The sequence below is a fragment of the Paenibacillus rhizosphaerae genome (assembly GCF_014192015.1).
Classification (GTDB): Bacteria; Bacillota; Bacilli; order Paenibacillales; family Paenibacillaceae; genus Paenibacillus_AQ; species Paenibacillus_AQ rhizosphaerae.
Map to the genome: position 1 here is coordinate 57672 of NZ_JACHXJ010000009.1, position 52645 is coordinate 110316.

At 53.4% G+C, this 52645-nt stretch carries 56 protein-coding genes and 1 riboswitch (1 of these 57 running past the window's edge); of the genes, 40 read left to right on the forward strand and 16 right to left on the reverse strand.

The genetic code is table 11. From position 1 onward, the window contains the following. The 5 genes from FHS19_RS35565 to FHS19_RS32495 form a co-directional block, all read right to left on the reverse strand. A protein-coding gene (locus FHS19_RS35565) for an FAD-dependent oxidoreductase (protein ID WP_312887403.1) crosses the window boundary here: on the reverse strand, positions 1–259 show its 5' end (the start). Its footprint begins 329 nt before the window's first position; the window shows 259 of its 588 coding nt (coding positions 1–259); the start codon lies at positions 257–259; its stop codon lies beyond the left edge, outside the window. Beyond that, complete coding sequence (locus FHS19_RS35570) at positions 240–605, reverse strand: FAD-dependent oxidoreductase (RefSeq protein WP_312887404.1); 366 nt, start codon at positions 603–605, stop codon at positions 240–242. The genes FHS19_RS35565 and FHS19_RS35570 overlap by 20 nt, the downstream gene beginning before the upstream one ends. Positions 606–617: 12 nt before the next feature. Then, positions 618–1508: an NAD-dependent epimerase/dehydratase family protein gene (locus tag FHS19_RS32485; RefSeq protein WP_183587352.1), complete on the reverse strand. Its 891-nt coding sequence runs from the start codon at positions 1506–1508 to the stop codon at positions 618–620. Positions 1509–1764: 256 nt separating this feature from the next. Continuing rightward, the gene (locus FHS19_RS32490; protein WP_183587354.1) at positions 1765–3222 is read right to left on the reverse strand and encodes an amino acid permease; all 1458 of its coding nucleotides are present in this window, start codon (positions 3220–3222) and stop codon (positions 1765–1767) included. 130 nt (positions 3223–3352) lie between these two features. After that, positions 3353–3561: riboswitch (Lysine riboswitch) on the reverse strand. Between the two features lie 130 nt (positions 3562–3691). Next, complete coding sequence (locus FHS19_RS32495; protein WP_183587356.1) at positions 3692–4828, reverse strand: virulence factor; 1137 nt, start codon at positions 4826–4828, stop codon at positions 3692–3694. A 420-nt stretch (positions 4829–5248) separates the two neighbouring features. Between FHS19_RS32495 and FHS19_RS32500 the strand changes: the two genes are divergently transcribed. Beyond that, positions 5249–6232, forward strand: a complete 984-nt coding sequence (locus tag FHS19_RS32500) for an MBL fold metallo-hydrolase (RefSeq protein WP_183587358.1) — start codon at positions 5249–5251, stop codon at positions 6230–6232. 384 nt (positions 6233–6616) lie between these two features. After that, the gene (locus FHS19_RS32505) at positions 6617–8242 is read left to right on the forward strand and encodes an ABC-F family ATP-binding cassette domain-containing protein (protein WP_183587366.1); all 1626 of its coding nucleotides are present in this window, start codon (positions 6617–6619) and stop codon (positions 8240–8242) included. An 84-nt stretch (positions 8243–8326) separates the two neighbouring features. On the opposite strand, the gene FHS19_RS32510 is transcribed toward FHS19_RS32505, so the two are convergent. Beyond that, positions 8327–8512: a hypothetical protein gene (locus FHS19_RS32510; protein ID WP_183587368.1), complete on the reverse strand. Its 186-nt coding sequence runs from the start codon at positions 8510–8512 to the stop codon at positions 8327–8329. Between the two features lie 185 nt (positions 8513–8697). On the opposite strand from FHS19_RS32510, the gene FHS19_RS32515 reads away from it, so the two are divergent. From FHS19_RS32515 to FHS19_RS32525, 3 genes are all read left to right on the forward strand, one after another. Further along, positions 8698–9576, forward strand: a complete 879-nt coding sequence (locus FHS19_RS32515; RefSeq protein ID WP_183587370.1) for a cation diffusion facilitator family transporter — start codon at positions 8698–8700, stop codon at positions 9574–9576. Between the two features lie 302 nt (positions 9577–9878). Then, a complete protein-coding gene (locus tag FHS19_RS32520) occupies positions 9879–11726 on the forward strand; it encodes an Ig-like domain-containing protein (RefSeq protein ID WP_183587372.1) in 1848 nt (615 codons plus the stop codon). 299 nt (positions 11727–12025) lie between these two features. Continuing rightward, positions 12026–12859 carry a C40 family peptidase gene (locus FHS19_RS32525; RefSeq protein ID WP_183587374.1) on the forward strand — a complete coding sequence of 278 codons (834 nt, stop codon included), beginning with the start codon at positions 12026–12028 and terminating at the stop codon, positions 12857–12859. A gap of 176 nt (positions 12860–13035) precedes the next feature. Here the strand turns inward: FHS19_RS32525 and FHS19_RS32530 are convergent, their stop codons facing one another. After that, the gene (locus tag FHS19_RS32530; RefSeq protein WP_183587376.1) at positions 13036–13410 is read right to left on the reverse strand and encodes a hypothetical protein; all 375 of its coding nucleotides are present in this window, start codon (positions 13408–13410) and stop codon (positions 13036–13038) included. Positions 13411–13669: 259 nt separating this feature from the next. Here FHS19_RS32530 and FHS19_RS32535 point away from each other — a divergent pair, with 259 nt between their 5' ends. After that, positions 13670–14236 carry a hypothetical protein gene (locus FHS19_RS32535; protein WP_183587378.1) on the forward strand — a complete coding sequence of 189 codons (567 nt, stop codon included), beginning with the start codon at positions 13670–13672 and terminating at the stop codon, positions 14234–14236. 136 nt (positions 14237–14372) lie between these two features. On the opposite strand, the gene FHS19_RS32540 is transcribed toward FHS19_RS32535, so the two are convergent. Continuing rightward, complete coding sequence (locus FHS19_RS32540; protein WP_076176112.1) at positions 14373–14537, reverse strand: DUF1328 domain-containing protein; 165 nt, start codon at positions 14535–14537, stop codon at positions 14373–14375. 246 nt (positions 14538–14783) lie between these two features. Between FHS19_RS32540 and FHS19_RS32545 the strand changes: the two genes are divergently transcribed. The 11 genes from FHS19_RS32545 (at position 14784) to FHS19_RS32595 (ending at position 26743) form a co-directional block, all read left to right on the forward strand. Beyond that, a complete protein-coding gene (locus FHS19_RS32545; RefSeq protein WP_183587380.1) occupies positions 14784–15287 on the forward strand; it encodes a DUF948 domain-containing protein in 504 nt (167 codons plus the stop codon). A gap of 48 nt (positions 15288–15335) precedes the next feature. Continuing rightward, positions 15336–15848 carry a hypothetical protein gene (locus tag FHS19_RS32550; RefSeq protein WP_183587382.1) on the forward strand — a complete coding sequence of 171 codons (513 nt, stop codon included), beginning with the start codon at positions 15336–15338 and terminating at the stop codon, positions 15846–15848. Positions 15849–15940: 92 nt separating this feature from the next. After that, a complete protein-coding gene (locus tag FHS19_RS32555) occupies positions 15941–16285 on the forward strand; it encodes a YflT domain-containing protein (RefSeq protein ID WP_076176109.1) in 345 nt (114 codons plus the stop codon). Positions 16286–16500: 215 nt separating this feature from the next. Continuing rightward, positions 16501–17670: a PP2C family protein-serine/threonine phosphatase gene (locus FHS19_RS32560; RefSeq protein WP_183587383.1), complete on the forward strand. Its 1170-nt coding sequence runs from the start codon at positions 16501–16503 to the stop codon at positions 17668–17670. Continuing rightward, the gene (locus tag FHS19_RS32565; protein ID WP_183587385.1) at positions 17667–21326 is read left to right on the forward strand and encodes a response regulator; all 3660 of its coding nucleotides are present in this window, start codon (positions 17667–17669) and stop codon (positions 21324–21326) included. The genes FHS19_RS32560 and FHS19_RS32565 overlap by 4 nt, the downstream gene beginning before the upstream one ends. A 73-nt stretch (positions 21327–21399) precedes the next feature. After that, a complete protein-coding gene (locus tag FHS19_RS32570) occupies positions 21400–22260 on the forward strand; it encodes a CheR family methyltransferase (protein WP_183587387.1) in 861 nt (286 codons plus the stop codon). A 15-nt stretch (positions 22261–22275) separates the two neighbouring features. After that, a complete protein-coding gene (locus tag FHS19_RS32575; RefSeq protein WP_183587389.1) occupies positions 22276–23952 on the forward strand; it encodes a hybrid sensor histidine kinase/response regulator in 1677 nt (558 codons plus the stop codon). 114 nt (positions 23953–24066) lie between these two features. Further along, positions 24067–24405 (forward strand): STAS domain-containing protein, encoded by a 339-nt coding sequence (locus FHS19_RS32580; RefSeq protein ID WP_183587391.1) that lies wholly within the window; start codon positions 24067–24069, stop codon positions 24403–24405. 18 nt (positions 24406–24423) lie between these two features. Further along, the gene (gene rsbW / locus FHS19_RS32585; RefSeq protein ID WP_183587393.1) at positions 24424–24876 is read left to right on the forward strand and encodes an anti-sigma B factor RsbW; all 453 of its coding nucleotides are present in this window, start codon (positions 24424–24426) and stop codon (positions 24874–24876) included. Further along, a complete protein-coding gene (locus tag FHS19_RS32590; RefSeq protein ID WP_076176089.1) occupies positions 24873–25643 on the forward strand; it encodes a sigma-70 family RNA polymerase sigma factor in 771 nt (256 codons plus the stop codon). Before rsbW ends, FHS19_RS32590 begins: the two co-directional genes overlap by 4 nt. Positions 25644–25774: 131 nt before the next feature. Then, positions 25775–26743 carry a magnesium transporter CorA family protein gene (locus FHS19_RS32595; RefSeq protein WP_183587395.1) on the forward strand — a complete coding sequence of 323 codons (969 nt, stop codon included), beginning with the start codon at positions 25775–25777 and terminating at the stop codon, positions 26741–26743. A 135-nt stretch (positions 26744–26878) separates the two neighbouring features. Here FHS19_RS32595 and FHS19_RS32600 read toward each other — a convergent pair whose 3' ends face one another. Beyond that, complete coding sequence (locus FHS19_RS32600) at positions 26879–27232, reverse strand: DoxX family protein (protein ID WP_183587397.1); 354 nt, start codon at positions 27230–27232, stop codon at positions 26879–26881. A 148-nt stretch (positions 27233–27380) separates the two neighbouring features. Here FHS19_RS32600 and FHS19_RS32605 point away from each other — a divergent pair, with 148 nt between their 5' ends. Further along, positions 27381–27722, forward strand: a complete 342-nt coding sequence (locus FHS19_RS32605; RefSeq protein WP_312887405.1) for a winged helix-turn-helix transcriptional regulator — start codon at positions 27381–27383, stop codon at positions 27720–27722. A 120-nt stretch (positions 27723–27842) separates the two neighbouring features. Beyond that, positions 27843–28007 carry a hypothetical protein gene (locus tag FHS19_RS32610; RefSeq protein WP_183587401.1) on the forward strand — a complete coding sequence of 55 codons (165 nt, stop codon included), beginning with the start codon at positions 27843–27845 and terminating at the stop codon, positions 28005–28007. Positions 28008–28073: 66 nt separating this feature from the next. Here the strand turns inward: FHS19_RS32610 and FHS19_RS32615 are convergent, their stop codons facing one another. The 3 genes from FHS19_RS32615 to FHS19_RS32625 all read right to left on the reverse strand — a co-directional run bounded on the left by FHS19_RS32615 (position 28074) and on the right by FHS19_RS32625 (position 29353). Continuing rightward, on the reverse strand, positions 28074–28400 hold the full coding sequence (locus tag FHS19_RS32615; protein WP_116234417.1) for a DUF5665 domain-containing protein: 327 nt from the start codon (positions 28398–28400) through the stop codon (positions 28074–28076). Positions 28401–28617: 217 nt separating this feature from the next. Beyond that, positions 28618–29058 (reverse strand): YtxH domain-containing protein, encoded by a 441-nt coding sequence (locus FHS19_RS32620; protein WP_183587403.1) that lies wholly within the window; start codon positions 29056–29058, stop codon positions 28618–28620. A 37-nt stretch (positions 29059–29095) separates the two neighbouring features. After that, complete coding sequence (locus tag FHS19_RS32625; RefSeq protein WP_183587405.1) at positions 29096–29353, reverse strand: GlsB/YeaQ/YmgE family stress response membrane protein; 258 nt, start codon at positions 29351–29353, stop codon at positions 29096–29098. A 335-nt stretch (positions 29354–29688) separates the two neighbouring features. On the opposite strand from FHS19_RS32625, the gene FHS19_RS32630 reads away from it, so the two are divergent. Beyond that, on the forward strand, positions 29689–30696 hold the full coding sequence (locus tag FHS19_RS32630; RefSeq protein WP_183587408.1) for an asparaginase: 1008 nt from the start codon (positions 29689–29691) through the stop codon (positions 30694–30696). Positions 30697–30898: 202 nt separating this feature from the next. Then, positions 30899–31633, forward strand: a complete 735-nt coding sequence (locus tag FHS19_RS32635) for a pirin family protein (RefSeq protein WP_183587410.1) — start codon at positions 30899–30901, stop codon at positions 31631–31633. Between the two features lie 99 nt (positions 31634–31732). Here the strand turns inward: FHS19_RS32635 and FHS19_RS32640 are convergent, their stop codons facing one another. Then, a complete protein-coding gene (locus tag FHS19_RS32640; protein ID WP_183587412.1) occupies positions 31733–31957 on the reverse strand; it encodes a DUF1128 domain-containing protein in 225 nt (74 codons plus the stop codon). Between the two features lie 223 nt (positions 31958–32180). Between FHS19_RS32640 and yyaC the strand changes: the two genes are divergently transcribed. The 5 genes from yyaC to FHS19_RS32665 all read left to right on the forward strand — a co-directional run bounded on the left by yyaC (position 32181) and on the right by FHS19_RS32665 (position 37947). Further along, complete coding sequence (yyaC, locus tag FHS19_RS32645; RefSeq protein ID WP_183587452.1) at positions 32181–32708, forward strand: spore protease YyaC; 528 nt, start codon at positions 32181–32183, stop codon at positions 32706–32708. Positions 32709–32802: 94 nt separating this feature from the next. After that, positions 32803–33597, forward strand: a complete 795-nt coding sequence (locus tag FHS19_RS32650) for an alpha/beta fold hydrolase (RefSeq protein WP_183587414.1) — start codon at positions 32803–32805, stop codon at positions 33595–33597. 192 nt (positions 33598–33789) lie between these two features. Then, a complete protein-coding gene (locus FHS19_RS32655; RefSeq protein ID WP_183587416.1) occupies positions 33790–34443 on the forward strand; it encodes a DUF6483 family protein in 654 nt (217 codons plus the stop codon). Between the two features lie 39 nt (positions 34444–34482). Further along, positions 34483–35691, forward strand: coding sequence for a class I SAM-dependent methyltransferase (locus tag FHS19_RS32660; protein WP_183587418.1), 1209 nt, complete (start codon positions 34483–34485; stop codon positions 35689–35691). A gap of 162 nt (positions 35692–35853) precedes the next feature. Next, positions 35854–37947 (forward strand): O-antigen ligase family protein, encoded by a 2094-nt coding sequence (locus FHS19_RS32665; protein WP_246426951.1) that lies wholly within the window; start codon positions 35854–35856, stop codon positions 37945–37947. 184 nt (positions 37948–38131) lie between these two features. On the opposite strand, the gene FHS19_RS32670 is transcribed toward FHS19_RS32665, so the two are convergent. Next, the gene (locus FHS19_RS32670) at positions 38132–38443 is read right to left on the reverse strand and encodes a dehydrogenase (RefSeq protein WP_094599967.1); all 312 of its coding nucleotides are present in this window, start codon (positions 38441–38443) and stop codon (positions 38132–38134) included. Between the two features lie 151 nt (positions 38444–38594). Here FHS19_RS32670 and uptA point away from each other — a divergent pair, with 151 nt between their 5' ends. The 13 genes from uptA to FHS19_RS32735 all read left to right on the forward strand — a co-directional run bounded on the left by uptA (position 38595) and on the right by FHS19_RS32735 (position 50641). Next, positions 38595–39209, forward strand: a complete 615-nt coding sequence (uptA, locus tag FHS19_RS32675) for an undecaprenyl phosphate transporter UptA (protein ID WP_183587422.1) — start codon at positions 38595–38597, stop codon at positions 39207–39209. After that, positions 39209–39775 (forward strand): thioredoxin family protein, encoded by a 567-nt coding sequence (locus FHS19_RS32680; RefSeq protein ID WP_089549864.1) that lies wholly within the window; start codon positions 39209–39211, stop codon positions 39773–39775. The genes uptA and FHS19_RS32680 overlap by 1 nt, the downstream gene beginning before the upstream one ends. Positions 39776–39784: 9 nt before the next feature. After that, positions 39785–40411, forward strand: a complete 627-nt coding sequence (locus tag FHS19_RS32685; protein WP_183587424.1) for an MBL fold metallo-hydrolase — start codon at positions 39785–39787, stop codon at positions 40409–40411. A gap of 294 nt (positions 40412–40705) precedes the next feature. Beyond that, the gene (locus FHS19_RS32690) at positions 40706–41089 is read left to right on the forward strand and encodes an ATPase (protein WP_183587426.1); all 384 of its coding nucleotides are present in this window, start codon (positions 40706–40708) and stop codon (positions 41087–41089) included. Positions 41090–41582: 493 nt separating this feature from the next. Next, positions 41583–41870 (forward strand): Asp-tRNA(Asn)/Glu-tRNA(Gln) amidotransferase subunit GatC, encoded by a 288-nt coding sequence (gene gatC / locus FHS19_RS32695; RefSeq protein ID WP_076176038.1) that lies wholly within the window; start codon positions 41583–41585, stop codon positions 41868–41870. A 30-nt stretch (positions 41871–41900) separates the two neighbouring features. Further along, on the forward strand, positions 41901–43358 hold the full coding sequence (gatA, locus tag FHS19_RS32700; protein ID WP_183587428.1) for an Asp-tRNA(Asn)/Glu-tRNA(Gln) amidotransferase subunit GatA: 1458 nt from the start codon (positions 41901–41903) through the stop codon (positions 43356–43358). Positions 43359–43391: 33 nt separating this feature from the next. After that, entirely contained in the window at positions 43392–44831 is a 1440-nt protein-coding gene (gene gatB, locus FHS19_RS32705; protein ID WP_183587430.1) for an Asp-tRNA(Asn)/Glu-tRNA(Gln) amidotransferase subunit GatB, read from the forward strand. 96 nt (positions 44832–44927) lie between these two features. Beyond that, entirely contained in the window at positions 44928–45398 is a 471-nt protein-coding gene (locus tag FHS19_RS32710) for a GNAT family N-acetyltransferase (protein WP_183587432.1), read from the forward strand. 30 nt (positions 45399–45428) lie between these two features. Next, positions 45429–46142, forward strand: a complete 714-nt coding sequence (locus FHS19_RS32715; RefSeq protein WP_183587434.1) for an MgtC/SapB family protein — start codon at positions 45429–45431, stop codon at positions 46140–46142. 149 nt (positions 46143–46291) lie between these two features. Then, positions 46292–46927, forward strand: a complete 636-nt coding sequence (locus tag FHS19_RS32720) for a hypothetical protein (protein WP_183587436.1) — start codon at positions 46292–46294, stop codon at positions 46925–46927. 61 nt (positions 46928–46988) lie between these two features. Beyond that, complete coding sequence (locus FHS19_RS35575; RefSeq protein WP_183587438.1) at positions 46989–48260, forward strand: DUF4097 family beta strand repeat-containing protein; 1272 nt, start codon at positions 46989–46991, stop codon at positions 48258–48260. 122 nt (positions 48261–48382) lie between these two features. Continuing rightward, positions 48383–48808, forward strand: a complete 426-nt coding sequence (locus tag FHS19_RS32730; protein ID WP_183587440.1) for a Fur family transcriptional regulator — start codon at positions 48383–48385, stop codon at positions 48806–48808. 120 nt (positions 48809–48928) lie between these two features. Next, a complete protein-coding gene (locus FHS19_RS32735; RefSeq protein WP_312887406.1) occupies positions 48929–50641 on the forward strand; it encodes a glycosyl hydrolase family 18 protein in 1713 nt (570 codons plus the stop codon). Between the two features lie 85 nt (positions 50642–50726). On the opposite strand, the gene FHS19_RS32740 is transcribed toward FHS19_RS32735, so the two are convergent. Next, positions 50727–51116, reverse strand: coding sequence for a DUF2614 family zinc ribbon-containing protein (locus FHS19_RS32740; RefSeq protein ID WP_183587442.1), 390 nt, complete (start codon positions 51114–51116; stop codon positions 50727–50729). A 122-nt stretch (positions 51117–51238) separates the two neighbouring features. Here FHS19_RS32740 and FHS19_RS32745 point away from each other — a divergent pair, with 122 nt between their 5' ends. Then, complete coding sequence (locus FHS19_RS32745; RefSeq protein WP_183587444.1) at positions 51239–52117, forward strand: nucleotidyltransferase-like protein; 879 nt, start codon at positions 51239–51241, stop codon at positions 52115–52117. A gap of 220 nt (positions 52118–52337) precedes the next feature. Here the strand turns inward: FHS19_RS32745 and FHS19_RS34680 are convergent. Continuing rightward, a partial coding sequence (locus FHS19_RS34680; protein ID WP_204797584.1) for a hypothetical protein occupies positions 52338–52645 on the reverse strand: 308 nt, incomplete at its 5' end.

The window sequence follows — 52645 nt, forward strand, 5'->3', positions numbered from 1 at the left end:
GCTCTTCGTAAACGGTAATCCCATGACGCTGCAATTCGACGCGTTGATCGGCAGACAGGAACAATGAGCCACGGGTGAGCAGAGATAGATGCTTGGTCCATCCGGATATCATTTTCACGAAATGCAAATCCACATCATTCGGAGCAATCACGCTGATCTGTCGGTCGCGCAATTCCCATCCATCACAGAAGGGACAGACAAACGCACTGGTTCCATACACCTCGAAAATGCCGTCAATGTCAGGTAATACGTCCTTCATCCCCTGTAGCAAATAAAAGCTTCCGGGTGTAGACGATCATATCTTCTTCCAAGTGAAGTAGAAAATTCCCATCATGGCCTGTCGCAGATACCACCTTAGTGGTTTGAAATGTGACGGAAGGGTATTTTAATATCTGCTCTTTTGCGATTCTCCGAAATTCTGCAGGCGTAATCCCATCCCTTGTCAGGAAGCCGTGAGACTCCCTGGTTACCCGGTTCCGCGGCAATTCTTCATCGATGACCAGAACACTTCTACGTGAACGCCCCAGCACCAAGGCGGCATGAAGTCCAGCGGGACCACCGCCTACAATGACAACATCGTATTTTCCATTAGCTGTGTTTTGCAATTGAAATCCCCCTTATTCCACATGGTTAGCAATCCAAGATTGGATGGATTCACCTTCAGGCTTCCAGCCGAGCAAATGACGAGCATGTACGGCACGAATCCGGCAGTTTGTCGCCAGAGTATACTGGGCAAGTGGACCCCATTCGGCAACAGCCTCTTCCAATGTCCAACGAACCGTTTTCCCGGCAAAACCAAGAGCATTGCTTACGTACCGGGCCAAATCCCCGAACGATTCTTCTCCATTTTCCGCAAAAAAGTAAGAGGCAGACGGTGCTTTGTCCAAAGCGAGCAGGTACAATTGGGCCAAATCCTGAATATGCACATTGGACCACCGGTTACGCCCTTGGCCGATATAGACGCCAGCACCTAGTTCCTTTGATTTATGGATAAGCATCGGGAGCTGGATACTATCTCTTGGAAGTCCCAGTGAAGTTCCATAGACCATGGAGGGGACGATGACAATGCCCCGCACTCCTTGCTCGACGCCTGCTTTACGTACCAGCTCATTGATACGAATCGGCTCTAGATCTCTGAACACTTGGGTTTCTTCGTTATAGATCTGATGGCTTTCATGTTCCCCCTTAGCGTCATCCCCCACGATGCCCGATCCGGAGGTGTGAATCAACGCCTTTCCTGTCCCGCGCAATGCACGGATCAGCGTCTCGACTGCCGCGCGGTGGCCGACGTCTGCTGTATGAATGACGCCGTCGCTGCGTTGTGCGTATTCAGTCAGGAGTTGCGTATCTTCAAGCGATCCGACGACAGGTTCCACGCCGAGATCTTTGAGCTCGCCCATTTGTCCGGTGCTGCGAGTCAGTCCATAAACGGAGTGTCCCGCGTCCAGTAAGGTTTTAGCGACTGATCCTCCAATGTACCCGGTGACGCCGGTAATGAAAATGTTCATGTTTTCTTCCATCTCCTTTGTTTATTATTACAGATATAATGAATGTATTATATCCATAATTGGGTCATGCGATATTAAAACCTGCTTGGGATAACTGCGCTCCTATAATGGACTTAAATCATCCATAATGGATCTGATGAGTCCATAATATACATGTTGATAACATTAGTCAACTATCCGATTAAGAAGTAATGGCAGCCCATCGGCACAAAAAAAGGAGACCCACACGTTCATCTGTGAGTCTCCTTTTTTAACATTACCTCGGATCGTGGCTGGTCAGGTCGCACTGCTCCAGCGGTGTCAGCTTGGTTTTCTTTTTCCACTTGTACCCGAACCATATGGCCAGGAACAGCGGAATGCTGACATACGTCACAAGAATGCCGTACCAGTCAATTTTGCTGCCGGTAAACGCCCCGGTGTTCTGTCCCAGGATCGCGATAATGCACAGGATAAAGGCAAAGATCGGTCCGAACGGGAACCAGCGCGCCCGGTAGGGCAGCTCATCCAGGGAATGTCCCTGGGCGAGGAAAGCCCGCCGGAAACGGTAGTGGCAGACGGCGATGCCGAGCCAGTTGATAAAGCCGCACATGCCGGAGGCGTTCAGCAGCCAGTTGTACACGACCCCGTCGCCAAACAGGGAAGCCAGGAACGCCAGCATGCCGATCGCCGTGGTGATCAAGAGCGCGTACACGGGAACGCCGCGGCTGTTCAGCCGGCTCAGAAATTTAGGGGCCAGGCCGTCCTTGGCCATGGCATACAGCACGCGGGTGGAGGCGTACATGCCGGAGTTGCCCGCGGACAGCACGGAGCTCAGAATGACCGCGTTCATGACGGACGCCGCAAAGGCCAGACCCGCCTTTTGGAATACCAGCGTGAACGGGCTGACGCCGATATTGTTCAGATCGGTCTTCAGCAGGTTCGGATTCGTATAAGGAATCAGGAAGCCGATGACGATGATCGCCAAAATATAAAAGATCAGGATCCGCCAAAATACCTGCTTGATGGCGCGCGGCACATTTTGCCGCGGATTTTCGCTCTCTCCAGCAGCCACCCCGATCAGCTCGGTCCCTTGAAACGAGAAGCCCGCCGCCATAAAGACGCCGACGAAAGCAAAGAATCCGCCATGGAAGGAGCTGCCTCCCAGGTTGAAGTTCTCGAATCCGACCGGCTTGCCTCCCATAATCCCGAAGATCATCAGAATGCCGACGACCAGGAAAATAATGACGACCGCGATTTTAATAATGGCAAACCAGTATTCGGATTCACCGTAGCCCTTGGCCGATAAAATATTCAGAGCAAACATGAGGGCGAGAAACAGCAGACTCCACAAAAAGGAGGGGGAGTCCGGAAACCAATATTTGATGATGACGGTCGCCGCGGACAACTCGGCTGCGATCGTGATCGCCCAGTTGTACCAGAAGTTCCAGCCGACGGCAAATCCGAAGGCCGGGCTGACGAAGCGGGTGCCGTAGGTGCTGAACGACCCGGAATCCGGCATATAGGTAGCCATTTCCCCCAGGCTCGTCATCAGAAAATATACCATCAGGCCGACGGCGGCATAGGCCAGAATCGCTCCGCCCGGTCCGGAGGAGGAGATGGCGCTGCCGCTGGCCAGAAAGAGCCCGGTGCCGATGGAGCCGCCGAGGGCGATCATCGTCATGTGCCGGGATTTCAGGCTCTGTTTGAGTGCCGTTGCCGGTTCTTTTAAACGCATAAAAAGAAATCATCCCTTCAAATATGAATATGACTTCATGGAGTGGAAGGGGAACAACCAAAAGGGACCCCAGGTATGAAGTACCCGCGGTCCCGATAAATGACGCTATGGCTTCCGCACCCGTGCTTCCATGAAAGATAGCTCATCACGGCGCCTTGGTCTTCCTGCAGGAGGAAGGAACGCCGCGACAGTTCTGTCCCTTTCGGAGAACAGACCCAGCATGCCAACCGGTAGAGCGGGTTCGCACACTTCGGCGGAAGGCGCCCTTCACTGTCCTTCACCGGCGGCTCTTACGCCTCGGGACAGCTACTCATCGCTTCCGCAACCTCTACCTCACCTTGGACGGATGAGGTTATCTTTTACATATTTCTTTGTATTGATGTATTAAACACGTTACATCGTAGCGTATTACGCCGGAAAAAGGCAATGGTTAATGCTGGAATTCTTGAAGAGCCGTTCCCTGCAGCCTTCAGGAGCGGCTCCGCTTGGCCATTTGCTGCCACACGGTGCCTGCGGCCTGCTCGCCGGATTCGATGCGTTCCAAGGCCATCCGCGCCTGCAGGCTCACTTCGAATTCGGGATCGTTCACCGCTTCCTCCAAGGCGTCGCGCGCTTCTTCCGTACCGACTTCGTACAGGAAGCGGGCGGCGCGCCAGCGGACGATCTTGCTGCTGTCCTTCAGCGTCGCCTGCATCGCCGGCGTGGCCGCCGGGTCGCCGATGTCGGACAGCGTGTCGCCCGCCGTCCGGCGGACGGTCGGCGAGCTGTCCTTCAGCGCCTCGTACAGCAGCTCCATCGCTTCCGGCGTGCGCAGATCGCCGAGGTAGACGACCGCCAGGCGGCGGGTCTGCATTTTCTCGTCATGCAGCGCCTGACGAATGATCGGCAGCCGCTCCTCGGTCGGCTGCATGCCGTCCAGGGCGGCATAGCGAACCTTCCAGTCGGCGCTCTGCATCGCTTCGGCGAGCTCGGTGTCGCTCAGCTCGCGCCGCTCCTCCTCGAACTCGCGCTCGCTGGCGCCGTGGGCGATCGCCTGCTCAATGACCTGCTTCAGCCGATCCTCGGGAAACGCCGCTTCCAGCTCCTGCTCGACCTCACCGGCGATGTCCTCCAGCTCCCCGTAGCGGACGCCGTAATCCTTCAGCTTGCGCTCCTTGATCATCGTCGCAGCGGTGACTTCCATCACGGCTTTCGTAAAGCGGTCGGACAGCGCCCGGCGAACCTCCTGAGTGCCGGACTTCACGCGGATCTGCATCGGGATGCCCCGGAAGAACTGCACGAACACTTCCGCCTCGCCGTAATGGCTGCCGGCTTCCGCGTCTTCTTCCGTGAACTGGCTCGTCAGGCCCTCCTGGCCGAACCGCTCCTGCACTTCGCCGAGGATGGCGGACCAGTCCGCGCTGCCCTGGCGTTCCAAGGCGACAAAGTCAAGGGTATGGAACACGCTCTTGACCCCTTGGATATGCAGCATCTCCCGGATCCATGCCGGGGCGGAGCGTTCATTGTCAAGCGTATATGTTTTGCGGATGCCGGGCTCCAGACTCTCATCCAAATGCAGCTTCATAGAGTTCGGGCTCGGCGTTGGCTCGATAAATTTGATCTTCACAGGTAAAGACCTCCTTCTTCTTCAAGAAAAAATGATACATCTCATTCCTATATAGATGAAACCATCTAAACTACAGTTTACCTCACTTTGCCCCCAAACATAAACCTTTTGCCGCGGATAGAAAACGGATGGAAAGACGACAATGACAAGGAGGTTACCAAGCTGCATAGAAGGAGCTGTACTGCCGCGTGATATTCAACATCTATTTCGCGCCGATGCTGATTGTCGTCGTGACCCTCATGTTTTTGGCGCTGTACGTCATTCATTACTCCGACCTGCATGACGAATAATTCATAGACTTAGCGGTAATCAAGCTTACGAAAGAAGGATGCATTCGAGCGTCAGCTCTTGTGGTACACAGGGTTTCGGATCGGGTAAAATGGAATAAACAGCGATTACACCCGGGAAGGAGGGGGACTCTTGCCGAAGATCCGCTATAATAACATGGATAATGTAAGTACGGACAAAACGTTAAAGCAGTTCAGACAGTGGCGCCAGGAGCGGCGGCAGAAGAAAAAGGACTACAGCTTCCAAATCCCGAATATGCCGCCGGATCTGGATTACTTGCACGGCAACCGACAGGATACGTCGATTACCTGGATTGGCCATTCCACCTTTTTCATCCAGTATGAGGGTCTCAATATTTTGACGGACCCGGTCTGGGCCAAAAGAATGGGTTTTGAGCGGCGCCTCGGCGCGCCCGGTCTCCTGATCAATGATGTGCCGCCGGTGGACATCATTCTCATATCGCACTCCCACTATGACCATATGCACATGGCTTCCATCCGGAAGCTGTACGGGGCGGGCACGACGCTGATCGTTCCGGTCGGCCTCCGCGCGAAGATGGTCCGCAAAGGGTTCCACAATTGCCGGGAGCTGAAATGGTGGGATCATGTGGTCATCGGCCAAGTGAAGATCAGCTTCGTCCCGACGCAGCACTGGACGCGCCGCACGCCGTTTGACACCAACACCTCGCACTGGGGCGGCTTTGTGCTGGAGCCGCATGAGACAGGGGAAGCCGGTAACACCGGAGCGGAAGACGGCACCAGGATGCTGCCGCCCAACGTCTATTTCGCGGGGGACAGCGGGTATTTTGCCGGCTTCAAAGAGATTGGCAGGCGCTTCAACCTGCATGTAGCGCTGATGCCGATCGGGGCGTATGAGCCCGAGTGGTTTATGACGTCGCAGCACGTCAATCCCGAAGAGGCGCTGCAGGCTTTTCTGGACGTGGGGGCCGATATGATGATTCCTATGCATTACGGTACGTTCCGCCTGGCTGACGATACAGCCCGGGAGGCGCTGGACCGGATGGAGGAGGAGCGGGTCCGGCTCGGTCTGAGTGAGGAGCGGATTAAAGTGATGCATTATGGGGAGACGCTGACGATCCATCCGGAGCGGAGGTAGTACCGGATGCCCCACCGGTATTTGATACGTCGATGAATCCATACGAACACCGGAAAGGCCGCAGGGTGGCTTCTTTCCGGTGTTTTTCGCTTGGACCCTTGCACCATGGTGAATTCGAGCGGTTTGACAACGCCCCCTATCTTCCATTAGGGGGTCCCCTCGATAATCTCTTAGCGCGAACGGGAATAGAAATAGATAAAAACGATTATATTGATAGAGATAGGTAATCATAGGACAAACCTCCGGGCAGGAAAGGAATACCCGGGCTCGGCCGGGATCGGCGGGCTAATCTTTGTTTCTTCTATTATGAAATGGGCTTCGATCGCACGTTGATTTATGCTATAATGTGCTGAAGCCTACTAGCGAAAGGAATGGTAATACTTCATGATCAGTACAAGCGGCGTGACACTCCGTTACGGAAAACGCGCACTTTTTGAAGATGTAAATATAAAATTTACGGCAGGCAACTGCTACGGCTTGATCGGCGCCAACGGTGCCGGCAAATCGACGTTCCTCAAGATCCTCTCCGGCGAAATCGAGCCGAACCAGGGCGATGTTCACATGACACCGGGCGAGCGCCTTGCGGTGCTGAAGCAGAACCATTTTGAATACGACGAGTATCCAGTTTTGGAAACCGTCATCATGGGTCACGGCCGTCTGTATACCATTATGAAGGAAAAGGATGCGCTGTATGCGAAAGCGGACTTTTCCGAGGAAGACGGACTCCGTGCGGGTGAACTTGAAGGCGAATTCGCCGAGCTGAACGGATGGGACGCCGAGCCTGACGCGGCTGCGCTCCTGATCGGCCTCGGCATTCCGCGCGAGCTGCACGACAAGAAGATGGTGGAGCTTTCCGGTAACGAGAAGGTCCGCGTCCTGCTGGCGCAGGCCCTGTTCGGCCGTCCGAACAATCTGCTGCTCGACGAGCCTACCAACCACTTGGACCTCGAATCGATTCAGTGGCTCGAGAACTTCCTGATGGACTATGAAGGCACCGTCATCGTCGTATCCCATGACCGTCACTTCCTGAACAAGGTATGTACGCATATCGCGGATATCGATTTCGGCAAAATCCAGCTGTACGTAGGTAACTATGACTTCTGGTACGAATCCAGTAAATTGGCGCTGGAGCTCCAGCGTGAGTCCAATAAGAAGAAGGAAGAGAAGATCAAGGAGCTGCAGGCATTTATTCAGCGGTTTTCCGCGAATGCTTCCAAATCCAAGCAGGCGACCTCCCGGAAGAAGCAGCTGGAGAAAATTACGCTGGACGATATCCGGCCTTCCAACCGGAAATATCCGTTCCTTCATTTCAAGCCGGAGCGTGAAGCAGGCAAGCAATTGCTGACGGTAGACCGCATCACGAAGACCATTGAAGGCGAGAAGGTGCTGGATGAGCTGAGCTTCGTCGTGAACAAAGGCGACAAGATTGCTTTCGTCGGCCCGAACGGACTGCCGAAATCGATGCTGTTCGAAGTGCTGATGGGCAAGGCGGAACCGGACGCGGGCGAGTTCTCCTGGGGCGTTACGACGACGCAGGCGTACTTCCCGAAAGACAACTCCGAATATTTTGACGGGGTGGACCTGAACCTGGTGGAATGGCTTCGCCAATTCTCGAAGGATCAGGACGAGACGTTCCTGCGCGGCTTCCTGGGCCGGATGCTGTTCTCCGGCGAAGAAGCACTGAAGAAGGCGAGCGTTCTCTCCGGGGGAGAGAAAGTGCGCTGCATGTTGGCCAAGATGATGCTGAACGGCGCGAACGTGCTGCTCCTCGACGAGCCGACGAACCACTTGGACCTCGAGTCCATCACCGCGCTGAACAACGGGCTGATCGACTTCGACGGCACGATCCTGTTCACGTCGCATGACCATCAGTTCATTCAGACGATTGCCAACCGGATTATCGAAATTACGCCGAACGGCATCATTGACAAGGTCATGACGTACGACGAGTATCTGGAAAACGATGAAATCAAGGCGCTGCGCGAGCAAATGTATCCGCAGGAAGTTTAACACTTCATGCCATGAAAAAAAGCTGCCATTCCCTTAAGCGGGGCGGCAGCTTTTTTGTGTTGTCCGTAGAGCCTGTGGCTTGTTTTAGGACCCGCCGGTGCGACGGCGCTGATTATTGGGCTTTTTCGTGTTTTGGCTCTTCATCGCATGCGGAGCATTGCTTTGGAAGCCGCCGGGCTTGCCGCCCTTGTTCTGCTGCTTCTTCTGCTCCAGCTTCGCGCGGATGGCGTCGGCCAAATTGACCTTTTTAGAGTCCTGATTTTCCGTCATGGGTAGGGCTCCTCCCTTTGGGGTTGTGTCCTTATTCTAGCTGTTTTTGCGGCTCCCCACAAGAGATGGGAGAGACAAAACCTCTTGACTGTAAGCAACTATGTTTCTCTGGACCCACACGACTTTCGTTTGCTAGGATAAAAAAGTGCCTTTTGGCATGAGACGGTGAAAAGGGGCCAACGAACTTGGATCATATTTATGACGATATCCGAAAAGGAGAACGCGGCGCCTGGATCAGTATCGCGGCTTATTTGATCCTCTCTGCCGGCAAGCTGGTCGGCGGTTACTTCTATGCATCCAGTGCGCTGCTTGCAGACGGGTTTAACAATCTGACCGATATCGTGGCATCGGCCGCCGTGCTGATCGGCCTGCGGATATCGCAGAAACCGCCGGACTCAGACCATCCGTATGGGCATTTCCGAGCAGAGACGGTGGCATCGCTGATCGCTTCGTTTATTATGGGCATGGTGGGCATTCAGGTGCTGGTGGAGGCGGTCAGATCCCTGTTTATGGGCAAAGAGTCCACGCCGGATTTATGGTCGGCCGGCGTGGCGGCCGTATGCGCTGTATGTATGCTGTTCGTCTATCTATATAATAGAAAGCTGGCCAAGGAGATCAAGAGCCAGGCCTTGATGGCGGCCGCCAAAGACAATCTGTCCGACGCACTGGTCAGTATCGGGGCGGCGGTCGGGATTGTCGGGGCCCAGTTCGGCCTGCCATGGCTGGATGTGGTGGCGGCGTTTGCCGTGGGCCTGCTGATCTGCAAGACGGCTTGGGATATTTTCCGCGATTCCACTTACCGTTTGACCGATGGATTCGATCAGGCGGAGCTCCGCGATCTGCGGGGCACCATTGCCAGAACACCCGGCGTTGAAGGAATCAACGATGTAAAGGCCAGGGTTCACGGCAATCATGTCCTGGTCGATGTCGTCATCGTCGTTGACCCCAGCCTCAGCCTGATCGAAGGGCATGCCATCAGCGACAAGATCGAAGAGCGGATGAAGAGAATTCATAATATCATGAATGTCCACGTCCATGTGGAGCCTCGGGAGAAAAGCTTGTAAGGCCGGTTCCTTTAAAAAGCTCCCGTGTCCTATGAAAAGCCCATGTCCAAGATAAGCTTCGGTTTAACAGCCACAATGCATAAGCATTGTGGCTGTTTTTGCGTCCGTCCGTTAGGGGAATTGCCACAGCCATGGGTCTGACGAAGCGTGAAAACAAAAACTGGGAAACAGTTCCAACGTAGCAGGTAATTATGAGGTTTGTGGGATATCCAGTTGGAGAAATCCAATGAATAATGACATAGATGGAGGGATTTTACAAATTCCTGCGTCAAATCATGCTTACGATGGAAAGGAGTGAGGCTGTGAACAGAACGTTCTGGCGATTATGGACTGCGTGTACTGCCGGTTTGCTGCTGATGTTCGGGCTTCTGCCCGGATTCAGTCTTGCGGCTGCCGAACCGACACGGTCGGCGATCGAATGGTCCAGGGATTACGGAAGCCAGTCCAGCGGGGAGGGGGTCATCCCTACGTCAGACGGCGGCTATCTAGCCCTGGGCGATATCTATGACTCGTATCAAAAGGCCTATGTCGTAAAGCTGGATGGAGACGGGCAGGTGGAATGGGAACAGAAGCTGGCCTATTATGACTGGGGGTCCAGTACGGCATACCGGGCCATTGAGACAAAGGACGGGGGTTATCTCATCGCGGGGAACACGGCTGAAGAGTTTGAACCGATTCGGCAGCTGTTCCTGATCCGGCTGGATGCATCGGGGAATGTGGTGTGGCAGAAAGTCCTGGACAACCAGGGGTATGATAGTAACCCGAAGTCCATCGTCGAGACGGAGGACGGCAGCTTTTTGATCGCCGGCAGCGGGATCGTCCACTGGGTTGCATATGACAGAGCTTATATCACAAAGATCGATCGAAGCGGGAATACGCTATGGTACAATCAATATAATTTTTCGGGCAGCGACTATTTCACCGATCTGATTCCGGCGAGCGACGGCGGTTACATCGCTGTCGGCCACGCGGGTATGGTGGAATATGAATCGAGAGAGCATGATGCGATGCTGGTGATGAAGATCGATGAACAAGGCAAAGAGGTGTGGTCGAAGCAATCGGTCGAGCCGCGCAGCGGCTGGACAGCTTATTCGGTCATTCCGGCCGAAGACGGAGGCTATATGATTTTGAGCCGTAAATCCGTCAACGGCAACGGCGTGCCGGTTCTTACCAAAGCGGATCTGACCGGACAGGTGCAGTGGGAGAAAACATATCCGGATGGTGCCAATTCCCAGAATTTCAATCGTCTGGTCCAGACGGAAGAGGGCTACGCGATGCTGGGGGAACATGTTACATACTTGGACTGGAGCTCAGAGTGGAAGCACCAATACGGCGTGTTAAGCGTCGATCGGAACGGAGGGTTGATCAGCAGGGAATTGTTCAAAGGGCCGCCGATCTATCGCGTTGGAACACCATCGGGAACTCCTGATGGAGGTTATATATTCCCGGGAACCGTGCAGCGGGGGGACGGAGCGAAATTCCAGCTGATGAAACTTACGCCGCCGGCGGACCAGCCGCCTGCTGAGCGAACGATGACAGGTATCGCGTTTTTGGAAAAGGAAAAGAAATTGAAGACGGGCTCCAGCGTATCTACCGTGCTGCAAGCGGTATATGACGACGGAACCGGCAGCGATTTGTCCAACGCCGCGGTCTACGTTTCGGGCGACGCTGCGATTGCCGAAGTCGACGCATTGGGAAGGATCGCCGGAAAGGAGCCGGGGAACACCTATGTAGAAGCATCTTACGAGGGCTGTACAGCCAGATTGAACGTGACTGTGCTGCCGGAAGATACGGACGAGTATGATCCCCTGAACGGCTATCTCGAGCTGGATTCGTTCCAATACTCGCTTTCAGAAGGTTCGACGCTGGATATCAAGGTCTTTTTGCATGACTATTCAACACAGACGAAATCGGATATTACCAAGCAGGTTCAATTCAGCAGCAGTCATCCGGACATCGCTGAGGTGGACGAGGAAGGAAATCTGATCGGTCATAAGCCGGGATTGACCCAGATCTCTGCCCAATATAGAGGGGGAAGAACTGCTGCCTCGGTCCAGGTCGTCCGCGCCGCTGCTCCAATCGGAAATGACCTTCCGGATCAAGGCGGGACGGATAGCGGGGCGGATCTTGAGAATGCAGTAGAGGAATGACCGGGTAAAGGTCCATCTGTTGAAAACATGGATGAACAAGGCTGGCTCTGAACAGGGTCGGCCTTGTTCTTCTTTTTGGATTCCGGACGCTGCAGGCGTTTCCTTAATGTTCCCTGATTTCCAGGGACCAGGTGTAATTAAGACCATAGACCTGTTTTATACCAACATTTGGAGAATGTTTTTGTGTAAAAAGGGCCATGCGGTTTCTCGATCCTCCTGCCTATAATGAGAGCAAGCGCTAAGCGGGCCGGCGTTCCCCGGTTTCTACAAGCGACTCAGACATCTCAAGGAGGAATGAAATGATTAACATCAAGAAAAGCTTACTCGGATGCCTGCTATTATCCGCTGCCATATCCGCAGCCGTCATCATCCCGACCGGACATGAGGCTCAAGCGGCGTCGGCATCCAGCCAGGTTCAGGCACAGGGCCAGGTCGGCGTTATCCAGGCCTCGGTGAATCTTCGGGACAAGCCTTCCCTGTCCAGCAATGTGCTCGGTTATGTGAAAAAAGGAGAGACCGTGCAGATTTTGGAGAAAAGCACGGCTTATTATTATAAAGTGAAGACTTCGTCGGGCAAGGTTGGTTACGTCAGCACCCGCGAAAAATACATAACCGTTAAGGGCACCGGATCGGTGTCCCAGCCGAGTACCGGATCCTCTGAAACGGCACCGCCCGCCTCTGCGGAAAATACGAATGCCATGATCGAAAAGGTGATCCAGACCGGCATGAAATATCTGGGGACTCCTTACGAGTTTGGCTCTAACCGTAATACGACTTCAACGTTCGACTGTTCGGATTTCACCCGCCAGATCTTCAAAGAGGCTGCCGGCGTCGTGCTCCCGGCGGATTCCAGACAGCAGGGCTCCTGGGTGAAGGAAAACAGAGGAGCCGTATACAACACGGACCAGCTGAAGCGGGGAGACCTCGTATTCTTTATGAGTTACCGCGGATCCAGCGCTTCCGCCTATCAAGGCGTTGATAAGTCCAGCCAGCGGATCACTCATGTGGCGGTATATCTGGGCGACGGCAAGCTGCTGCATACCTACTCCAATCAGGCCGGTGGCGTGACGGTATCGGATTTCAGCAGCTCTTGGAAGCTGAGATTTCTGTATGGAGGCAGCGTTCTGAAATAAAGGCCGCCTAAAATACAAAGGACCGGAGAATTCTCCGGTCCTTTGTTGTCCCCCGCAAAGGCTTCGCTGTACGGAAGATTTGATGATATTCTATGTAGAAGGAACTAAATGACGCCGACACCCGTTAGTAAAACCTTTAGTTCTTTCTAGTGCTGGCATGTTGCTTTTTGGATGTCTTATTTTACGAGAATCCAGGCCGTTCCGAGCCACGTGTAAACTTCCACCCACTCACCGAGGAGCGAACCAACGCGGTTGCCCGTGGTGCTCACCACTTGCGGAGCCAGGACGCTTGCGACTTTACCGCCGGGTTCAAAGTAGAACGGTGTATTTACCGTTAGGACGAGAGGCACTGTAGGCTGCGTTACTTCTTCACCTGCCGAAATGATCGGCTCAGGTACCAGCTTGGTAGGTTCGGCAACGGTCTCCGAAGTACCCGTGACGGAAGTCGTGGACGAAGTGCTGTCCGTTGTCGATGCGCTGTCCGCGAAAGCTGCGGTTCCCATGGAAGCCATTAATCCGAGTGCTGCTGCAATAGTGATAATTTTTTTCATTGACTGTGTTCCTCCTTGGAATAGTATGCTTCTACACTATCCAAATAACCCTCTGACGGACAAATGAACCAAGTTATCTAGTAGATCGTAGAAAAAAAGATTGTTTTAGTTTACCATAAATATGGTAGAAGCGTCAGGGAGGATGGTACCAAAAATCCCGGCTGCCTGTTTTTGAAATAGGCCAAAAATGAAACTTTAGAAATGCGCCGGATGGTGGAGTAAACTTGCCTTTTCTGGCAGAAAGGGGGCGGACATGCGCTTGGGGAAGTTTTTGTTTCGGTTCATTATAACGATCATCATCGTGGTCATTATCGCCGCCGGCGTGCTGATCTGGTACATCGCTCCGGATCGCAAGCTGAATTTGAACTATATGGATCTGAATATCGAGGATAAAGCGATGCAGATGCTGAAGACGAAGAAGCCGGAAATTACGCTGAACAGCGAGGAATTGAATGAGCTGGCCAAGAAGGAGCTCATTAAGCACATGGGCGATATGCCCCCGCAGGTTACCGTGACCGGAGCCGATTTTCAGTTCCATGGGCAGGAGGTTACGGCGGATATTAACGGCAAATGGGAGTTTATTCCCTTTGGTGCCGAGCTGACCTTCACAATGGATGCCGACGGCAGCGTCATTTTGCTGAAGCATGAATCCACGAGGATCAAGTCCATCCGCGTGCCGGCGGAAACCTGGGGGTTCGGAACCCTTTCCGTGCCACTCAAGGAGCACTTGCCGGACATCCTTAGAGTGAACGATGTTCAGTTCCTGGATGACGGCGTCAAGCTGACGTTCAAGCTGAACTGGTTGGATCTGCCTTCGCTCTTCTAATGAAACAAAAGATAGCGGGCATTAAAAAAACCAAGCGCCTTCATCCGAAGGACCGCTTGGTTTTTTTTGCTCATTCTAACCTTTTTCTTATCTCTTTGGGCTTGTTCGTTTTCTTATACCAGCTACCCTTATGCCGTTAAGGCGTTCGGCTGCGGCCGGTAAACAGCGAGATGATAAAGAGAACCAGGAAAATGAAGAACAGCACCTTGGCGATGGTAGCCGCCGCTGATACGATTCCGAAGAACCCGAAGATTCCGGCGACGATCGCAATAATTAAGAAAATAATCGACCATTTCAACATTTTGCTCACCTTTCTTTCCTGTAAAGTTTGGGTGATCAATGACCGGACGTTCGCCGATGAATCAGCGGGTCCCGTTCACCCTCGTAGTCATACTTAACCGGGCCAAAGGGGAATGAAACAAGCTCTGTTTTTGGTAAAAAACGGCGCTGTTTCGTCATTTGGGCGATAGGGTAACTAACGCTTAAGTGAGCCTTACAGGAAGCATGGGAGGCATCTTGCAAGAGACAAGAAAGAGAGGTTATGCACATGATTATGTCGCTTAGTGTCGCGTTAATCGCGGTCGCTTTTGCGGTCCTGGTCGTTTATCTCATTAAAACGCTGCTGGCCGCGAAAAGTTCGCTCGAGAAGACGACGCAAACCCTGCAGGAGGTTCAGTCGACGATCGACGAACTCAGCTATGAGATCAAGCAAATCGTCCGGCACGCCAACGATATTACGGCGGATGTCGAGCATAAGATGAAACAGATTGATCCGGTCATGAATTCGGTGAAAAATTTGGGAGAAGTACTCAGCGAGTTAACCCTGGCCGCGAAGCAGGCTTCCACAACCTTGATTCACAAGTTCAAGCAGCCTAAGCACCAGGTGGAGTCCAGTCCCCGGCGCATGCTTGCTTCCGCGTCGACGCCGGAAGAGCGCACGATCCAATCCTATTCGGCTGTATATGAATCGGGAGCAAAGGCCAAGCCTGCGGCTAACGTGGTGAAATGGATCGACACCGCCGCAACGGTCTGGCAGAGACTGCGCCGGTAGGACCTATGGCTCAGGCTGGATCCATTGACAACAGAAAGGATGAGAATCATGTTGAAAATGATTACGCTGCTGCTTGGAATGCTGTCACCCTTGTCCTTCGTGTCCGGTGCCCAGTCTGATCCGGGCCATACGGCGAATGCCCAGACTGTCCGGCAGGCCGTCCAGCAAACTCCTGATCGCGTTGCCGCGTTTGATACGGTGAATGGGGTTTCCCTGAACGACACCAAACAGGAAGTCCTCGCCCACAAGGGCAAGCCGCTGAAAGTGACCCCTGATCCGTTCACCGGCTGCTCGGCCTACGTCTACCAAGACGCGGCGGTCGTGCTCTGCGACGGCATCGTGGACTACGTTCATGTGGGAGCAGCCGCGGGGAAGATCCAAATCAACGGCTCCTGGATCCCTTTAAGCAAGTTCCAGGTTGCCAATGCTTTGGGACAGCCGCAGTTTCAGGCGGAGGATGGTGACGTATATATTCGCGGACACCATGCCGTCAAGGTTTATATAGATCCGGAAACGGGCAGGCTCGCGGGTGTCGACTTTTTTGACCAAGCGAGTGAATAGCCCGGCGTTTCCTGAAATCGGCGTTTCATCTATACCCGCAGAGGTTAATTAGAAGATGTACGGGATCAACAAAGAATAGGAGAGTGAGAACGATGAACTCATCAACCAATACCAAATCATTTGCGAAAGTTGTGGAGAACGGCGTCCAAGCGGTGGAAGAAGTCAACCAGCTGCGCAGCGCAGGTTACGTGTACGATGATATTTTCGTACTGGCCCATGACGGCGACCGGACCGACCGGATTGCGGATACAGCAGGGGCAAGTGAGGTTGGCATTAAAGAAGAAGGCATGTTTGATGCTCTTGCTAATCTGTTCCGTTCGCGCGGAGACGAGCTCCGGGCCAAAATCACTTCGCTGGGCTTCACGGAGGCCGAGGCTCAATTTTATGAAAAGGAACTGGATCTGGGCAAGGTGCTGGTGGTTGCCAAAAAGGCATGAGACCGGCATTTCCCGCATACAGATGCATGTCAAAAACATAGATAAGGAATGGGATAACGCTTCCCATTCCTTATCTATGTTTTTGGAACAAGTGGCATATCATGCCCTGAGTTCCAATGACTGATAGACCTTAGATGCTGAAAAATTCACACGGTATGGTATATAGTATATAAATAGAGATTTCAACAATTTCATAGGATTGTAAGGAGAGGGTTATGAGAATATTAATTGTTGATGACAATCCGACAAATGTCATAATCATCCGGGAGATTTTAAAGAAAGAAAACTACCGGGATATCGATAAAGCCGCATCGGCAAAAGAAATGTTTGAAATCTTGGGAGCGGATGGCTATGCCAAAGAGGGTCAGCCGAAAGCGTCCAATTTTGACTTGATTCTGCTCGATATGATGATGCCTGAAATGGACGGGATCGAAGCCTGTCAGGTGATCCAGAAAAACGAGCATCTCAGGGATATACCGATCATCATGGTCACCGCGGTGGGGGACTCCAAAAAGTTAGCCGAGGCTCTGGATGCCGGAGCGGTCGACTATGTGACCAAACCGATCAACAAAGTGGAACTGATGGCCCGGATCCGCCTGGCACTCCGGTTAAAACATGAGAAGGACTGGCATAAGGAGCGCGATGAACGAATTCAGGAGGAATTGAGATTGGCCGCGCTTGTTCAGAACGCAGTGCTGAGTCCCGCCATTGAGGACGAGCTGTTTGAGGTCCACGCCATTTATCAGCCTTCCGCCGAGCTTGCCGGTGATCTGTATGCCTGGTATTCCCTCGGCAACGGCCGTTACGGCGTCATTCTATTGGATATGATGGGCCATGGCATCTCGTCGTCCCTGTTTACGATGTTCATCGCGTCGGTCCTGAAGGATACGGTAACAACCTATGTGGAGCCGGAGAAAGTGATCCAGGAGCTGAATCGCCGGTTCAACCAGCTTTACATCGAAAATCAGCTCGTCCAATATTACTTTACGGCGATTTATTTGGTTGTGGATACCTCGATGAAACGGATTGACTACGTCAACGCCGGGCATCCCCCGGCTATATTTTTTCAGCAGAATGGAGACATGCTCCTGCTTGACCGGGCATGCTGCCCGGTCGGCCTGTTCGATAAGATGGACATCGATCCGCAGACCTTGTTTTACGAAGGCGAAGGCCATATTGCGCTGTACACCGACGGTTTGCTGGAGCTGGTCCAAGGCGACCATGACGAACAAGTCGACTTTTTGGTCAGCCACCTGAAGCATTCGCATGAATGGGATGAAGAGAAGATGTACCAGGCATTTTTTGAAGACCACGGAACCCAGGAGCGGGAAGACGATAAATGCCTCGTCTGGATTTCATTAAAAGAGGGAGCGAATGAAGAATGAAACTGAAGACTAAGCTGGTGATCGGCTTCGGTTCGCTCATGTTGATTTTGATTGCTTTGACGGTGGTCGGCTACGACCGCATGAATTATATGAACAAGCAAATGGATCGTATCTATGAGGACCGGTATCTGAAAGTGCGGTATTCCAGCAGTATCCGAAGCGAAGTGAACGACATGTCCAGGCTCGTGATGAGCATGATGCTGAACCACAGCGTAGCGACAGGGGACAGCTCTTCGCAGATCGACGATATGGTCGCCAAAGGCGAACAAAATTTGCAGAAGCTGAATGCGAGCACTACGTCTCCTGAGGAAAAACAAATGCTAAGCCGCGTGCAGAAGGCTTGGTCGGATTACAAGGAATACATCAGCAAGCAAAGCGCCTTGCTGACCAAAGGGATGATGGATGAAGCCAACGCCTACCGGAACGCCAGCGGAACCCCGATTCAGCAGGAAGCGGTAGACAGCATCAACGCACTGGCCGAATATCAAGATCTGCTGGTCGACGAGCAGATCAATGCTGTCAAAGCGGCATACAACCGGTCCGTTCAAATTACGACCGCTATTATGATTGCCGGGCTGCTGCTTGGACTTGCCGTCATTCTGTGGGTGATCTCGACGATCACGAGGGGACTCGGTGTCGTGAACATGATGATCAACAGCTTTGCCAAAGGCCGAATTCAGGCCATCCGCCGGATTAAGGTTACCTCCAGAGATGAAATCGGCCAGGTGGCCCATGTATTCAAGGAAATCGCTGAAGATCTGGAAGAGAAGCAGGAGCTGGAACAGAACTACCTCCAGGCCCAGAAGGACCAGAACTGGCTTAATTCCAATGCTAGCCGGGTCACCGAGCTTCTGCGCGGCATCAATTCCAGCAAGCAGGTGTCCCAAATGTTCATCAGCGAGTTTGCTCCGATCATCGGTGCGGCCTATGGGGCTATATATATTCAGGACGATGATCAAAATCCAAACATGCTGTCTCTCGGCGGAACATACGCCGGCCAGGGGGAACGCTCGGCGAGGGGGAGAATCGAAATCGGAGAAGGCCTGATCGGGCAGAGCGCCCTGGACCGCAAACCGATCGTCACCGAGCTGCCGGAAGACTACCTGTCGGTGGAATCGGCATTTGGCTCGGCGAAGCCGGCTCATCTGCTGATTTATCCTGTCGTGTTTGAAGACGAACTGCTAGGCGTCGTTGAAATGGCGTCGTTCGAGCCGTTCAGCGAGCTGGCCAGACAGCTCTTGTCCCAGCTCACCGCGAGTCTGGGCGTCATTGTTAATAACATTAATCGCCGCGTCCGCGTCGAGGAGCTTCTGCGCGAGTCCCAGGCGCTGACCGAGGAGCTGCAGTGCCAATCCGAGGAGCTGCAGACCCAACAGGAGGAGCTGCGCCGCTCCAACGAAAATCTGGAGGAGCAGACCGAAGCGCTCAAGCGCTCCGAGGATTTGCTTCAGCGCCAGCAGGAGGAGCTCGAGCATTACAATACCGAGCTGATCGGCAAGACGCGCGCGCTGGAAGAGCAGATGCAGCAGCTTGAGGAGAAGAACATCGAGGTTGAGGATGCGAAGGCCAGACTGGAGCAGCAGGCGATGCAGCTGGCGGTGACCAGCAAATACAAGTCGGAGTTCCTGGCGAATATGTCCCACGAGCTCCGCACGCCGCTCAACAGCCTGCTGATCCTGTCGCAGCTCCTGTCCGAGAATAAGGAAGGAAACCTGAGTGATAAGCAGAAGGAATACGCTCATACGATTTACATGTCAGGCGCCGATCTGCTCAAGATGATCGATGAGATTCTGGATTTGTCCAAGGTCGATGCCGGCAAAATGGAGATCAACTCGGAAACGGTGCCGATCGAGGAATGGCAGACTTTTGTCAACCAGAACTTCAAGCCGCTGGCCAATTCCAAACAGGTTGCGCTCCATGTTCACGTGGACAACGATGTGCCGGATTCCGTCGTTACCGACGGATACCGGGTGAAGCAGATCCTCCGCAACCTGTTGTCCAATGCGTTTAAATTCACCAGCCAGGGTTCGGTCGTGTTCACGGTCCGCCGGGCGGATCCGGAAGTCTTGCCGGCTTATCTGGACCCGAGCAAGGAATATATAGCGGCGGCTGTCAAAGATACGGGCATCGGCATACCGAAAGATAAGACCGACCTGATCTTTGAGGCGTTCCAGCAGGTGGACGGTACGACCAGCCGCAAGTATGGCGGTACCGGCCTTGGCCTGTCCATCAGCCGTGAGCTGTCCCGTCTGCTTGGCGGGGGAATCGAGGTCGAATCCGTCGAAGGGCATGGCAGCTGCTTTACGCTGTATCTGCCGGTCACGGAGGAGAAGCCGGAGGCGTCTTCTTCCGTTCAGGACGAGGCCGCCGTTTCCAGCGAGCTGATGCTGCCCGAGCCTGCGCAGAACATGGTGGATGAAGAGGAATCCGCCATCAATGCAGCGGAGCCGCTGGAAGATGACCGGGAGCATATCGCCGATAAAGACAAAGTCCTGCTCATCATTGAGGACGATCGGAAATTTGCCCACATTCTGATGGATATGGCGCGGGGGAGAGGCTTTAAGGCCCTCGTGGCGATGCAGGGCGATGTCGGCCTGCAGATGGTCAAAACGTACTTGCCGGATGCGGTCATCCTGGATATTCAGCTTCCGGTCATGGATGGCTGGGCGATCCTGGGCGAGCTGAAGGGAGACTCGGCAACCCGCCATATCCCGGTCCATATCATTTCGGTATCGGATGAAGTGAAGCAGGGCCTGAAAATGGGGGCTATCGCCTACTTGAAGAAGCCTTCGACCAAATCGTCCCTGGAGCATGCGTTCTCGCGTATTGAATCGTATACCGAGCAGTCGCTGAAGCATCTCCTCATCGTCGAGGATGATGACATCCAGCGCCGTTCGATTATTGAGCTTATAGATCATGATGATGTGGCAATTACCGCCGTGTCCACCGGCAAGGAGGCGCTCAGTGAGCTGCAGAAGAAACGCTATGACAGCATGGTGCTCGACTTGATGCTGAGCGATATGACCGGTTTTGAGCTGCTGGATCAGATCCAGCAGGACGAGAGCCTGGGCTATCTGCCGATCATTGTGTACACCGGCAAGGATCTCGACAGCAAGGAAGAAATGCGCCTGCGCCAATATACCGAGTCCATTATTATCAAGGACGTGAAGTCGCCTGAGCGCCTTCTGGACGAAACGACGTTGTTCCTGCACCGGGTGGAAGCCAACCTGCCTGAGGACAAGCGTCAAATTTTGCAGAAGCTTCATAACAGGGAAGCGCTGTTTGAAGGGAAGAAAATCCTCCTCGTCGACGATGATATCCGGAACGTATTTGCGCTATCGAGCGTTCTGGAGAATTACGGCATGGAGGTGACCTTCGCCGAGAACGGACGCGAGGCGATCGACATCCTGACCGGGGGCCAGCCGTTCGATTTGGTGCTGATGGATATGATGATGCCGGAGATGGACGGCTATGAAGCAATGCGGCAGATTCGCCAGATGCCTCAGTTCCATAAGCTTCCGATGATAGCCTTGACCGCCAAGGCGATGAAAGAAGACCGCTCCAAGTGTATCGAGGCCGGCGCTTCCGATTACGTGAAGAAGCCGATCCAGACGGAACAGTTATTGTCCCTGATGAGGGTTTGGTTGTATTCGTAAGGGCAATAACGGGGTAATAGGTAATAGCATTACATTTTCATCTTTGAAGCAAACGTAAGCAGGAGGAAAGAGAATGGATTTGGGTCATACAGATCAGGACATCCCCGTAAAGGACGAGACGGAGCGGGAAGATATCGAGCTTGAGCTTCTTCTTGAAGGCATTCACCGTTTATATGGTTACGATTTTCGCAATTATGCGATCCCGTCGCTCCGGCGCCGGATATGGCATTTTATACGTGCGGAAAGTTTAAGCAATATTTCCCAGCTTCAGGAGAAGGTGCTGCATCACCGGCCCGTTTTTGAGCGGCTGGTTCATAATCTGTCGATTCCCGTCACAGAGATGTTTCGCGATCCGAATCTCTTTCTGACTTTTCGAAAAAAGATCGTCCCCCTACTGAGAACCTATCCGTATATCCGGATCTGGCATGCAGGCTGCTCCACCGGAGAAGAGGTCTACTCCATGGCGATCCTGCTGCATGAAGAGGGTCTTCTGGAGAAGGCGAGGATTTACGCTACGGATATGAACGACCGTTCCCTGGAGCAGGCGAAGCAGGGGATCTTCGGGATTGAGAAAATGAAGCTGTATACGAAAAATTATATTGAGGCGGGCGGAACCCGATCCTTTTCCGAATATTATACCGCCAAGTATAACTCAGTGATTTTTCAGCCTTTTCTAAGCAAAAATATGATCTTTGCGGAGCATAATCTGGCAACGGATAGCTCCTTTAACGAGTTTAACGTTATATTTTGCCGTAATGTGATGATCTACTTTAACGACACGCTCAGGGATCATGTCCACGGCCTGTTTTATGAAAGTTTAAGCCGCTTCGGAATTCTGGTTCTTGGAGCCAAAGAGTCGATACAGTTTACGGAATACAGTGATTCTTACGAACCGCTGGATCGTGTGGAGAAAATCTACAGGAAGATTAACTAGAAGTGGGAGGATTCCATGGGGTCTCAAGAACCGATTCATATTCTGCTGGTTGATGACCGTCCGGAGAACTTACTCGCCCTGGAAGCAGTGCTGGAGAGTGAGCAATATAATCTTGTGAAGGCGACCTCCGGTGAGGAAGCGCTCCGGTGTCTGCTGAAGGATGAGTTTGCTGTGATAATACTGGATGTTCAAATGCCAGGTATGGACGGGATCGAAACAGCCAAATTGATCAAGGCAAGAGATAAAACTAAGGACATTCCGATCATCTTCATTTCAGCGAACAGTAAAGAAGCCGAGCATTTATTTGCAGGCTATTCCGCCGGTGCGATTGATTATATGGTGAAGCCGTTTATCCCGCAAATCCTGAAGTCCAAAATTGAAGGCTTTGTGGAAATGTACTTGACCAGCAAAAAGCATAAAACCCAGTCCATGCTGCTGCAGCAGAAAACGCAGGAGCTGGAGAAAGCCAATCAGGAGCTCATTAAAGCCAAAGAGGCGGCTGAAATCGCCGCCAAGGCCAAAACCGAATTTTTGGCGATGATGAGCCATGAAATCCGCACGCCGATGAACGGCGTGATCGGTATGGTGGATCTGCTGATGGAAACCGAGCTTAAGGAAGAGCAGCTGGAATATACGGAGATCATCCGCAAAAGCGCCGACGCGCTGGTAACGGTGATCAACGACATCCTCGATTTTACCAAGATGGAATCCGGTAAAATGGAGATGGAGGAGCATCCGTTTGAGTTGCAAAACTGCATCAAGGAAGTATTCAGCCTCTTTTCCATGGAAGCGGCAAAGAAAGACCTGGAGCTGGTGTACTTTATCGATGAAGTGATCCCGCCCATCATTTACGGGGATATGGCCCGCCTCCGTCAGGTGCTGATCAATCTGATCTCCAATGCGGTGAAGTTTACGCATCAGGGCGGTGTCTATCTGATGGTATCACTTCGGGAAAGAGCCGAAGACGGCAGCCTCATGATCGAATTTGCGGTGAAGGATACCGGGATCGGCATTACGCCGGATAAGCAAAATCGCTTGTTCCAGCCGTTCTCCCAGCTGGATTCTTCGATGACCCGAAAATACGGGGGCACGGGGCTGGGACTGGCCATATGCAAATCGCTCGTTGAAATGATGGGCGGCAGCATTTGCGTGGAATCGACCGAGGAGAAAGGGGCCACGTTCATCTTTACGATCCGGACGAGTGAGCCCGAATCCGATGACGGCATGATGGGTATGGGCGACGACCTGCATGTTTCCCTGCCGTCCGCAAAAGACGCAGAACCGCTGATCCTCGTGGTAGACGACCATCCGGTCAACCAGAAGCTGATGGTGAGCATGCTGGGCAAGCTGGGATTGCGAGCGGAGCTGGCCGAGGACGGGCGGCAGGCGGTGGATAAAATCCGCAACAATCCGGTATACCGGCTGATCTTCATGGATCTGCAAATGCCGGTGATGGACGGTTTGGAGGCCACGGCCCTCATCCGCGAGATGCAGCCTCAGGGGTACCGGCCGGTTATCATCGCTATGACCGCCAACGTGATGGAGGGCATCCGAACCCGGTGCAGGGAAGCCGGAATGGATGACTATATCAGCAAGCCGGTCAATATGAAATCGGTAAAGGAGATCCTGATGAAGCATCCGGTGCCTGCACAAAGCCAAGGCCTGCAAACCTCCGATGCCAACTCTATGTGAGGCGTATCCCAAATATTACCAAACACAAGCTTGCGTACAAGCTGATTCAAACAGGGGCCTTTAGGGTTAACTGTTCTTATACAAGAAAAACAAAAAATTCGGGAGAGAATGTCTATGAATACGAATAAGAACGAAAAATTCAATGCAACGACAGAACGTCGTGAAGGATCCTGCACGGTTTACCTGAGCGGGGAGCTGGATTTATCCGTGGCGCCTGACTTCAGGCTTGTCATGGAACCGCTTGTTGGGGATTCCGAAATCGATCTAGTGATTAACCTGAAGGATCTGAAATATATCGATAGCACGGGGATCGGCATTCTATTGTCAATATTGAAGGCTAGACATGGGATGAATGCCCGTTTTGTCGTGGAAGAGGTTCCTTCCCAAATTCAAAGGCTGTTTGACATGACGGGTATTGCGAAGTTTTTTGCCGCCAGTAGGAATTCCCAATAGGAAAGGATCGAAGACAGTATGAATGCTGAAGTTCAAAAAGTCGTGATAACATTACCGGCCAATGCTGATTTTGTAGATATCGTAAGATTGAACTTATATGGAATCGCATCGAAGATGGGATTTTCTTATGAGGACATTGAAGATATGAAGGTAGCCGTATCGGAAGCTTGTAACAACTCCGTTTTGTACGCTTATGGTCAGGAAGGCGGCATGGTGGAAGTAACGTTCGAAATCGGCAGGGACCAATTGTCCATCAAAGTCAAGGACGACGGGGAGAGCTTTGACCGGATGGACCGTACCGAAAACACCGTGACATTGCATGACAAGGACCTTCATGATGTGGAAATCGGGGGACTCGGCTTCTACTTGATGGAGGCGCTGATGGACGATGTGGCGGTAGATAATGAGGCCGGACGCGGCACCCAGGTGGTTATGACCAAACGGCTCATGAGAAGTGAGGAGAAAGTATGAATGATAAGGTGACTCCCCCAGAGTCCATGAGCGAGGCGGTCGGTCTGATCTGGGAATACCAGCAGACGAAAGACAACGATATCGCCACCGTGCTTATCCAAAAATATGAACCGATGGTCAAGATGGCTGCGGGCAAAATCGCCCGAAACCGCCCGGACCTCTATGAAGACTTGTACCAGGTCGGCCAGATGGCCCTGATCCGGCTGCTGCAGCAGTATGACATCAGCTTGGGGATTCCGTTTGAGCCGTATGCCATGAAGAGCATGATCGGGCATATGAAAAACTTTTTGCGGGATAAGTCCTGGTATATTCAGGTTCCAAGAAGGATCAAGGAGAAGGGCGCACTGGTCCAGCAGGCCATTGATGAGTTAACCGTCAAGCTGGAGCGTTCGCCGGACGTCCGCGAAATCGCCGAATTCCTGGATCTGTCGGTGGAAGAAACGGTAGAGGTCCTCGCCGGACGCGAATGCTACCATTATGTTTCACTGGACTCCCCGCTGTCTCAGGAGGAAACGGGCGCAACGCTCGGCGAACTGATCAGCTCGGACGTCAACGACTATGATTCGGTGGAAAAACGGATGGACCTCCAGCAGGCGATGAGCCAGCTGAAGGAACAGGAGCAGAAAGTGCTGCTGCTTGCCTTCCAGGACGGTGAATCCCAGCGCTCGATCGCCCAGAAGCTGGGGGTTTCCCAGATGAGCGTATCGCGGATTCAGAAGCGTGCAACGGAAAAGCTGAAAGAAATCATGTCTAATTCATACCAATGACGGACAAGCTTATGTTAGGTAACGAGTCAACCGGAAGTTCGTAAGGACACGCCAGTTCTCCCTTGAGAATATACGGCGTGTCCTTTTTGGTGAACAGAGTTATGGATGATGAGATAGAGGAGGCGGGTCGTATGGCGGCTGAGGTTTCAAACAATATATTATCCTTTGCGGGCCACTGGACATGGCATGATCTGGTGGTGGAGGACTGGTCATCGGAGGACTTCAGGCAGCTGCAGGAGGCGTGCCCCCTGATCGAGGAGTGGCTGGAAATCATCCCGAATATCGAACAGAACTATATGTCCGTCCGGTTTCCCAACGGCGTGGATGCCGTCATGTTCGGCACGCTGCCCTATTCGGTCAAAGCGGAAGTGGAGGACAGCGGTTACGTTGACCGGGTTCACTTTTACGTCCAGGGCGACAAGCTGATTACGATCAACCTGGATCAGAATACCCGCGAAATCATGGCCACGGAAGAACGTACGGCCATGCTGCATCAATGCCGCAGCGCGGTGGACGGCATGTTTGTGCTGGCCCGGACGATTTTGCACTATTTTCATCTCGGCCTGGATCATTTCGAAGCGAACCTTCGCAAGCTGGAGCATGCGATGGAGATGGATAACCAGCGGTATTTGATGGACAAAATCCTGAACTCGCGGTTTGCGCTGCTGTATTGGAGCAATTTGTTCACTCCGTTTCAGGAACTGGTCGCGGCCGCCAGAGAGGGATATTTGGACAAGCTGGAGAACAGCCGGTCGTTTATGCAGCTGCTGCACCGGATCGAGCGCATGGACCGGGCGTTCCGCCATTATGAAGATGAGATTGATACACTGATATCGATCGATGATGCCATCTCAGCGTTCCGCGGCAACGAAATCATGAAGACGCTGACGATTCTGACGGCGATTTTTACTCCGGCTACGGTAGCAGGCGCAATCTGGGGGATGAACTTCGAGAACCTGCCGGGCATCAAGGTGCCGTGGGGATTCATCGGGATTATGCTGATCACATTCCTGAGCACCGCCATCATGTACCTTTGGATGCACCGAAAGGGATGGACCGGCGATTTGCTCAAGGTTAAATCGAAAAACTCAAAGATCTAGCGGCTCGCCGAATCCTAAAACGGGACCTGGCGAACAAACAATTCATTCCGCCTGACAAATAGATCCCCTGCTAGCAGACAAGTGCTGAGTAAGCGCACGGCGGTATACTTGGAGGGGATGGTTCATTTAACGCCGCTACCAACGTCCGACGACGACGATGATCGCCAGCACGAGAAACGCGATATTGATGCCAATTTCTTTATATTCTTTCCGAAACACATGAAAAGCGGCACCGAGGAGTACAGTCACGGCCAGACCGAGTGCGGCGATAGGCGTCAATACAGGCGCGATCCCCGTGGCCAAAGGCAAAATCACCCCGAGAACACCGGCCCATTCCAACATTCCGATCCCCGAAGCGAGCGGTTTAGGGACGTCTCCTACCCACGGCCAGGCCGTTCTTGCTTTTTCTTGCTGAAACGCCTTCATCCAACCGGAATAGATGAATCCAGCTCCCAAGATTCCTTGCAAAATCCAAAGTACAATGTTCATATCTCACTGCTCCTTATCCTGGCTCTGTTTCGTCTCAAACCATGGATATATAATAGGGAGTAAGGGTGGGAAGATGGAAGTAGGCACTTTAAATAAACGTAGTATCGAAAAATATACCTTAAGCCAATCAAGGGGATGGGAGGATACGGTGAATACTTACTGCAAGTTTGAAACAGCACTGGATATCCTGATCGGGAAATGGAAGCCCGTCATTTTACTCCGTCTGTTGAACCATGGGACGATGCGGTTCAGCGAGCTCCAGAAATCGATCCCGGACATCACGAAGAAAATGCTGACCCAACAGTTAAGGGAGCTGGAGTATCACGATATCGTGCACCGCGAGGTCTACAAGGAAATTCCGCCAAGGGTCGAATACTCCATTACAGACTACGGTCAACGCATGACGCCATTGCTGCAGGCGATGAATGACTGGGGAGTCCAACACATTGCTCACCTGCAGGAGCTTTATGGGGATGAGCAGGCAGAGTGAAGGCTCATTTGCTCCATGCGATGGCCTATTCAAAATCGAATCCGGGCGCATAGCTCGTAGCCGTCTTCGCCGCTGCTGGCCTGGACCAGCGATTTGTCCACTGGAATCCCGGCTTCCTCCATGCGCTCGATAGTAGCCGGCCAGGCTGCGGCGGGCCCGGATCTCGAAGCCGGCCTGCGGAGCGCCCTGATCTGCCTGAAGGCGAGGGAGTCAACCGAGACGAGCGCCTTTCTGGATATCGAGCCGGTCACCCTCGCGGTGAACGAGGAACCGGCACCTTCATAACGCCAGAAACGGATGCCCCGGGATTTCCGGAACCATCCGTTTCTTTGTATGCACGTAAACGATCCGTTACTGCGATTTGTATTGGCTGATATAATCCTGCAGGTTGGCAATGTATTGGCCGATCACCGGCATATCGACAAACAGGCTTAAGACGTATCCGAGCAGGCCAAGCACCACAAAGGTTCCGAGGGATAGGCCAAGCCCGCGAGACAAGCCTGCCGTAAAGTTGGTGATCAGCCGCTTCTTGGTGTTCGTATAGTTCTCGATCATATCCTGAAGCTCGGACCGCTCCAGGGAATCGGCAATTTGATCAAGGCGGTTGTTCAGCCGCTTCACTTCGTGCCGCAGCTCAAAAGGATGTTCATCCACATCATAAGGATTGGCTTTGCTCATCGGTATCCCTTCCTTCTTCACCCGGTATTCCGGCTTTAATGATCACGGACCTGTGCATAAGAAAAACGTCTATCGATATACTTTCAAAGAAAACAGACCGCATCTAAAGGAAGTTTTTCTTGCGATTATAGAATGGTTCAGCTCCGCTGAAAATTTATACATTCCATAATCTTAAAAATAGCCAGCTGATCAGCTGGCTATCGGGTGAATCGGCAGCTTAGTATGAAGTCTTATTAAGCTCCCGGCGGATATCGCTGGATGCGTCGGCTGATTTATCCATGACATCCTTCGAAGCGCTTTTGACATCGTCTGCAACGTTACCGGATTCGCTCTTCATGTCATCCGCCACGTCGGCCGAAGCCTGCTTGACGCTTTCCATAATCGTATTTTTGCTTTCGTTAACGGATTTGGCGAGATCGGTCGTCTTGGACGATACCGTCTTGGCCAGATCCGTTGCCTTTTCCGTCACGACAGAGGCGACTTCCTTCGTCTTGTCGGTAACGACGCTCAGCTTGTCGGAGAGATCCCCGCGCAGCTCGCGTCCGGTCTTGGGCGCAAACAGCAGTGCCGCTGCCGCCCCCAGCAAACCTCCGATAAATATGCCCTTGAAGAACGTGCTTCCGCTTTGAACCGGATATTCCGTCTCTGTTTTATTCATGCCAATCACTCCTTATTTATTGTTGGTTTATATGAATTTAGGTGGTACGCGAGAACAAACGGCTGATCAGGCCAAGGATAAAGACGAAGATCGCCGTCCCGAGAATCGCCGGAATTACGGCGAAGTTACCGATGACAGGACCCCAGTCGCCGAACAGCCAAGCTCCAACCCATGCGCCAACAAAGCCAGCGATCATAGCGCCGATCACGCCTCCAGGCATGTTGTGTCCTGCGATGGCATCACCGATAATCCCGATAATGACGGCCATGACAATACTGATGATAATACCCCACATGACGATCGCCTCCTTTTTATAAGGTTTGATAAAAGTTCCGCTGATTGCGGTCTAACCTGCTGTGACATTGCGTCATTGCGTCGATCTTACTTCGTATATAAACGGGGAGAAATGGTGTGAAACAACAGATGTGAAAAAGGAAGATAATCAGCGAAATATGGAGAATTATTTTGTGAAAGAGGGATATTATTAATGATTTGGTCATTTAGGTGGCTTTACAAATATCGTGGAGTGCACATCTTTTCCAAACCGGAAATAGCCTGTAGACAATCAACTTTATTATGATCTGAATAAGTTGTATCATAGGTAGGCAACAAGAAAAGGAGAGAGGCAGTATGGACGCTTTATTGGTGAAAGAGTATCGGGCCGGAATCGTGGAAAGTACCCATTATGGGCATATATGTATCGTTAATGATCAAGGTGAGGTGTACGCCTCGGCGGGAAATCCCCACTTTGTCACCTTTACGCGTTCAGCGGCCAAACCGCTGCAGGCCATTCCCGGAATCCGGGCGGGGATCGCGGATTATTACGGGCTGACCGAGGAGGAAATCGCCATTATGGCCGCTTCCCATTTGGCAGAACCCCGGCATATCGAAGTGCTGGAGAGCATACAGCGGAAAATCGGGGTGGACGAGGAGCAGATGGTCTGTGCCCCGACATACCCTCTAAGTGAAGACAGCAAAGAGCACACCATTCGCGAACAAGGCCACAAGCGGCGCCTGTACCACAATTGCTCCGGAAAGCATTTGGGGGTGCTGGGCTACAGCCGGATGCGGCATAACCCGGAGGAGACGTATGCCGAACCGGAACATCCCGCGCAGCAGGAAATTCTGGACGTGGTCGCGACGATGAGCGGTATGGAAGCAGAACGGATTGGGCTGGGAACGGACGGCTGCGGCTTTCCGGTATTTGCGCTGCCTTTGTCCTCCATGGCTAACGCTTATGTGAAGCTGGCCTGCCCAGACCTCATTCCGGACGAACCGACGCGGACGGCCGTAAGTTCGATTACAGCGGCTATGAACCATTATCCGGCTATGGTCGGCGGAACCCGCCGGGTGGACACGTTCATTTTGCAGGACCCGAACATTGTCGCCAAAGGCGGCTTCAAAGGCGTGTACTGTTTCGGTCTGAAGAAAGAGCGGCTCGGCATCGCACTAAAAATACTGGACGGATCGGAAGAAGAATGGGGCTGGGTGGTCGAGTCCATTCTTCAGCAGATCGGGTATGATAACCGCCGTCTGTTGGAGGGCCTGCGATCCGAATTTACGAAAGACATATACAATGATGCCGGCCGGAAGGTGGGTCACGCCGAAACCGTATTTACGCTGGAGCGGCCCCGCTAGAGGCATGTGTTGATGGATATATAGAAACAAGTGAATGCCCCCTGGAGGAAACCCTTGGCCCCCCGCTGCGCGCAGCGAGGGGCTTTTCTCATGTCTATCCTATCTTTGACGGCTGAAAGAGGGTGGATTGATTAGCCCCCCGAAGTTGGGGGTAAGAATTACATATTCCAATAACATACGCAGTTCATGGAGGTGGATGGAAATGATTAAAGTAGTGACTTCAGCGGAGCGCCATACGTCGGAACGGGGATGGATCCACAGCGAATTCAGCTTTTCGTTTGCCGATTATGATGATCCGAGCAATGCGCATTTTGGCTGCTTATTGGCCCATAACGACAATCAGCTAAGTCCGAAACAAGGCTTTAAGAAACATCCTCATCATGATTTGGAAATCGTGAGCTACGTCATATCCGGCACGCTTGAGCATAATGACGACATGGGAAATCAGGTTCAGCTGCCGGCAGGGACCGTTCAAGCCATGAGCGCCGGGTCCGGTGTTATGCACTCCGAGACCAATCCGTCGGAAGAGGAGCCGGTCCGCTTTTTGCAAATGTGGTTCCTGCCGTCCACACCGGGACACAGGCCCGCATGGAAAGCGCACCATTTCCCGAGGGAGGACAGGCTCAACAAGCTGGTTCCACTTGTCAGCGGATCGGCGGAGGGATTGCCGAAGTCCCCGGATGCGCTTCAGATTCATGCCGACGTGTCCATCTGTTTTCCGATCCTGGAGACCGGGCAGGAGATCGTGTTCCCGCAGAAAGAAGAACGCAGGACGTTCCTGTTCCTGATTTCGGGCCACCTGGAAATCGGCTGCGACGACGGGACATTCCATCTGGAGCCCGGAGACTCGGCCAGGGTAAAAAAATCATGCGATCTTCATATTAAAGGAACGAGCAGTGAAGGAGAGTCTGAATTTGTACTGGTGGATATACCTTAATTGGCGTCCCTTGACGGAAAAGCCCCCGGATGTTCCGGGAATCGACTGATTTACAGCGGTTCCGGACATCAGGGGGCTTTCGAAATGTATAGGGGAACCTTACGATTTACGCAGGCGTCCCAGCTCCGAGACCAGTGCTTCCACCTCGGATATGCTCAGATTGTCCTTGGACATAACCAGGTCGTAGACGTCCTGGATGTCCTCGTACCGGTCGACGGAGAAGGCCGATGCATTCATAGCTGCGCCGCTGGCCATTCTCAGCTTCGATTTAATGCTTTCAATCATATACTCTATATTTTCAGGTGTCTTTTGGGATAAATCCATGTCAAGCGCCATCCTTTCCTGTGCTTAAGCTTGTGTTCTATTGTAGCATGTCTTAACGTCCGTTACTTTGTTTTTTTCGCCCCATCCAGAAGCTCCCGTTTTCCAACCGGATGATTTTGCAGTAAAATCATTCTATCGACGAAGAATAAGCGAAGCAGGGAGGAGGCCGGACGTGTCATTTCAAGATCCCCATCACATCCGCGGCACCAAGCGCAGCAAGCAGATGAACGCGCAGGGGCTGGCCGCATTTTTCAGGCAGATTCATGAACGCCATCCGCTGGATCAAATCACTTTTGTATGTATCGGCACGGACCGGTCCACGGGGGATGCCCTCGGCCCGCTCACGGGAAGCGAGCTGGTCCTTTGCGGGGTCCCGAATGTCATCGGTACGCTGTCCTCTCCATGCGATGCGCATAATTTGGAATCGGCCATCGCAGAGATTCCGGCGGATCATACCGTCGTGGCGGTGGACGCCTGTCTGGGGCATCCGGCTTCGGTCGGCAGCTATTTACTGTCGGATGAGCCGCTGCTCCCGGCCAGATCGGTGGGCGGTATGCTGCCGGCCGTCGGGCATTACAGCGTGGCAGCGGTCGTCAATGTCAACGGTCCGCGGCCGTATTCGACACTGCAGATGACCTCGCTGTATCAGGTCATGTCGATGGCCGGCCAGATCGCGTCCGCCGCGGCGGAAGGGTTCGGACTCGGCGGGGCGGAGGCAGAGGCCCGTTTCAAGTTATGGCCTTTGGCTTAATAATATACATAATTATAAATATGCTTCATTTCTGCAATCCTATTACGATCACAACCGGTGAAATTCAAGCTGATATAGAAAGAAGGATGTCATCATGGAAAAATTGATTTGTGACGGTCATACCCTTTGTTACACCGATCATGGCCAAGGAGAGCCGATTGTGCTGCTTCACGGCTTCTGCGGAAGCTCCGAATACTGGGACCTTTTGGTTCCGCTGCTGTCGGGCAGCCACCGGTGCATCGCGGTCGATCTTCGCGGCCATGGGCACTCGGATGCCCCGCTCGGCGCCTACTCGCTGGAGCAGATGGCGGATGACGTCCTGAAGCTGCTGGACGAGTTGGATCTGCCGAAGGTGACGCTGCTCGGCCACTCGATGGGCGGGTATGTCACGCTATCCTTCGCGCAGCGTTACGCGTCCAGGCTGAACGGGTTCGGCCTCATCCATTCGACGGGCTATCCGGATACCGAGGAAGGCAAGGAGAAGCGTCTGAAGGCAGTCAGCACAATTCAATCGGAAGGCGTCACCGTTTTTATCGACGGACTGATCCCCGGGCTGTTTGCACCCGATGCAGACCAGACTCATCCCGAGCTGATCCAGCGGGCCAAGGAAATCGGTTATTTGACGCCGCCGCAGGGAGCGGCGGGGGCCGCCCTCGCCATGCGGGAGCGCCCGGACCGGCGGGACGTCATGTCGGCAACGGTGCTGCCGCTGCTGCTGGTCGCCGGAGAATATGACACCGTCGCGCCGCCGGAGAAAGTATTCACGGTGGATAAGCCGAACGTGACCCAAGCCGTGATCAAAGGGGCCGGCCACATGAGCATGATGGAAGCTCCGAAGGAACTGGCGCGGGTAATCCTTCAATATATGCAGCAGACGAAAAACGCATAATCCGTATTACTCGACCGGAAGCCGGACCCAGGCTTCCGGTTTTTCTTTTTCCCGGATCCGGCCTATACCGGCCCTGGGCCGTTCCTTCCCTTTTCCCGGCGGATCCCGCAAGAACTGGCTTTGACCTCCCGAATGCCTTACAATCAAAGGGAAGCTGACAAGCTGATCTGAAGGAAGGACGGAGGACGATCCATGTTCCGCAAAGATTACCTCGTACAGATGGTTGAAGATATGGTCGAAATGGTTGGTAAAGTGTTCGGTTTGAAACAGCAGAAGAAATATGCCGAGGCCCTATGGGAAATCGACGATCTGCTCAGCAAGAACTTCCGCCTCAATACCCGTCTGTTAAATTCCTTATCCGTAGAAGATATTATTGATATGTTTCGCCTGGGCGGCGGCGTGGAGGCCGACAAGCTGCAGACCGTAGCCCGGCTCCTGCAGGAGGAAGGCGGCGTGTACAAAGACATGGGAGAGACGGATGAGGCGCTCAGACGTTACATGAAATCGCTCCACCTCTATATATACGCCGACCAGCACGGGGCCCAGCAATCCATGCTGCAGCTGCGGGACCGTGTGGCGGAGCTGAAGGACGAAGTGAAGGGATACCGTCTTCCGGTCAAGACCGAGAAAATTCTGCTGTCCTACGAGGAGAAGGAAGGCCGGTTCGACGAGGCCGAGAATGTGCTCTTCCGACTGCTCGATCAGCAGGAAATCACCGAAGAAGAAGGCGTTTCCTTCTATGAAAGGCTGCTTGAACGGGATGACGAAGCCCTCGATCAGGGTGGGCTCCCGCGCAGTGAAGTGCTGGAAGGCATGGAGACGCTGCGGCGCAGAATCAATGCGTGAAGCGGGCCTTATCTTAAGTTGAAAGCGAGATGTACTCTCTTGGAAGCATTACGAAAACTGATTCATGACATCATCGGGGAGTCGACTTTGATTACTGCGACGTTAAGCCAGCTTCGCAAACGTGAGGGGATTTCTTTCACCAAAGTTCAGATCAAACCCGTGGAATTAAAGAAAAAAGTGCATTACCAGCTGGCTTATGTTCATCCCAACAAAGTAGTGCATCAGAATCTGACGGCCGCAGAGGCCGAGCAGACGATCCTGGAGCTGTTCGAGCAGACCTTCCGGCAGGCGCTGATCTGCACGCCCGAAGCGGATTACCAGATTCTGATCAGCAAAAAATATAAAGTATCGATCCTGACCAAGTCCCCGACCAAAACGGCGGCGGATCTGGCGCATAACCGCAAGAAGCAGTACGTGCTGGAAGATGGAGAACCCGTCCCCTTCCTGGTCGAGCTTGGCATCATGAACGAGCAGGGCAAGGTGCATGCCCGCAAATACGATAAGTTCAAACAGATCAACCGCTTCCTGGAAATGGTCGAGGACATCCTTCCCTCTCTTCCCGACGGCCGCCCGATTACCATCGTGGATTTTGGCTGCGGCAAATCGTACCTGACCTTCGCCCTCTATCACTATTTGGCGGTCCAGGAGCGAAGGGTGCTGAATGTTGTCGGATTAGATCTGAAGGCGGATGTCATCGAACACTGCAGTATGCTGGCGAAAAAGCTCGAATATCAAAATTTGCGGTTTCTGGTCGGCGACATTGCGGATTATGACGAATTGGACCAGGTTGATATGGTCGTCACGCTGCATGCATGCGACACGGCGACCGATGCCGCGCTCGAAAAGGCGGTCCGCTGGAACGCTGAGGTGATCCTGTCGGTTCCGTGCTGCCAGCATGAGCTGTTCTCCCAGGTGAAGAACGACGCCCTGTCGCCGCTCCTGTCGCACGGCATCCTGAAAGAGCGCTTCTCGGCCCTCGCGACCGATGCCATCCGGGCCAAACTGCTGGACTTGATGGGATATAAGACACAGCTTCTGGAATTCATTGATCTGGAGCATACGCCAAAGAACATTTTGATCCGCGCGGTCAAAGGCAGCAGCGGCAGCCGGGATAAATTGTGGCAGGAGTATACCGCCTTCCGCGATTTGCTCAGCGCTTCTCCTTACTTGGAGAAGGCGTGTGCCGATTTGCTGCCCGAAGGCTCACTCCGGCAGGATCATGAAGAGAATGGCACCCGCCAATCGTAAACAAACATGCAGCGCATCAAATAGGCAGACGATATGAAGCGCAGCTTCCATAACCGCAGTGCACATCACGAAGACTCGGCTTTTGTGCTGCCCGTTTCGGCAAGTTAGCTTGGGGAAATACTGGCTAACAGAACCAGGAAGCGGGAGCGTGAAGCGTTGAGCATGAAGGAGTGTGTACGGTGGATGATGGGGGCTGCGCTGTTTGCCGTCATGGCGGTGGCGGTGTGGCGTTCCGGCTTGTATTTTTCGGCGGACATGTATCCGGTATGGATTGGCTTTGGCCTTTTCTGCGCCGGGGCGGGTGGATGGGGGCTGTACCGGTTCTGCCAGGGCCAGGCGGCTGAACGGCCGCTGCTCCCCGGAATGGCCGAAGCTTCGCCGCTTGCGGGCTGGGTGCTGTGCAGCCCGTTTCTGATGATGCTTCTCTATGCCGTTCATGGAGCGATCGGTTCCGTGTCCGTGCTTGGGGACGGGAATCAGGCGCTGCGCTGGGGTCTTTATGGGTCAATTGCGGTGGTGGCATGGGTACAGGGTTCGGCCCAAAGAGGACGGCAAGTGCTGGCGGCCGTATGGCATATGACCGGAGGGCTTCTAGCCATTACCGCGCTGCTGCCGGTATACGGATGGTTCCCGCTGCCGTACGCCATCGTCTATTCGGCTGATCCTGAAGTCAGCGCCACCGGCGCGCGGCTGGCTGGCATGCTGCAGTATCCCAACACGTTCGGTGCCGTGATGGCGATGTTTCTGCTCGAGCGGCTGTTCGCGCTCGGCCCGCTGCTCCAGCGGCAGCCGGCCTCGGCCCCCGGCCGCGTGCTCCTCGGCAGCCTGCCGCTGCTGCCGTACGCCGCCGCGCTCCTCCTCAGCGAGTCGCGCGGCGCCTGGCTGGCGGCCAGCGCGGCATGCGCCGCCGGCCTGCTGGTGGAGCGGCGGCGCATGCTCGCGCCGCTCGTGCTCGCCGCCGCGCCCTTGGCCGGCGCGGCGCTGCTGTACCGCCAGCTGGCTGCGGCCAAGCTGGCGGCGGAGCCGTGGCCCGGCCTGCTTGCGCTGGCCGGGCTGTGGGCCGGCAGCTTGCTCGCCGGCCGATGGCTCGTGCGCCTGCGCGGCGAAGCCGCAGGCGCGTGGCGCCGCCGCCTGGGCACGGCGGCAGGCGGCGCGCTGCTGGCCGCCGCTCCCGCCGTCGTCTTCGGCACCGTGTGGGAGCGCATCGTGCACAAGTTCGGCACGATGTCCGCGCGCCAGGCGATGGTTCAAGACGCCTGGGCGCTGGTAAAGGATGCCCCCTGGATGGGCCAAGGGGGCGATACGTGGCGCTTGTCCTACCGCGCAGTCCAATCGTCCCCCTATGTCGGGAGCCAAATGCACAGCGGGTTCGTGGATGTGCTGCTGAATACGGGGCTGACCGGACTCGTCCTGCTGGCGTCCATACTGGCCGCCGCCGGACTGCTGATTCTCAAAAGGTGCCGCCGCCTGCTGCCTTCCTATATGGTGTTCCTTCTGCACGGCGCGGTTGATATTGATTGGAGCTACGGGATGATGTGGATGCTGTTTTTCTTGCTGGCGGCCCAGGCTGCGGCGGAGCCTTCCCCCGTAGGGAAGAAGACCGGCGTTCTTGCTTCACCGCCGGAGCGCATCCGGAGGCTCGTCCCTGTGCTGCTCTCCTTCTGGATTGTCATTGCTGTAGGGAGCTCCAGCCTGGCGTACCGCGGATATATAGGCCACGCCGAGCATATGCAGGCGCTGAGAAGCCGCGATAACCAAGCGGCAGCGGCCCGCCTCGCCTCATCGCTGCGGTGGAATCCGGCGGACTATTCGGCCGCCCTGGATTTGGCCGGGCTTGTCCCGCCGAAGGCCGCCGAGCCCATTCTCCGCCGCAGCCTCGCCTATACGCCGCATCATCCCGGCCTGCTGTGGGCTCTGGCCGACAATGCCAGCCGGCGGGGCGATGCGGGGGAGGCGATTTATTGGATCGGTGCTGCGCTCCGCCAGGATAAATACAATGCAGGGGAGCGTACGCGCAGCTTGGAGTGCCTGCTGCAGCTCGCGCGGGCCGAGTATACCGCCGGGCATGGAGCAGAGGCCCGGCGCATCGCCCGCTTTGGCTTCGGGCTGTATCACGATTATGCCCGCGCTGCGGAGGACACCCGGCTCCGGGTCATCCGCAATGACCGGGAGTTCGCCTTAACTATAGAGGCCAGGGAATGGGGAAGGCAGCTTGCGGCTTTGTCCGGCGGGAAGGCTCGCTGGGCGGCGGAATGAATAGTCAGCGGGAAGAAGGATGCTCCCTATTGGCCGCTTCCCACTTTGTGGTCACCGCCCTGCCTTCTCCTAGGCGTGCGTAGGGGCATTTCCTTGCGGTGCCGGAAGGGGGACAGCTGTATGAAGCCCGACTTGCCCCAATGTGCCCGTTGCCCCGATGGCTGCGCGTAGAGCTGACCAAGCATTACCCGCCGTAAGCGTCGCGGAAAGCGCCGCTAAGCCTGCCTGGATCCAGCTGCCACAATTCGGCTAGCTCCGGACAGACTTCTTTGTCCCACCAGTCGCACTGCACCTTGCGGTTGCTTCGATTTTCATGAATCCATAGGAGGTTGCCTACCACCTTGCGGTAGTACATGGCTTCCCCCTGTTTGACCAGATCTGCCGGAATATGCACCTTCATTCGCTTTATCGCCCGGTAGAGCTCGTTGCTGCATTTCCTGCGGATGCCGCGTGCCGTTGGCAGAGCGGCCTTTTTGTTTTGCGGGATCTGGGGCATCTGACTCACTCCTTTACCCACACCATATGCTGCCTTTTCCCGGGAAGACACCGGCCGGTGCAGATTGGGCATCAAGTAGAAGTCATGTCCATCCCTGTGCTAGAATAGCTTTGAAGTAGAAGAGTAGAACCATGGGGAAGTGGGGGCCGGCGTGCATTTAATATCGGATATCATTAATCAGTTATTTGACTGGATTCAAAGTCTGGGCTATTTCGGAATTATGCTGGGTCTGATGATCGAGGTCATCCCCAGCGAGATCGTGCTGGCGTACGGAGGGTTTCTGGTGTCGTCGGGCCATATTAACTATATCGGCGCGGTTGTTTTTGGAACGATCGGCGGCGTGATTGCGCAGCTCTTCATCTATTGGATCGGCCGCTACGGAGGACGCCCGGTGCTGGAGAAGTACGGGAAATACATTTTCATTCATAAAAAACATATCGATTACGCAGAGGAATGGTTCAACAAATACGGGACAGGCGTCATTTTCACCGCCCGGTTCATCCCGGTGGCAAGGCATGCCATTTCCATCCCTGCGGGTATCTCCCGGATGAATCTCGGGCGCTTTACGCTGCTGACCACCCTGGCTGTCATTCCTTGGTCCGCATTGTTTGTATACCTTGGATACCTGCTCGGGGACCAGTGGGAAAATATCGATGAGAAGGCGGCTCCATACATAACGCCGATTCTGCTCATTGCACTGGCACTGTTGATCGTGTATTTTCTGATTAAATGGATTAATAACAGAAGGAAGAGAGGCGTTCACTAATGGCTAAAAATGTGGCGGATTATTTGAATCGCGGGATTTCTCCCGAACAGTTCGTGAGCGGCATGCAGAAAAATCAGGAGGCTTTCAAGAACGGTTACGAGCAGTTTGCGTGGAGCGATGAAGGCGACAGGGAGTTTTTTGAAAGCCTGAAGTTTCGCGACGACCTCCGCGTACTGATCCTGGCCGCTGATTGGTGCGGTGACGTTGTACGCAACGTTCCGGTCGTATTCCGTGCGCTGGAAGCGGCGGAAATTCCGGTCGAGGTGTTTATTTTGGAAGAGAATTTTGATTTGATGGACCAGTATTTGACGATGGGCGGCCGGAGCGTGCCGGTGGTCATTTTTGCGGACACAGGCGGATACGTCTTGGGCACCTGGGGGCCGCGTCCGGCTCACGTTCAAAAGTTCATGGTCGAATTCAAACAGAACAATCCGGACCGGGAAGCTGCCGATTATCAGGACAACCTGGCGGTTACCCGCAAACAGATCGTCGAAGCCTACGGGGAAGGAACGGGGTTTCACGCCTCGATCATCAAAGAGCTGCGTGAACTGATTTCCGGATTTTGATCCTAGGCCATGCTGAATATTAGATCCTTTAGCCTCGGTCCGCTGGAAACCAATTGTTATGTCCTGACAGGCGACGATCCCGGCCGTGCCATCATCATTGATCCCGGGATGAATCCCGCTCCGCTGATCCGGCACATTGAGGGTCTCGAGATCGAAGCCATTCTGCTGACCCATGCCCATTTCGACCATATGGGCGGCGTCGACGAAGTCCGCAAGCTGACCAAGGCGCCGGTATATCTTCATGACCTGGAAAGCGAGTGGCTGGTGAATCCGAAGATGAACGGTTCCCAGAACTGGCCGCAGGTAACCCCGCCGCTGACGACCGATCCCGCGGAATACAGCCTGGAGGGTGGCCAGCAGCTGCAGTTGATCGGCCGCACGTTCACCGTTTACCATACGCCTGGACATTCGCCCGGAAGCGTAAGCTTCCTCTGCGGAAACGATCTCTTTTCCGGTGACGTCCTGTTCAAGCTTGGCGTTGGACGAACCGATTTGTACGGGGGAAGAGAAAGGGACCTGCTTGACTCCATTCAAAATACGCTGTTTACGTTTTCGGACGACGTGAAGGTGTATCCCGGCCATGGCCCCAAAACTTCGATTGGTTATGAGCGGGCGAACAATCCCTATGTCCGTTAAGGGTTGATTCGATAGGCAGTCAGCATTTCCGACAATTTCTGAGCAAATTTGTCTGGACAACCGGTTACAAGATTGATACAATGTGATTAATTTGATGAACCTTGTTACTTTCGCGAAGCACGCAAGCTGTGGCCCGATCCCGGTTTGCGTTCTTTTATTTTTTGCGGATTTTCATGTTCATGACACTTTATTTTTCTCCATATATATTTTTTCTTCAGCTTTCCATTTACATGTCTATGTTTTTTTAGTAGACTATACAGACAATGAAAGACATATACATCTAGGAGGTAGACGATGCTGCAATTAGGGGAGAAAATTGTAATCGTCGCGGACGCCTTTGAGCAGAACCTTCCTATTGGGGAATACGGTTATCTGATTGCCTATGACCGGAACCCGGATAATGCTTTTGATTACGTAATTCGGGTACCGAAGATTAATCGTAACTTTTTCGTGCCATCGAGTGATGTTGAGCCAGAAGAGTTGCTCATACAGCAAGAAGTTGAGATGACCACGCGGGAAGCGCTGATCGATTACGCCCTTGCGACATATAACGAGAAGCTGTTTCATCAGATTATGAACGGCGAGCTTGAGCAGGATGAGAAGGAAGAAGAGACTGCGCCTGAAGTGCTCTCCCAGGCGGAATTTATCAAACAGGTAAATCTCCGCGCCTGGATTTAGAGGAGTCGGCTTACGAGCCGGCTCTTTTTTGCGTTTCAATATGATTCCCTTTCATCCATTTCAACTTTTGACTTCTATAAATAGAACGATCCAAAACTTTAGTTCAATCTATATAGTAAGTGAAGTTAGCTTCGGAGACACGGCATCCTTTTTATCGTAAGAAAATTTCCGCTAAATGCGGTCTGGCTTCCTGGAATGTATACCGGACGTGTTTTCGGCCAAGGAATGGGATAGGGTACGTCCGGCAGACAATCGGCGAGTTCCAATTTGACCGGGTGCATTGAATCTTCCCCGGTTCTACAATATAATTAGAAACGTTATCCTGAGGCTTTAATCCTTTAAACACCAGCAGTCTGCAAGGGCATATCCATGCGTTTTGCGGCTATGGAGCCGCGAATTCCGGGCTGCTTCAGGACAAGATGCCTCGCTGAATCGGATCCGTATGGAATGCCGCAGGGATGCTTAGATAAGAAGGAACAAGGAGGAACCGCTGATGAGTATTACCAATCAAGACGTTCAGCATGTGGCCAAGCTGGCCCGGCTTAATTTCACACCGGAAGAAGAGCAGATGCTGACCGAGCAGCTGAACGCCATTTTACAATATGCCGAGAAATTGAATGAACTTGATACCGACGGTGTGGAGCCGACGACGCATGTGCTGCACCTCAGCAATGTGATGCGCGAGGATGAAGCGAAAGACAGTCTGCCGATCGAGAAGGTTATGGCCAACGCGCCTGAAGAGGAAGACGGACAATTTAAAGTGCCGGCTGTCTTGGATTAGCGGCTAATCATTGAAGGGAGGAGCATTCATTTGAGCCTGTTTAACCATACATTGCAAGAATTACATAACAAGCTGCACGCCAAGGAGCTGTCCGTGCAGGAGCTTGTTGACCAGTCATTTCAAGTCATCGCCGAGCGGGACGAACGCATCGGGGCCTTTTTGACGTTGAATGAGGAGGAGGCTCGGAACACAGCCCGCCGTCTCGACGACAAACTGGCGTCCGGTCAGCCGCGTGGTCTGCTCTTCGGCCTGCCTGCCGGAATTAAAGACAATATCGTGACGGAAGGCCTGCGCACGACCTGTGCCAGCCAGTTCCTGGCGAATTTTAATCCGGTCTACGACGCAACCGTGACGCGCAAGCTGCGTGAAGCGGATGCGGTTACGCTGGGCAAGCTGAATATGGACGAGTTCGCCATGGGCGGCTCGAACGAAAATTCCAGCTTCCGACCGGTCCGCAATCCGTGGGACCTGGACCGCGTGCCTGGCGGCTCCAGCGGTGGCTCGGCAGCGGCAGTGGCCGCCGGCGAAGCTTACTTTACGCTGGGATCGGACACCGGAGGATCGATCCGCCAGCCTGCATCCTACTGCGGCGTGGTCGGATTAAAGCCGACTTACGGCCTGGTTTCCCGCTTCGGGCTCGTAGCCTTCGCGTCCTCGCTGGACCAGATCGGCCCGTTGACCAAGAACGTAGAGGACTCCGCTTACGTTCTCCAGGCTATTGCCGGCCATGACCATATGGATTCGACATCGGCAAATGTCGATATACCGGACTATCTGAGCGCATTGACCGGAGATGTGCGCGGCCTGCGCATCGCGGTGCCGAAGGAGTATATGGGCGAAGGGGTCGACCCGGCCGTGAAAGAGAAAATTCTCGCCGCCTTGAAGGTGCTGGAAGATCTCGGAGCTGTGTGGGAAGAAGTGTCCCTGCCGCATACTGAATACGCAGTGGCAACGTATTATCTTCTCGCCTCGTCGGAGGCGTCTTCCAACCTCGCGCGTTTCGACGGCGTCCGCTACGGTACCCGTGCCGACCATGCGGGCAGCCTGATCGATTTGTACCACGAATCGAGAAGCAAGGGCTTCGGTCCGGAAGTCAAGCGCCGGATTATGCTCGGCACCTACGCGCTGAGCTCGGGTTACTATGACGCCTATTACTTGAAGGCTCAAAAAGCCCGTACGCTTATTAAGCAGGACTTCGACAACGTCTTTGAGAACTACGACATTATTATCGGTCCAACCGCACCGACGACCGCGTTCAAGCTGGGGTCCCAGGTGGATGATCCGCTGACGATGTATTTGAACGATATTTTGACCATTCCGGTCAGCCTCGCCGGCGTTCCCGCGATCAGCGTTCCTTGCGGACTGGCGGACGGGCTGCCGGTCGGCCTGCAGATCATCGGCAAAGCCTTTGACGAATCGACGGTGCTGCGCGTCGCCCACGCGTACGAGCAGAACACCGAACATCATAAGCTGCAGCCGAAGCTGTAATCTCAGGCGGGACCAGGAGGGAGCAAGAACAATATGTCATCAACCAAATACGAAACTGTCATTGGACTGGAAGTCCATGTCGAACTGCATACCAAGTCGAAAATTTTCTGCGGCTGCTCCACCGAATTCGGCGCGCCGCCCAACACGCATACATGCCCGATTTGCCTCGGGCATCCCGGCGTACTGCCCGTACTGAACCGCCAGGCTGTCGACTATGCGATGAAGGCAGCCATGGCGCTGAACTGTACGATCGCCGATGTGAGCAAATTCGACCGTAAAAACTACTTCTATCCCGATTCGCCCAAGGCTTATCAGATTTCCCAGTACGACCAGCCGATTGGCGAGAACGGCTGGATCGACATCGAAGTCGACGGCCAGACCAAACGGATCGGCATTACCCGCCTGCACCTGGAAGAAGATGCGGGCAAGCTGACGCACGTCGACGGAGGATATGCGTCACTGGTCGACTTTAACCGCGTCGGAACGCCGCTTGTCGAAATCGTGTCCGAACCTGACATTTCGTCGCCGGAAGAGGCGAGAGCCTACCTGGAGAAGCTCCGCGCGATCATGCAGTACTGCGAAGTTTCCGACGTGAAGATGGAGGAAGGCTCCATGCGCTGCGACGCGAATATCAGTATCCGTCCGGTGGGACAAAAGGAATTCGGCACCCGCGCCGAGCTGAAGAACATGAACTCCTTCCGCGGCGTTCAGCGGGGTCTGGAATACGAGGAGTACCGCCAGGCGGAAATCTTGGACGACGGCGGTAAAGTTGTGCAGGAGACGCGCCGCTGGGACGAGGCGGCCGGCAAGACGCTGTCGATGCGCAGCAAGGAAGAAGCGCATGACTACCGCTATTTCCCGGATCCCGACCTTGTCAGACTTCATATCGACGAAGCCTGGAAGGAGCGCATCCGCGCGACGATTCCTGAGCTTCCGGATGCCCGGCAGGCGCGTTATACTTCCGAATACGGCCTCCCGAGCTATGATGCGGGCGTCATTACGTCTTCGAAGCCGCTGGCGGACTTTTTCGAGGACAGCCTGAACTATACGAAGGATGCCAAAGCGGTTTCCAACTGGATTATGGGCGACCTCCTTGGATACTTGAACAGTACCGGCCTGGAACTGCCGGCCCTCAAAATTACCGGCCGCGGTCTCGGTGAAATGATCGGATTGATCGAGAAGGGCACGATCAGCAGCAAAATCGCCAAAACGGTATTCAAGGAAATGCTGGAATCCGGCAAGCTGCCACAGCAGATCGTCGAGGAAAAAGGGCTTGTGCAGATCAGCGACGAAGGCGCGATCAAAACGATCGTCGAGCAGGTTGTCGCGGCAAATCCGCAATCCGTAGAGGACTTCAAGGCGGGCAAGCAGAAAGCAATCGGCTTCCTGGTCGGCCAGGTGATGAAGGAGAGCAAGGGCAAAGCCAACCCTGCGCTTGTCAACAAGCTGCTGGCTGAAATATTAAGCCAATAAAAGCTTGAGCTTCCCTAGGGGCTTGTCCGTGTGACAAGCCCCTTTGATTTAGCATTCATTTTCATTTTCGCGCATGCGCTTGAGGTGGTTCCGAATATGATAAACAGACTGTTTCTGGATGACGAGGACATGGTCGATCAGATCTGGCGTCTGCAGCATATGGCTTACCGGCTGGAGGCGGAGCGGATCGGGTTTCGCGATATTCCGCCGCTGATGGATACCCATGAAACGATACGCAAGTGTAAAGAGGATTTTTACGGATGCTTAAATGAGGACGGAGAACTTATCGGAGCGGTAGCGACGGAGCAGGAAGCGCCGGATACGCTGACGATCAGCCGGATGATGGTTCATCCCGATCATTTTCGCAAGGGGATTGCGGGCAGCCTGATTCAGCACGTGCTGGATCTTCATCCGGATGTTCCCTTATTCATCGTGTCCACGGGAACCAAAAACACGCCGGCCGTGGCGCTGTACACCAAGTACGGCTTTGTTCCTTTTGACCGGTACGAGGTAGCCCCGGGCGTGGAACTGACGACCTTTCACAGAGCGTCCGATTCGTCACAATAAATACCTCAGCAGAATGGGAGAGGTTGACCCTTGCAGGATCCATGGTATATCGATAATGTGCATATTTTGCTGCGTTTGCTGCTGTCTATGCTGCTCGGCGGATTGGTCGGTCTGGAGCGGGAGCGGTCCAACCACGCGGCTGGACTCCGAACTCATATTTTAGTGTGCATGGGATCGGCGTTAATTATTATGCTGTCCATTTACGGCTTCTCCGAATTCGTTCACGAGGTGAACATCCGGATCGACCCTGCCCGTTTGGCATCGGCAGTCATTACGGGGATCGGATTCCTGGGCGCCGGAACGATTCTGTTTACCGGTAAATCCATTACCGGGTTAACGACGGCGGCTTCCGTGTGGGTCGTCGCTGCGGTCGGCTTGTCTGTCGGCGCCGGGTTTTATTTCGCGTCCGTCGCTGCCACGCTGCTTATATTACTGACGCTCGTCGTGTTTAATAAGCTGGAGCAGCGTTATATCAAAGGGAGCAAGCTCCACCTGTTCACTTTCCACGCCGTTTCGGTTCCGGGGCTGCTTGAATCGATCTCGGAATTGGTGCAGGCGGAAGGCATCGCCGTGAAAAAATTGATGATCAATGAACGGAGTGCGGCCTCGCCTTTTGAGCTGGAGCCCCCCTCCACCACGCTTGAGATATCGATGCACGTCCTGATCAAGCAGTCCTTTGATCCGCTGCATCTGGCTTCGCAAATCCGGAAGCTGGAAGGAATTACACTGGTGTCCCTAGACTGATGAAAACGCCGAAAGCTCCCGGGAAACCGGGGGTTTTTGCTTTGACCGGCCGGGTAATCCAGATATTGACCTGTTAATCAAGGGACAGAATAGGGTACTATCAGAAAAAAGGACTCGGCCAAAACCATTTGATGAAAGGAGCTGCAAGCATGCATTCTGCCGGACGTCACTCAACAAATTCAGCGGACGAACCGCAGAAAGGTAAGCGCCGTTTACGCATCAATTCCAAGGCGGAGCGGGGAGTCCGAAAGCGCCGGCTGTATTCCCGCAAGCGCAAATTTACCGCAGGGCTTCTTGCAGCGATTTGTCCGGGACTCGGCCATATTTATCTGGGATTGTACCGTAAAGGAATTTCTCTTATATTCGCGCTGATGCTGGACGCGTCGGCGCTGCTCTATTTTTCCTCCATCGGAATGCAGATCAACGTTCCCTTGCTTATTTTGCTCGCGCTTTTATTTCCTGTCGCTTACTTTTACAGCGTATATGACGTGCTTCAAGCCGCGGATTATGTGATTTATCACCGGAGAAGGGCTAGGCTTGAGATGACGGATGAAGAGGAGACGGAACGGGCGCATCCGTTTGCTTTGGAGCGCAGCATCGCTTTCGGCGTATATCTGGTTGCCGGCGGGCTGCTGATGATCGCCTTTTATCAGAAGCCCAAATGGCTTGGTACTTTTATTGAACAGTACGGACAAACCGCTGCTGCGGTCGTGTTGATCGTTCTTGGTTTGTTTTTCGGGCTCCGGGAGACGCTCCTGTTTATAAACCAAAGACGTGGAAGATGAACCGCTGCGCCACAGCCCGATCTAGGGCCGTGATGCAGCGTGGAAAGAGGTGATCGACAACGTGAACCGAAAACCCAAATTACGGGTGGGGCGATTTACTGCCGTGCTGCTGCTGGTCGTGACCGGCGCACTGCTGTTGACGGACGCGGTTCAAGGTACCGAATACATGCTGCTCCTGTTGAAGTGGTGGCCGCTGCTGGCCGTCCTTTGGGGTGCCGAATATATCGTACTGTATTGGTTTATACGCAAATCGCATACACCCGGCTGGGGGCGTTTCCGCCTGGATATCCGGGGAATGCTGGTTGCCGTATTGCTGTCGGCTGCCGTGTTTGTCGTCACCGAACAGAGCCACTATCTGCACTTGTGGAATAAGGTCAGCCTGAATTTGACAGCGGCTGGCGTAGACTACAGCGAGGCGAAGGGGAAGCGCTTTGAGAAGGAGCCGATTTCGGTTCCTGTCGCCTTCGAGACCCAAGCGGTAAACGTTGACAATATTAACGGCGATATTTTGCTGCAGCGGGGTCCGGTGGACGACATTCGGGTGGATACTGAGATGTGGGTGGATCAGATTACGGGGCCGGAAGCGGATGTGATTGGGCAGGAATCCACGGTCGACGTCAGCGACGGAGGCACCGTTACGATCCAAACCAAAGGCAAGGCTTACGGGCAATCCGGCAAAAGGCAGCCGCGGATGAACCTGACCATTACGCTGCCGGAAGACCGCCGCTTTAATTTTTCCATCCGGACGATGAACGGCGGTATTACCTTGAATAATGTAGAGGCCATTGAGCAAATTACGCTGGAAAGTGCAAATGGCGAACTCAAGCTGAACCACATTCTTGGGCAGGTTAAAGGGAAAACGCTGAATGGGGCCGTTCAGGCCGCGAACGTTACCGGTTCGGTCGATCTCACGACCAATCGGGGGAATATGGAAGCGATCGATGTTTCCGATTCCGTTGCATTGACATCCCAGGTCGGGAATCTGTCGGTCGTTCGGGCCCAGGGAAAAATCAATGTAAGCACCAAGAACGGCAACATCTATGTGGATGATATCAAATCGGATTTTGCGGCAGAGTCGCTTAACGGCGATATTACCGCAAGATCAAACTTCGTCGGTGGTAACTGGGACATCTACAGCGCTGTCGGGGAGCTGATCCTTGATCTGCCTGAGGAGGGCAGCTACGCCATTGACGGAACGATCAGCTACGGCGATATTCATAGCATGTTCCCCGAGTTTGTCGTGGATAAGAAGAGCATTACCGGCGAGATCGGGACCGGTGATTATACAATCCATGTCGAAGGCAACAGTGAACTGAATGTGAATAAATATTAAAACAGGATGAACATGGAAGCCTTGACGACTTCTGTGGGGCGGGGTCCGTTGACAATGCTCAACAGATAAACGTACAATAAAGTTATTAACGACTATGTAAAAACTTTAAGGCGGTGGGAATCATGTCTACGCGAGTCCAACATGCACTAGATCAACTGAAGTCAACCGGTGTTCGGATTACGCCCCAACGTCATGCGATTTTGGCCTATTTGATGGAGTCCATGAACCATCCGACGGCGGATGAGATATACCGCGCGCTCGAGCCTAAGTTTCCGAGCATGAGCGTCGCGACCGTATATAACAATTTGAAGATGTTTATGGAAGCGGGAATGGTCCATGAGCTGACCTATGGAGATAATTCGAGCCGGTTTGATGCCAACGTATCGGATCACTTCCACGTGATCTGCGAGAAATGCGGCAAAATTGAAGATTTCATGTATCCTTCCCTGAAGGATGTAGAACATGCAGCGGAACAGAGCACTGGATTCAAGGTCAAGGACTTGAGGATGGAGCTATATGGGATATGCAGTTCTTGCAAAGAACAATGATTTTTGAAACGTGCGGACTCCTGCAAAGGATTCTTCACGTTTTTTTTTCAGACAGAACTTTCCGATCATCCGCAACATACCGGAAGGCAAGAATTAAATAAAATGACGGAGGATTAGCGAGTGAACAGAAGAAGACGCAGACGCCGCCCCTCAGCGGGGAGGCGCTTTACGATATTCCTGGGCCTGTGCCTGATCATTGCCGGGGCCTATCTGACGGTGACCGAAATTCTACCGAATCCTTTGCATGAAAAACCGGATTGGCGCGGCATGGACAAGCCTATTTTCGTGGAAGGGAAGCTTCAGGCAGAACCTGCCGAAGGAGCCGGTGAACAGTTGATGCTTCCGCTGCCGGTACTGCAGAAGGTGCTGGATCCGACGATTCGATATGAATCAGGGACCCAGTCCGTCATTTTGACGACGCCAGTGCGGGTCATGCGGCTGCAGACGGGACAGAAGAAGGCGCAGCTGAACAACAAGCCGGTTGAGCTCCGTTTTGCTCCGGAGGAAAAGGACGGCGTGCTGTACATGCCGATTCAGCCGCTTAAGGAACTGTACGGGGTTAACATTCATGAGGATACGGCTACGGGAGCCGTCATTTTGATGAAAGCCGGAGATACCATACAAATGGGGGCGGCCAAAGGCCAACCCGACGATAAGGTGAAGCTCCGCAAGGAAGATTCCATCCATTCGCCGATTTTAGCTGACATGAAAGGCGGTACCGCGCTGCGGATTTGGGGCTCGGAGGGTTCCTGGTATTTTGCCCAGATGGATAACGGGTACAGTGGGTATGTGAGCAAGGATGAGGTCTTACTTGGAGACAAAAAGACGATCGAAATTCCGCCTCAACCGCCAACCCGGGCGGAGCGCAGCTGGAAAGGCAAACCCGTCAACCTGGCGTGGGAAGCCGTTTACCAGAACAAACCCGATCCGGCCGTATTGGACGGACTGGACGGTGTCAACGTCGTCAGCCCGACCTGGTTCAGTATTATCGACGGCAAGGGGAACGTCCGCAGCAATGCGGACATGGCCTATGTGAACAAAGCCCACGCGCGCAAAATGGAGGTATGGGGGCTGATCAATAACAGCTTCGATGCCGACATTACCACGAGCGCGATGGCCACTTATGAAACGCGGCTTAATACGATTAGCCAGCTGCTGGAGCTGGCACAGATGTATCATCTGGACGGAATCAACATCGATTTCGAAAATGTAAAAACGAAGGATGGCCCCAATATTACGCAGTTTGTACGTGAATTAAAGCCGCTGGCGCAGGATCGAGGCTTGATCTTGTCGGTGGATGTCACGCCGAAATCCAGCAGCGAGCTGTGGTCCAAATTTCTGGACCGGAGTGCACTGGGCGAAGCCGCGGATTTTATTATTCTGATGGCTTACGATGAGCATTGGGCATCAAGTCCGGAAGCCGGCTCGGTTTCTTCCCTCCCATGGGCAGAGGCGTCTGCCCGGAAGATCCTGGATGAAGACGATGTGCCGCCGCGGAAATTGATCCTGGCCGTGCCGCTATATACGCGGATCTGGTCGGAAGCGAGCAAGAACGGAAAAGTGGAGGTGTCCTCCAAAGCGGTCGGCATGAAGACCGTCAAAGATATTTTGGCCGAAAAGAAGCTGAAGCCGAAATACCTGGAAGATGTGAAGCAGCACTATGTGGAGTATAAGGAAGACGGAGTCCTGAAAAAAATATGGATTGAGGACGCGGTGTCCCTGCAGGCTAGAGTGGACTTGGCGAAGTCGCTCAAATTGGGCGGCGTGGCGGCCTGGACGCGAAGCTTCGGGACGGAAGATGCCTGGAAAGTGTTAAAAGGAATACGGCAGTAATTAACTTTATTGAATCAGCACTTATACTTTATGTAATAAAAAACCGGTACAGCCTGTGATCAGGTCGTACCGGTTTTTTGTATTTTTAATGATGATGCGGCGTTGCTTGGGCTCCCTGGCCCTGCTGAGCGTGCAGCTCTTCGGGAGTGGTATTGGCCTGGTTGGGATCCAGCGTCAGGATCGTGCGGCAGAACATGCAGCGGTCGGTTTTTCCGAGCATTTTGGTCAATTTGTGACATTCCGGACATTCGAGCTGCAGCGCGCTGGTCGACAGCATGCCGGCCCAGAAATATATTCCGAGGCTGCCCATCATGGAAATCAGGCCAATCACGAGACCGATGGCTGCGAACACCTTACCGGCATGTCCCCAGAATACGATACCGGCCGTCCCCAGAACCATCAGACCCATACCCAGCATCGTCAGCAGCAGGCCCCAAAGACGGAAAGCATTAATTTTCGCTTGATTGAAAATCATGAATCTTTAGCTCCTATCATCAAATTTGTTGTATTTACAAAAAGAAGGAACTGACATGGACATGTAGAAGTATATTATAACTGAATTGGCTCATTTTCGCCAAGGAATGCATGGAGGGAGACGTGAATTTGTCCAATTTGTCCTTTTTTTATGGAGAGTCGGTTTATGTCGATGCCATGGGAACTATTATTTTCCGCCAAGAGGGTCATAAATTTGATGGATCGCTGCTTCATGACTTTGATCTTATAATACTAATCGTACATGAACAAGAAGATAAGCCATTAATCGTGGAACATACGATGGCAGGGGAACTGCGCTGCCAGGTGCTGCATGTCAATTTGGGCTCGCTTCGGCGTTGGCTGGTGGCCGGCGAGAAGGGGGACCTGGTGAAATGTTTTATGGAGGGAGAGATCGTTCACGATCCGTATGCCCGGCTGGCCCAGCTCCGCCAAGATTTCATTGAATTCAGGCAGCCGCTGAGAGACCGGAAGATGCTGTACGAATTTTCCCACTTTCTGTGGATGTACGTCGAAGCCAAACGCTATATACAGGAAGGCTTTTACACAGATGCTTACCACAGTGTTCTGAATTCGCTGAAGCATTGGGCCAAGATCGAGCTGATCGAGCAGAAGGTCCTCCCGGAGAAAGCCGTATGGGAGCAGGTGCGCGGACTTAACACAGCCATTCATAAATTGTATGAAGAATTAACTCAGAGTACGGAAACGCTCGCTCAACGCGTCGAGCTTGTCATGCTTGCCTGTGAGTTTTCAGTCATGTCGAAAATGGCCGAGTGCACGGTACTGCTGCTGAATATCCTGAGAAGCCGGCCGAAGCCATGGAGCGTGGAAGAGCTGGTTCATCATCCCGAACTCGATATGATCAGCAACAAGTTGCCGCTGGTACTGCGGACGCTGGTTAACCGGTCTTTGGTACGCGAAACGGCGGTCTGGAGCGAAGGGGCGTCTTACGGTAATCAGGGGATACGCTATTCCGCCGAGTAACTGTTTTAACAAGTGTATATATGAAGGTTCGGAAGAGAGGGGATGGTCCCTCTTTTTTTGTTACCCTAAGGCAAAGAAGAGTGGCGAAGACAATGGCAGTTAGCGTTCGTGAAATGCAGGTTCACCGTGTATCCCATGAAATCCTTCTCCTGGGGTATAGTTAGACGAAGATTGGGGAATTTTGAAAAGACATGCGGATTTTAAAAGGTGGTTGACTCCATTATTGTTTATGTGTTAAATTATATTTCGCCCCATTCAATGACGGTTTCCTTGAAACCTGATAATTCGACAAGATTTTAGAAGAAATTAAAAAAAGCTTGACGAAAAGCTGGGCAATATGATATATTATAAAAGTCGCCGCTGAAACACAGCGATGACAACAAAACGAAGTTTGATCTTTGAAAACTGAACAACGAGTGAGTATAAACGCGAAGGTCTTATGACCGGAGCGAATGGAGATTAAATCAATCTCGTCAGATTCAAAATGAGCTACAAACTTTCTTGGAGAGTTTGATCCTGGCTCAGGAC

Coding starts and splice junctions, on each gene's coding strand:
- FHS19_RS32485 (WP_183587352.1), bottom strand. CDS start 1,508: ATGAACATTTTCATTACCGGCGTCACCGGGTACATTGGAGGATCAGTC.
- FHS19_RS32490 (WP_183587354.1), bottom strand. CDS start 3,222: ATGCGTTTAAAAGAACCGGCAACGGCACTCAAACAGAGCCTGAAATCC.
- FHS19_RS32505 (WP_183587366.1), top strand. CDS start 6,617: ATGATCAGTACAAGCGGCGTGACACTCCGTTACGGAAAACGCGCACTT.
- FHS19_RS32510 (WP_183587368.1), bottom strand. CDS start 8,512: ATGACGGAAAATCAGGACTCTAAAAAGGTCAATTTGGCCGACGCCATC.
- FHS19_RS32525 (WP_183587374.1), top strand. CDS start 12,026: ATGATTAACATCAAGAAAAGCTTACTCGGATGCCTGCTATTATCCGCT.
- FHS19_RS32530 (WP_183587376.1), bottom strand. CDS start 13,410: ATGAAAAAAATTATCACTATTGCAGCAGCACTCGGATTAATGGCTTCC.
- FHS19_RS32540 (WP_076176112.1), bottom strand. CDS start 14,537: ATGTTGAAATGGTCGATTATTTTCTTAATTATTGCGATCGTCGCCGGA.
- FHS19_RS32545 (WP_183587380.1), top strand. CDS start 14,784: ATGATTATGTCGCTTAGTGTCGCGTTAATCGCGGTCGCTTTTGCGGTC.
- FHS19_RS32550 (WP_183587382.1), top strand. CDS start 15,336: ATGTTGAAAATGATTACGCTGCTGCTTGGAATGCTGTCACCCTTGTCC.
- FHS19_RS32555 (WP_076176109.1), top strand. CDS start 15,941: ATGAACTCATCAACCAATACCAAATCATTTGCGAAAGTTGTGGAGAAC.
- FHS19_RS32560 (WP_183587383.1), top strand. CDS start 16,501: ATGAGAATATTAATTGTTGATGACAATCCGACAAATGTCATAATCATC.
- FHS19_RS32565 (WP_183587385.1), top strand. CDS start 17,667: ATGAAACTGAAGACTAAGCTGGTGATCGGCTTCGGTTCGCTCATGTTG.
- FHS19_RS32570 (WP_183587387.1), top strand. CDS start 21,400: ATGGATTTGGGTCATACAGATCAGGACATCCCCGTAAAGGACGAGACG.
- FHS19_RS32575 (WP_183587389.1), top strand. CDS start 22,276: ATGGGGTCTCAAGAACCGATTCATATTCTGCTGGTTGATGACCGTCCG.
- FHS19_RS32580 (WP_183587391.1), top strand. CDS start 24,067: ATGAATACGAATAAGAACGAAAAATTCAATGCAACGACAGAACGTCGT.
- rsbW (WP_183587393.1), top strand. CDS start 24,424: ATGAATGCTGAAGTTCAAAAAGTCGTGATAACATTACCGGCCAATGCT.
- FHS19_RS32590 (WP_076176089.1), top strand. CDS start 24,873: ATGAATGATAAGGTGACTCCCCCAGAGTCCATGAGCGAGGCGGTCGGT.
- FHS19_RS32595 (WP_183587395.1), top strand. CDS start 25,775: ATGGCGGCTGAGGTTTCAAACAATATATTATCCTTTGCGGGCCACTGG.
- FHS19_RS32600 (WP_183587397.1), bottom strand. CDS start 27,232: ATGAACATTGTACTTTGGATTTTGCAAGGAATCTTGGGAGCTGGATTC.
- FHS19_RS32610 (WP_183587401.1), top strand. CDS start 27,843: ATGCGCTCGATAGTAGCCGGCCAGGCTGCGGCGGGCCCGGATCTCGAA.
- FHS19_RS32615 (WP_116234417.1), bottom strand. CDS start 28,400: ATGAGCAAAGCCAATCCTTATGATGTGGATGAACATCCTTTTGAGCTG.
- FHS19_RS32620 (WP_183587403.1), bottom strand. CDS start 29,058: ATGAATAAAACAGAGACGGAATATCCGGTTCAAAGCGGAAGCACGTTC.
- FHS19_RS32625 (WP_183587405.1), bottom strand. CDS start 29,353: ATGTGGGGTATTATCATCAGTATTGTCATGGCCGTCATTATCGGGATT.
- FHS19_RS32630 (WP_183587408.1), top strand. CDS start 29,689: ATGGACGCTTTATTGGTGAAAGAGTATCGGGCCGGAATCGTGGAAAGT.
- FHS19_RS32635 (WP_183587410.1), top strand. CDS start 30,899: ATGATTAAAGTAGTGACTTCAGCGGAGCGCCATACGTCGGAACGGGGA.
- FHS19_RS32640 (WP_183587412.1), bottom strand. CDS start 31,957: ATGGATTTATCCCAAAAGACACCTGAAAATATAGAGTATATGATTGAA.
- yyaC (WP_183587452.1), top strand. CDS start 32,181: ATGAACGCGCAGGGGCTGGCCGCATTTTTCAGGCAGATTCATGAACGC.
- FHS19_RS32650 (WP_183587414.1), top strand. CDS start 32,803: ATGGAAAAATTGATTTGTGACGGTCATACCCTTTGTTACACCGATCAT.
- FHS19_RS32655 (WP_183587416.1), top strand. CDS start 33,790: ATGTTCCGCAAAGATTACCTCGTACAGATGGTTGAAGATATGGTCGAA.
- FHS19_RS32665 (WP_246426951.1), top strand. CDS start 35,854: ATGAAGGAGTGTGTACGGTGGATGATGGGGGCTGCGCTGTTTGCCGTC.
- FHS19_RS32670 (WP_094599967.1), bottom strand. CDS start 38,443: ATGCCCCAGATCCCGCAAAACAAAAAGGCCGCTCTGCCAACGGCACGC.
- FHS19_RS32680 (WP_089549864.1), top strand. CDS start 39,209: ATGGCTAAAAATGTGGCGGATTATTTGAATCGCGGGATTTCTCCCGAA.
- FHS19_RS32685 (WP_183587424.1), top strand. CDS start 39,785: ATGCTGAATATTAGATCCTTTAGCCTCGGTCCGCTGGAAACCAATTGT.
- FHS19_RS32690 (WP_183587426.1), top strand. CDS start 40,706: ATGCTGCAATTAGGGGAGAAAATTGTAATCGTCGCGGACGCCTTTGAG.
- gatC (WP_076176038.1), top strand. CDS start 41,583: ATGAGTATTACCAATCAAGACGTTCAGCATGTGGCCAAGCTGGCCCGG.
- gatB (WP_183587430.1), top strand. CDS start 43,392: ATGTCATCAACCAAATACGAAACTGTCATTGGACTGGAAGTCCATGTC.
- FHS19_RS32710 (WP_183587432.1), top strand. CDS start 44,928: ATGATAAACAGACTGTTTCTGGATGACGAGGACATGGTCGATCAGATC.
- FHS19_RS32720 (WP_183587436.1), top strand. CDS start 46,292: ATGCATTCTGCCGGACGTCACTCAACAAATTCAGCGGACGAACCGCAG.
- FHS19_RS32730 (WP_183587440.1), top strand. CDS start 48,383: ATGTCTACGCGAGTCCAACATGCACTAGATCAACTGAAGTCAACCGGT.
- FHS19_RS32740 (WP_183587442.1), bottom strand. CDS start 51,116: ATGATTTTCAATCAAGCGAAAATTAATGCTTTCCGTCTTTGGGGCCTG.